This is a genomic window from Mesorhizobium sp. NZP2077, assembly GCF_013170805.1.
Lineage (GTDB): Bacteria > Pseudomonadota > Alphaproteobacteria > Rhizobiales > Rhizobiaceae > Mesorhizobium.
The window spans coordinates 5,840,488-5,898,158 of the sequence record NZ_CP051293.1 but is presented as its reverse complement, the minus strand read 5'-3'; the positions used below and the strand labels follow the sequence as shown (position 1 = coordinate 5,898,158).

The following is a 57,671-nucleotide window of genomic DNA, read 5'->3' as shown; positions in this document are numbered from 1 at the left end:
GCCGCGGGTGATGCCAAGGTCACGTTCGACCTCAATTCCGTCGATACCGGCGTCGACCTGCGCAACGTCCGCATGCGCTTCCTGTTCTTCGAGACATTCAAGTTTCCGACGGCCGAGCTGACGGCGAAGGTGGATCCCGCCGCATTCGCCGATCTGGCGACAAAGCGCCGGGTGAAGACAACGCTGCCATTCCGCCTCAATCTGCACGGCGTCGACAAGGACCTCGAGGCCAGCGTCGTCGTCACCATGATCAGCGACAGCATGGTGTCGGTCGCCTCCGAGGCTCCGGTCGCTGTCCATGTCGAGGATTTCGGCCTGTTGCCGAACATCGACAAGCTGCAGCAGGCCGCCAACGTCACCAACATCGTGCCTACCGCGTCGGTATCGTTCGATTTCGTCTTCACCGCCGACGGCAGCAAGCCGGCCGCCGCCCCGACCGCCGCGGCGAGTTCGACCGAGGTTGGCCCAGTTGCCACCGATGCCGCCAAGGCGAACTTCAGCGACGAGGAGTGCCTGAACAGGTTTGCCGTGCTCTCGCGCACCGGCGCCATCTACTTCCGGCCCGCCAGCGCGCGGCTCGACGCCAAGAGCCGGCCGCTGCTGGAAGAGGTCGAAGGTGTCGTCGGCAAATGCCCGAGCCTGAAGGTCGAGGTCGCCGGTTATACCGATTCCGACGGTTCGCCGGAGGCGAACAAGCAATTGTCTGAACGGCGAGCCCAGGCGGTCGCCGATGCCATTGTTGCCGCAGGGATTCCGCGCACGCAGATAACGGCGACCGGGTATGGCGAGGAGCGGCCGGTTGCCGCCAACGACACGCCCAAGAACAAGGCGCTCAATCGGCGGATCGAGTTTTCCGCGACCAAGCTCTGAGGGTGCGGTGAGGTCCGATCTGATCGCCCGTTGCGGAAGCCTCTTTCGCGCTGCCGGTCTCGCGGTGCTCGGCTTGATGCTGACTGTGACTGCCGCCAGTGCGGAGCGCCGCGTCGCCCTGGTCCTCGGCAACGCCCAGTATCAGCACGCGGCACCCCTCGCCAATCCGGTGCGCGACGCTGAGGCGATGGCTGAACGCCTGAAGAATCTCGACTTCGAGGTGGTTTCCGGCTTCGACCAGACCAAATCGCAGACTCAGGCAACGATCGCCCAGTTCGCAAAACAGGTGCGCGGTGCCGATATCGCGCTGTTCTTCTATGCCGGCCACGGCCTGCAGGTTTCGGGCAAGAACTACCTGCTTCCGGTAGACGCCGCGCTGGAGGACGAAACCTCCCTCGACTTCGAGGCCGTGTCGGTTGATTTCGTTTTGCGCCAGATGTCGCGGGAGACCAGCATCAGGCTGGTGTTTCTCGACGCTTGCCGCGACAATCCCCTCGCTGAAGTGCTGGCCAAGAACGCTGGCGTCAAGGGCGCGATGAGCGGCCTGGCCGAGATCCAGATCGAGAATGGCGGCGCCGGCACACTCGTCGCTTTCGCCGCCAGTCCCAATCAACTCGCCTATGACGGGTCGGGCGAACATTCGCCGTTCACCGCGGCACTGCTTCAGCACATCGGCGCATCCAACGTCTCCATCACCGAGGCGATGAACCGAGTGACCGGTGACGTCTTCAAGGCAACCGCCGGCAAGCAGCGCCCCTGGCTCAACGTTTCGCTGACGACGGAGGTCGTTCTGCATAAGGTCGATCTCAATGCGCCATTGATCGTCGGCGAGGCGAGCACACCTCAGGCCGAAGGCGGCTCCGAAGCGCGCAACACCGGTGCAGCCGCTGTATCAGGCCAAAGCAACGATCAGCTTGCGCTCGACGTGCTGCGCCAGAAAATCCCCAAGCTGGCGTCGGATGCTCCGATCCTTTTCAACCATCCGGTCGACTTCGGCGATGCGGCAATCGACGGCAAGAGCATCGCCGAACTGATCAAAAGCAAGCCCCTGTTCAGCCCGGTGGAGGGGTTGGACAAGTCGGTCTGGGAAGGCAAGCACTGCGACGGCTGCCATGAATGGAACGAGGCCCGGCTGTGCGATCAGGCGAAGAATTTCGCCGCAAATGACGTCTCTGTCTTGCGCCTGCAACATCCGCTGGGGACACGCTTCAAGGTGGCGCTGGCCAAATGGGCGCAAGGCGGCTGCAAGTAGGCGGCTCAAGAGCAATTCCAGGAAAAGTGTGTAGCGCTTTCCCTTGGGAATTGCGTCAACACAAAGAATTAAAGCAGTTCACCGTTTCCGTGAAATGGTGAACTGCTCTAATAGGCATCCGCCGATTGGCGCGCCTCGATCTCGGCCATCTGGATGCCCATTTCGACAAATGCCGAAAGAACGGCAAACCGGTCGGCGAGAGCGACACGGGCCAGTCCGGCCAGTATCCCGGCATTGACGGCGTGGGCGGCGGGTAATGGCTGCAATGCCGGTGTTATCGTCGCGGACATGGCCGAACCATTGTCACGCCATCCGGCAGCCAGCGCAATCCAGCCGACCGGCGTCGCAGGGGGTGTCACTGCCGCTGTGCTGACGGCTGCCTGATGGCGGGGATTGTCCGGTTCACCCACCCAGTCGCCAACACGCGCCAGCAATTCCTGATCAGTCCCATCGAACAGCTCGGTCAGATGGCTCAGGCATTCATGCGCCCACCAGACCGCGGCCCGCTCGGCAAGCAGGTAGGCACAGAATGTGATCGCTTCCTCAGGAACGCGCCCGGCGAGCAGCTCGCGGCAAAACGCGATCGAGTTTTGGTCGGTTGGAAGGGTTCTCATGTCCCGGGCAATGGCCGGACAAGCCGTGAAAAGATCTCGTGCCGTCTTGAATCGGAGCCCATTGGCCATGACCGCCACGCTTTCATCGAGAAGCCTTGGCCACTCAAGCCTCAGGCGCGGCGCGGGTCAAGTCTGAACCTTGTGCTGCTGCAACACCCCATCGGCACTATAATGCACTCAGCGCTTATCGACAGACAATTGCCATGAACTTTGGTATCATCACCATCGTCCAAATCGGATGCTCAAACAGGAGTAACCGCTATGCAGTGGGGCAAGTCAGCCTTTGTGTTGGCGGTCGTGTTTTTCTCGACCCACGCTTCCGCCGATCCCGTTCAGAAATCAGAAGACATCGTGAAGTTTTTTACCGGCGCGGCCGATCTCGGCAAGTCGCGGGGAATCTGCGTCGGCACCGAGGAGGAGTGCAAGAGCAAGACCAAGGCAAAGGACGCGCCGCAAGGAAAATCCAGCCTCGATATGCTGATCAATTTCGGCTTGGATTCGGCCACACTCGACACCACCGCGCGCGCTGAACTCGACGAGTTCGCCAAGGCGCTGAAGGACAGCCGGCTGAGCACGTTCAGCTTCGTCGTCGAAGGCTACACCGACGCCACCGGCACGGTGCACTACAACGAAGGCCTGTCGCAACGACGTGCGAAATCGGTGGCAGCCTTCCTGACGGCCAGCGGTGTGGATCCCACCCGCATCAACGCGATCGGCATGGGCGAAAAGAATCCGCGTAGCCCCAACCCCTACGATCCGCTCAACCGCCGCGTGGAAATGCGGATCAAGACGCAGTAGCGCGCCAGAGCAATTCCAGGAAAAGTGGAAGCGGTTTTTCCCGGGAAAGCGCGTGGCGCTTTTCCCTTGGGAATTGCTCTGGGTGTCAGTGTTTGAGCACGCCCCCTATCGCGACACCGGCTCCGAAGATCAGTGCCCTTGTCAGGAAGTCGTTGTTGCGCCGGCGCGGAGCATCATCCAGCCGCACCATGGTTTGGCGGTTGCGCCACTTCGAAATGGCCTGCTGCTGCTTGTGGGGTTTCTGTGCCATCGGCCTCATCGTGCGGGCCTTCTGCACAACGGGCTTGTTCGGTTGCGCCGTACGGGCTTGATCGGCGGCGTATCTGGCACGCACGGCTGCCATCATCGGATCTGACTGGATCACGAGGAACGCCAGTTGCTCGCGCGTCAGGAAGGTGGTCTGCGGCAGTCCGTTGTCGGCTTGCCAGATGCCGATCGCCTCACGGGTCTGAGAGCTCAGGGTTCCGTCGATGCGCCCAATCTCGTTGCCCAACGCTTCGAGCCGCAATTGCAGGTCGATGCGGCCCTGACGGTCGAGGCCGATCGCACTTTCGGACAATTCGGTGCCCGGCGTCTGCTTCACTTCGTCCGGAACGCTGCCAGAGGTCCGCTCGGCGGAGCCGGAACCGGCGTTCGCCTGGTTCGTATCGAGTGCCGCGACCTGCCGGTTTTGAGCTGTCGGGCCGTTCAGTTCGTCGATGTTCAGCCGCGCCACGGTGGCGAAGCGACCGTTCGGAAACTGGTCGAGATAGGCCTGGTAGAACGGACCAGAATTGTGCTTCGAAGCCTCATCCCAAAGACGTTGCTCGACTTCCCAGGAAGGAGAGTCACTGGCGACAGGAGCAGATGTCGCGGCTGCGTTCGATGCGTCGGCCACGGGATTTGCAACCGCCCCCGCCGCGACGGGTTTTCCCAGGAAAACCTCGCGTCCCAACGATGCGTTATGCCACGGCCGCTGGCGGCCTTGCGTGGTTTCGGTCACTTCGCCGCGCACGCGCGTCAGCGCGCTCTGGATTTCGACGCCGGGTTCGGTCAGATGCTTGGCCAGCGCAGTGGAGTAAGGACTGTCGGCCCCGTCGCCGTCGAAGGCGATGGCGCCAGGATCCGTCGCATAGGCAATCAGCAGGCCGCCGGTGCCGACGCCGTCCGACCTCGCTTCGACCGGCGCCAGGCCGGTGCCCAGCGAGGTGGAACGGCTTTTCGGCAGCGAGGCCGCCAGCGTTCTTGCCAGCGGATTGTCGCGGCAGGCATCGAGGATGATGACGCCAATCGCCGGGTCGGGCGGCAGCGCGGCCATGAAGTCGTCGATCTGAATGGTGCGGGTCTTGAGATAGGCCGGCGACGTCAAATCGGCGTCGACCGGTATCAGGTAGTTCTTGCCGTCGACCTGCATGCCGTGACCGGCATAGAAAATGACCGCGAGGTCGGCGTCGTAGGCTTGCTCGGTGAACCGGCTGATGAGGCCGTGCATGCCGGCATTGTCCTGATCGACCCCTTCGATCACCTCGAAGCCGGCATTGCGCAGCGTCGATGCGATGAGGCGGGCATCGTTGGCGGGGTTGGGCAAGGTAACAGCATGGACATAGTTGCTGTTGCCGATCACCAGCGCGACGCGTTTGGCGTCAGGCGCGGCGGCCTCGGCGCCGAAGGCGGCAAGGAAAGCCAGGATAATTCCGCTCAGAAAGACTGTGATCGTTTTCATGGACCAGCCCTCTACCCACCAGGGTGCTAAATTTCGTCGGCGACTGGGTCGCCTGTGCCAAAAAATGGCTCCTGGACTTGTGTGGTCCTGACCGCGGTTTTGGTTCACTAAGGTCGGAAAATAGTGACTCAAATAGTCTGAGCGACTGATGCCGTGGAATGCCGGCTCAAAGCGCAGTCTGAATCGAGCTGATGAGGGCGGTGACGGCCTGCTTGTATTTTTCAAACTCCGGCGATGTCTGGCGGATCTCAGTCGTCGCAGCCGGCGGGGTGGCGTCGGTGGCCACGCGGCTCAGCTTCTGGCCCATCTTCCTTTCGGCCCAGTCCACCACATAGCTGGCTGTCTTGCCGGTGAGAAACGGGTTGGCCTGGATGACGGCCGACCCCAGCACGGCGCTCAGTTGCGCCGAACCGGGCGCCGACAGCACCTGATGTGCGCCTTCCATGCCCAGGAAATGACAGAGATAGAGCCGGCCGGCTGTGATCTGGTGACCACGCGCCCGTAGATAGGCCTCGCCTTCGCGCGCCAGATTGCGCACCATCTCGCGCGAGATGGTGGCGTCGTAGCGCAGGGCCAAGAGGTCGGCGGTCGACAACGTGCGTGCAAGGTCCGGGCGATAGGTGTTCATCATCCGGATCCACGTCTTGGTTATGAACTGGCCGGCGCCAGTCGCCGAGGAATTCGGATTCTTGGCGCGGGCGCTGCCGCCGCTTTCGACATGAACGATACGCTCGGTCAGCGTCTCGACGGCGACATCGCCGGAATTGCCGGAATTGCCGGAATTGCCAGTATCATAGGTGGCGACCGTGGTGACCGTCCCCAGCGGATCGATCGCCTCGCCGTTCTGGTAGAGCTCGAAATGCAAATGCGGGCCGGTCGACAGCCCGGTGGTGCCGATATAGCCGATGACGTCCCCGGCCTTCACCTTGGTGCCGACGCCGCTCGCAATGGCGAATTTTTGCATATGCGCGTAGCGCGTCTCGCGCCCATTCGCATGCGAAATCTTCACCAGATTGCCATAGCTGCCGCCATCGCCCTGGAAGCTGATTTCGCCGTCGAAGGCCGCCATGATCGGTGTGCCGACAGGGGCTGCCCAATCGACACCCTTGTGGATGCGAACGACGCCGAGGATCGGGTGCTTGCGCGGGCCGAAGGTCGAGGTCATGACCCCGTTCACCGGCGTCACCATGCCGTTGGCGACAGTCAGCGAGCGCACCTCGTCATTGCCGGTGACACAGGCGAACTGGCCGTCGCTCTGCTGGAAGACGAAACAGTCGATGGTCTTCTCACCGCCCTGAACGCCGACATAAAGGACCCGCCCGGACGTCTCTTCCTTGCCGCGCGGCGTCTGCGAGTAGATCAGCACCAGGCGCTGGTCCTCGCTGGCGAAGGCGTCGAGGTCCTGCCCTCGCGACAGGTACATGATCGCCTCGCCGATGACGCCGGTTGGAACCTTGTTGCGCGCAGCCGTCGAATAGATCGCGTCGAGCAGGCGGTATTGCCGCTTGGGCCCGCCTTGATCGGCACCGGAATAGTTGAACAGGTCCTCGCGGACCCAGGGGTCCACACCCGACACGAAGGCGCCCGCGGCGTTGCGCGTCAGCGTGCCGACAAAGACATTCTTGGCGTAGATCGACACCTGCATCAGCGACATCGTCGTCGTCTCGCGGTTCGGCCGGAAGCCGCGCATGGCAACGACATAACCCGGTTCCAGACCGTCCCGGTTGAAGAGCGCCTTCAGGGCTTCGCCGGCCAGCTTGGCATCGTCGGCGGAGAAATGTGCATCGAGTGCCACGCTGTCCAGGCTGCGGTCGTTGAGGATCTTCACGAACGTGTCTTCGGTCGCCTCGAAGCGCTGGTACTCGCTGGTCACGGTTGCGACGGTCGTATTGTTCTCGATCTGGGTCTTCTTGAAGGCGGGCAGCGCTGCCTCGCCCTGATCGATGGTCTCTCCCCAGCCGGCCTCCGGGTCGTCGGCATCCGGCTTGGGCGCCGAACCGACCGGGGCTCCGCTCGCATCGGGTGCCGCCAGCTCGTTATTCAGGTCGCCCTGCTGGTCGTCAGGCGCCACCGCCGGGGCAGGCGGAGCGGCCTGCTCAGTGGGTGCGGCGGCCGGAGGTGTCGGAGCGGTCCGCCGCTGTGCCTGGAAGAATGCGAAGTCCTCCTGCGTCGACGGGATCGTCGTCATGAATTTTTCGCTGGCACTCAGCATCACATCGGAGAGGATCTCGATCTGCGGCGAGGCGCCGGAACTGTCGAGCTCGACCGGGCGCGCTACCGTATGACCCTTGCTTGCCGTGTCGGCATCGGGCGCTAGCGTAATCCACATCGGATCTCCCGCCAGGTCGATGATGGCCGGCACATAGACGGATGCATCGGCCGGCACATCGTCCGCACCTTCGACTGCGTGCAGCTCCTCGTCTTCGTCGCCGAACGACCAATAGTCCGCAGTGAAGTAGAAACCGGCGGCGATGGAAAGCAGGACAATTACGGCGAACCCGGCAATGCGCCGACGCCAGAGCGTACGCCTGCGCAGCGCAGCGCGCGCCTGTTTTTTCTCCCTGAAGCTGGTGTCGATACTGTGCGTCACGGATTGCTTCCGGTCAGGAAGAAGGTCCACCGCACCTGTTCAAGCGTATCGACTTCGAGAAATTGCGCCGCGATATGGCCGCGCTGCCAGCACTCGTCGATGCCGCGGATCGAGAAACGCCGCCGCTCGATGCACATCTCGGTCGACCCGGTCAGGATCGCATGGCCAAACACATCAGTCGCATAGATGTAGATGTAGCGGTTCGTCAGTTCTTCGCGGATGACGTTCACGCATTGATTTGCGCCGATGGTCCACCATCCGTCGGTCTGGTCCGCATTGTCGACCTTCTGGCCGACCGCCAGATTGACGACGTCGAGTGTCTGGTTGCAGACCGTGAATTCGGCGCGCGCTTCGCTGGACAACAGCACGGCCAGCAGTGCTGCCCCTGCCATGACCGCAAGCTTCATGCGGTCCGTCAGGGCAAGCAGCGCTCGAGCCGGATCACGCTGCTCTCTGGGCAGGTCAGCGGACGAGTTGGGCAAACACGCGCGGCAGCGTTCCATCGGGCGCCCATGCTATCCGCCGAGCCGGAAATACTTGGCGGTGGCTGAAAATTGCGATCCGTCGGTTTCGATCTCTTCGAGAATTTTGGGCAGCAGCACCGAGGCTGGCGTCGGCGTCGAGAAGGCTGCCGCCTGGATATCCTGCGGGCCGGTGATCACCATTATGATCTGCGGCACGGCCTTCCCGGCGGCCTTGTCGGCGGCGCCAAGGCCAATCGGGATGTTGAAGGTAGCCTTGGCGGAATGTGCGATGATGCGGTCGTCGAGATTGAATACCATGCCTTTGTGATCGATCAGCAGGACGCTGGAAATAAGCCCGCCGCGCGTCACGAGCGTGCCGCTGATCGGCGTACCATCAGGCACCGATGTCCGGTCGAGAACAAGCTGCGGCTTGTCGGCTGCGGTCTGCCCGAGAAAGCGCAGAAAGTTGGTGACTTCGCACTGGCTTGGCTCGATGAGGCGGACGCTGATGTCCGGCTCGACATGGAATTTTGCCTGGAAATCGCCGAGCATCCGTTCGAATGGCTGCACCGCGGTGCCAAAGCCTTCGATCGCGGCGGCCTTGTCGGTCGACGACGTCATGGTCGCATAGAAACAGTCGCCGCCGCCGAAGTCGCGAACCCAGGAGACACGTTGCGCGCTGTCATCGACGACCGGGGGGACCGCCGGTTTGGGCACGTTCAAAGCGACGACTGGTTGGTCCGGCTGGCTGGCCGGCGCCGCTTGGTTCTCGGTTTTCGCGACATCCGTCGGGCCTGAAGTAGGTTTGGGTGCCGGCATTGCCGGCTTGGGCGCTTCCGGCTGGCTGATCCGAGGCTCGGGCTTTGGGGTCTCCACAACCTTCGGCTCGGCCGGTGGCGGCGTTGCCACCTTCTCGGCTGTCGCGGGCGGAGCTGTCGTCTCATGCGCCGGAGTTGCCGTTTGATTGTTGCTGGCCATCGTATCCGGCTGGGGTGTCGGCGATGTCTTTGCGGACGGCTGCTGCACTTCCGTTGCCAATGGCTTTGGTGGTTCCGTGGCTTGCGGGGGAGCAATGGGCTTTGCCGGCTCCGCCGTCTTCACGGCCTTGGCATCTGTCTGGCTTCCAGCTTGCGGCGCGCTGGCCTCTGTTTGCGATTGCGCTGCCGTTGCCGGCGGCTTCGGGGGGGGCTCAGCCTGCGAGGGGATATCGGCGGGCTTGGCCGGCAGCGGCTGTTGGCTCGCCACGGCATCGGGCTGTTTTTCAGCCGGCGGCACGCCGGCTTCCGGCTGCGCGGGCGGAACTGTCGTTGCCGGCTCGGGGGCGCTCGCGACCTTGTCCGTGGGGGTCGGCTTTGACGTCTCCGCTGCTACAGGCTTCGATGGTTCGGGCGAAAGCGATGTCTTGCCGGCAGTCGGGGTCGCAGGCGTCATGAAGCCGCTCAGATACAGGCCCGCGCCTGATGCGACAGCCAGCGTCGCCAGGGCAGCAATCGCGATGGTTCGCGTCTTCGTGGATTTTCCACGTACATCCGTGGCGAGCGCGTGCGGAGGGCCGACGACCGGCGAAGGCAACGGTCTGGACAAATGCGCGGGCCGGACATGCGGAACGAAGCCCTGCTCGCCCGGACCCGTTGCCGTCGGCGCGCTGTGGCCCGCGACATTGGAGGGCTGGGGCCGCGACCCGGGATCAGGAACAAGCGTTTGCCCGGCCGCTGGCAAAGCCGGCCGGTCGCGGGGTGTCCTGGATGGCGGCGGTGTTGTCGCTTCGTCTTCGCCGCGCGTCATCCTGGCGATGTCAGCCATGCTGACCGGCCGGTCTTGCGGATCCGGCTGCAGCATGGCTTCGACAATGCCACGAAAATCGTCGTCGATGTCGGAGAGATCAGGCACGGTCCGGCGCTTTTCGATGATCTCGTACTGTGATCCGCTCATGTCGATCGGCTTGCCGCGCAGGGCGGCGGCCAGCACCAGCCCAAGGCTGTAGATGTCGGACTGCTCGCTGACGTCGCCGCTGTACAGCCCGAGCTGTTCGGGTGAAACGTAGTTGTACTTTCCCGCGAACTTTCCGCCGATCAACGTCTCGCCGCCCACGGTCGCCGATCGAGCGATGCCGAAATCGATGATCTTTGCGCGGTCGACCCGCCCCCCCGGCAGGATGATGTTATCGGGCGAGAGGTCGCGATGGATTGCTCCCGCCTGATGCACGGCGGCCAGGCCGGATGCGAGGCGATGACAGAGCTTGCGCACCTCTTCCGTCGGCATCGGGCCACGTCGCATGATGTCGAACAGCGACTCGCCGTCGACGAATTCCATGGCGAGGTAGGGACGGCCGATCCCGGGATCGATGGTGAAGACGTGGTATCGCACGACCGCGTCATGCGACAAATGGTTGAGGATCGAGGCCTCCTTGCGGAACAAGGACAGGATCGTCTGATCACGGGCAAACTCGGGCAGCACGATCTTGATGGCGACGTGGTCTCCGGTCTGGATGTTGTGGCCGCGATAGACCTCTCCCATGCCGCCGAACGCGATCCGTTCGTCAAGTTCGTAGATGCCGCTGAGCTGCGTGCCGACCGCGGTGTTGGCGACCTGCGGCGATATTCGCGTCTTGTCGTCGGCGCTCATCAGCCTCAGCCCTCCGCTCTGGACAGATCAGGGTGGAGCGATTGTCCATTGCGCCCGTTTCCGATCTTTACCAGCACAATGGTGACATTGTCCGTTCCGCCGCGCGCCAGAACCGTTTCCAGCAGGTTTTCACAGGCCGCCTGAGGCGTCGCCGACACCACTGCGGCCTCGATCTCCGCGTCGGTGACATGTGCCGTCAGCCCGTCGGTGGCCAGTACGAAAATGTCCCCCGGTATCAGTTCGCCCTGCTGGAAGTCGATGACGAAGTCGTCGCTCACGCCGACCGCATGCGTGATGACATTGCGGCGTGGCCAGGTCAGAGCCTCGGCCGCGCTGATCATGCCTCGATCCAGCAGTTCCTGCACTTCGGTGTGGTCCTTCGAAATCTGCGAGATCGTGGCGTTGCGGATCAGATAGACCCGGCTGTCACCCGCCCAAAGGCAGGCAAACCGTCCGTCCATCGCCAACAGGGCGGCGACGGTGGAGCCGATGGTGATGCCGCGCAACTCCGATATGCCACGGATCTCGGCATTGGCCCGGCTCAGCCTGTCCTCGAAACGCGCCCGCAGATCCGGAGCTGAGCTTGCGATGCCGATCGTGGCCAGGTGGTCGACAATGCTGGCCGAGGCGACCTCTCCGGCATCATGTCCGCCCATTCCGTCGGCCACCACCCAAAGCCCGGTTCGTGGCTCGAGCAGATAGTTGTCTTCGTTGACCTCGCGGACACAGCCCTTGTGGCTCACGCCGAAACTGTCAAAGGGAAGGGCGACATCGCTCACCTTGCCACCAAACGCGTCTCACGCGTCCTCTGCGTCGCACTCCCGGGCGCCCGCTCTCGCCAGTCTGCCACAGGCTCGGCCATTAAAGTATCGAAATTAAGGTCTGGGCGCCTGCGGCTCTTGCAGGGTGTCACCGCGTTGAAAAGTTCGAAGCCCATCTCAAAACGCCTTCGGACAGCTGAATCCGGAAAGTGCCGGAAGCAGGAACGGGTTGGGGCCGGAGCCAGTCTGGATCGTATAGGTGACGTCGCGTCCGCCGATCACGAAGCGCGCTTGGACATTGTTGTCGGTGCCGGTGATGGTCGCCTTGTCCATGAGCCGCTTCAGCGCCCACGGCCCTTCGAACTTGATGCTGGATTCGCGGCCTGGCATCTCTGGCGTGAGGCTCAGGCTGGCGGATCCCGAAGCTGCACCGCTCGGCCATGTCAAGGTGCTCGGCGCGCTGCCCGCCTGGTTGCTCTGGACGGTCTGGCCGTCGACATCGAGCACCGCCGCATCGGCATCACCATGCAGTGAGAACGGCGTGAAGGTGATGCTGACCGAAGGCGCCGAACCGCCCTGGGGAAAGAACGCGCTGCGGATTTCGGCCGCCAGCTGGAAGTTTTTCAGCGTCGACTTCGACAGGTCGCGGCCGAAGCGCGCATCCTGTTTCCAGCTCCAGTCCTGGCCGCTCATGTCGATCAGCGAAGCGAGATTTTGCGCGAAGAACCGGTCCAGCAGCCCACCCGGTGCGAACAGTTTGGCGAAATCCGCCATCGCCATGTCGTCGGCGCCGGTGCCGGAGAAAGGATAACGGCCGTTGATCGCCGCTTCGCAAGGTGCCGTGACCGCCTGGTCGAGCATCTGGTTCAAATTCGCCACCGAAGTCTCCGTGACGTTGCCTTCAAACTCGTCCGCCGTCGCATTGACCATTCTGGCGAGTGGCTTGGGCAGGCGCGAGGAATTGGCGCGAAGGGTAGCTATCTGCAGCTGCAGATTGGCGTTGACGCGTTCCGTTTGCGACGGCACGTCGGTCGCCAGTTTCAGGCTCTGGTAGATGTCACGGAAATTCTGGGTCAAGGCATCGATCGGGCGGCGTCCGGCAGGGCCGCTCACCAGGGCCTGGAACGACCTGAACTGCGCTTCGATATTGGCCCCGGGGCTCTGGTTTTGCGCTGCTGCCGATCCCGTGCCGGCACGGCTTTGTGATTTTCCGGTGGCGATTTGTATGCCGATACGAGCCAGACCCTTGGCCATCTTTGCTGCGTCCGGAGACTGGCCTTGAACCGTGCCGGCCTCAACCCCGGTGCCTGAGTCTTTGGCCTCCCGCGTCAGGGCGGTTTCGTCGGCGATCGCCGTAAACAGCTGTTCGATCGGCGAGGTGGGCGAGGCGACGGCGGAAAGCGCGATGTAGTGCGGCTTGTCCTTCAACATCGCCTTGAACTTCAACCCGTCGAGAACGCTGTTCCACGCCGCTGCAAATTCCTTGCCATAGCGATCGAGAAGTTCGGGGCCGAGCTTGAGCAGTTCCTGATCGATACCGCCCTGTTCGCCGCCACCGCCAAGGACCCACTGGTCGTCGACGAGCGTCTGCGCAATGCGCGAGAGCTGACCGAGATAGAAGGTGTTGAAGCCCGCATAGGTATAGAGGCCGGGAACACGAAGGCCTGACAGGTCGCCGCCGTCGACACGCTCGAACAGGAGCTGCGCCTCCGGTCCGCCTTTGACAGAAACGGAAAAATCCTCCAGCGCTGCCGAATATACCGCAGACTTGATCAAGGCGGAGGCGCGGTCGGCAAGGCTCATGCGCCCGAGCGAGCGCTGAGCGGCTTCGACGAGCGGCTGGTTGAGTTCGAAAACCGGATCATAGGCGTCGTCCAGGGCAAGCATGGCGCGCAAATGCTTTTCGAGCTGCTCGCGTCCTGCGCGGTTGTTTTCGCCTGGATAGCGGTTCTGCTCCCAATCCTGCTTCATCCAGGAAACGATCAACGCGTCGTCGACCTTCGGCGCCTTGCCGCCAAGCATCAGATAGATCTTCAACGGCTCGTAGAGCGCGGCGGGGTCGGCCATTTTGGCCTGGATCGTCCGCTCGGCCTGGATCAGCAGGCGCGATCGGAACATGCGTTCCAGTGCTTGCCGGTAAGCCGTCTTGGACGCCGAAAGCAGTCGCTCCCGCTGGCTGAGGCCGAACGTCTCCTCGATCGGTGTCGGCATGTCGCCGGTTTCGAACCCGGCCGGCAGGTCGCGCAACTGGTCAAGCGGACCGATGACGTTTTCGAGGTCGACATCGGTGACCTCGGTGCTTTTGAGCAGCGCGTCCGCCGTCGTGCGATACTGGCCCATGGCCTGCGTGGTGGAGGCAATCAGCGACCTGTTGGCCGTGAAGCTCAGGGCCAGGGTGCCGAGAGCCGCTGCTGCGATCAAGGCACTGGCGCTAAGCCCGGCAAATCTGGCGATCACTGCCCGCCTTGTCGCCGATTTGTCGTAGGAGACCCATCCGGATTCGGCAAAAATGACGCCGGTCAGCAGATCATGCAAAAAGAAGCTTTTGCCGCTTCCGGAAAGATGGGCGCGGGAATTGCTGCCGAAGCTGCGGCCTATCGCACCCAGCACCTGATCGATCGGCGTTCCCTCTTGCGTGCCTGACGAAAAATAGAGCCCACGCAGGCTGGCATTGACCTGGCTGCGGGTCGGATCGAACAGGCTGGCGACAAAACTGGCAACTCGGCCCTTCAGCGCGCCGAACTGTGCCGGAAAGCCGAAGACGGACATGCGCGCGACCGGATCGACCTCTTCCTGAAGGCGGTCGGGCATCTCCTCGACCAGGCGCCTTGCCAGTGCATCGAATTCGGCCGGCGCTTCGGCAGCCATGTTCTTGATGCGATCGCTGGTCTGGAATGTCGCGCCCCAGACCTTGCGGCGGCGTGGCTCGTCGAAAGCGCCGAAATAGTCCATGAACCCGACGACGAGATCGGCCTTGGTGAACAGCAGATACACCGGAAACTGGATTTTCAGCGTCTCGTGGATTTCCCGCAGACGACTGCGTATCTCGACGACGTGAGCGTCAAGCTGCTGATCGTCGAGGCCGATGAGATCGGCAAGGCTGATCGCCAGGATGACGCCGTTTATCGGTTGCCGTGTGCGGTATTTCTTGAGCAGCGACAGGAAGGCGAGCCAGCTCTTGCTGTCGCTCCCGGCATTGGACTCCTGCGTCGTGTAGCGTCCGGCGGTGTCGATCAGCACGGCCTGATCGGTGAACCACCAGTCGCAAGCGCGGGTTCCGCCAACGCCGGCGACTGGCTGGGCATCGCCGGAACCCGCCAGCGGAAAATTCAGGCCCGAATTGACCAGTGCCGTTGTCTTGCCCGCGCCGGGCGGGCCGATGATGATGTACCAGGGGACCTCATAGAGGAAATTGCGCTTGCCGCTCGACCGTTTGAGCGCGGCGATCGCCTCGTTCATCCGCGTCTCGAGCACCTGCGAGTCGTCATCCCTGTCGTCATTGCGGGCAACGGCCGTCTCCAGCGCTTTTTGCGCCTTGCGCATCCGCCAGAAACGCAATCCATAGAAGAGCGCCAAGGCCGCCACGATCACAGCGATGATTGCCGCGCGCAGCCAGACAGGTCCGAGAGGACGGCTATCGGCGAAGCGGATCAAAGGTCCGACAAACCACACTGCCGCCGAAAAACTGGCCAGCGCGATCATGCTGAAGATCCGCAGCAGCCAACGCGTCATCGGCGCTTCCAACCGGCCGTGCTCACAATGTTTCCTCCTTGGCGATCATCACATCGACACGGCGGTTCTTGGCGCGGCCTTCCGGCGTTGCATTGTCGGCGATCGGCTCGTCCTCGCCCTTGCCGTCGACGGTCAGCCGCGAAGGATCGCTGAACTTCGGCGCCACCATCGTTTCGACGGCCTTCGCCCGGGCGACGGAGAGATCGAAGTTGGACTTGAACGGGCTCGATTTTCGCGGCTTCACATTGTCCGTATGGCCGACGATCCTGATCGGGCCGCGCTCGGGTTCCAGGGCGGCAGCGATATCGGCGGCTATGGGTTGGAACTCCGGTTTCGCATCGGCCCTGCCGGACTGGAACAGCAGGAGATTGTTGATTTCCACGACGATGAAGTCGCCCTTCGTGCCCACGGTCAGCCCGCCGGCCTCGACTTCCTTGGCCAGCGCCGAGCGGATGCGATCAATCTGCGTGGTTGTGGCTGCAGGGGGAGCGACTTTCACCGGCTCCGCCAATGGCGCCACGCTGGCCCGCTCGATGGCGATCGGTGTCGATGGGGTGAGTGCCAGCAATTCACCGGCAGTAGCGTCGCCTTCATTGGTGATGAAGACACGAAGTGCGAAAAACGCCGCTGTCAGCAGCGCCGACGCTGCTGCCGCGACGACCCAGAGCGGAAGGCGTGTCGACGATTGCGTCATCGTCGCCGCCAGGCCTTGCCAGCGGGGCGAGATGTCCGCGTCCGCACGAGGCTTGAAATAGCGAAGCGTTTCGTAGACGTCGCGCCGGACGCGTTCAAGATTGGTGTCCTCGTGTGTCAGGCCTCTATACTGCCCCTCGAACCCCAGCGACAGGCAGGCATGCATCAGTTCGAGCAGGTCGTAATGTGCCTCCGGAATGGCCAGGATTTTGTTCAGCGCTTCGAAAAAGCCCGTGCCGTTGGGCTCGACGTGGAAGAACTGCGACAGCATGCTGTGCTGCGCCCAGACGTCTTTGCGCGGCCAAGGCAGGTTGCCGATGAGATCGTCGGCGGTTTCGCAGAGAACAAATTTCGCAATCCGCGCATCCTCTTCGGCAACGCCCGATTTCTCCAGTGCCCTGTCGAATTTATCAATCGCCTCAGCGACATGTTCGGCCAACGGCTCCGCCTGTCTCTCGACGGGGACAAGCCTGAGCTGGCCGAACAGCATCAGCAACGGTGCGGCCGCGGCAAGGATCGGGTTTGCCGCGGAATATCGGATACCGTCGGTGACATTGAGCAGGGTCTCCTGCCGCAGGGCCGGCGCCGGCACCGCAGCGGCCGCGGAAGGCGTTCCCTGATAGATTACCGTCCCGGATGCCCAGCCCGGCGGTGTATGTCGGCCGACGCCGGGATCGAACACGGTCGAGTCCTTGACCTGCGACGGTTGCCCGCCATCCCGAGCGGGCTCCTGAGAGACGGGCGCCGGCTTTCGCTCACGCCGTGGCGTGGCGCGAATGACGGTCTTGCCCGCCGGGCCGAAAGGATCGTCTTTCGAGCTCATGGCCGATCGCCCGTCCGCGCCTGACGTCCGCCCTCTTGGCGGACAGGCGCAAAGCTTCTCGCGGTCAGGTAAAGCAAAGGCAGGCCCCGCAGGTCAGGGCTCTGTCTTGAGGAAGGCAGACTAAAACTTGCTATCCCGCCGTAAGATGACATTTGCCGCAGACCCCCAGGTCGATCAGCCTTACCCGCTTGGCGAATTGTCGTATGCGATCGTAATCCCGCAAATTCTCGATTGGAACCGGATGCAGCGCACCGAAGAAGTATCTTCATCGGCTGCAACGCCACGGCTCCGCTGGAGCGCCTATTTCTGCTTGTCGGCCTTGGCATAGGCTTCGCTGAAATAGGCCAGGAATATGTCCAACATGCCGTTCTCGTGGGATTCCTCCATGGTTCGCCAGGTCGCGACAAAAGCGTCCCAGGCCTGGCTCTTTTTCGACGAGAATGATGTCGGCGGAAGCTTTCTTCCGATCGCTTCCGGAGACAGGTCGTCAAGCAGCCGCGACAGCGCCGCCTGCATGGCGGCATAGGTGGCGAATTCGTGCGTCTTGAGATCGCGGAATGCATCCTCGATGCTGCGCCTGGCATCGAGATAACCGGCTCGGCGCCGTGCGAACATGATTTCGAGGATCTCGTCGGTTCCCGGAACGAACTTCAAGGGATTGTTGTCGGCGGCGCTGATCATCGTTCGTTGCGTGCTCTTGGCCAGCATCTTTGCCGCCGCGCGCGCCTTCAGCAGCAAGGTCAGTTCCTCGACCACCGTCCGCAGCACCCCGCCGATTTCGGCGGCAACTTCATGCGGGTCGCGCGATTGCAGCAATTCCGGCGAGATGCCGGCTCCGATCGCGATTTCCCGAAGCACATCTTCCCTGGTCGAGGGCAAAGGCGACGGGAACGTCAATGCCGCAACCCGCTGCCCGGACCGTTGCTCCGCGGGATCGAAGAACGGCCCATCTCCGAATTCCAGCGACCGGCCTGCCGCGGCCGGCATTTCGCGCTGCGTCGAACCGTGGCTGGGATGACCGGTCGTGGCGCGCTCCTCATCGATCGAGACGAAAATGACATAACGGCCGATCAGCATCCGGTCGCCATTGCCCAACCGATGCGGGCCGGTCATGCGCTGACTTGACCCGTTGATGTAGGTGCCGTTGCGCGAGACATCGTGCAGCCAGAACGCGCCTGCCTCGTAGCGGACCTCGCAATGCCGGCCCGAGATGAATTTGTCGGGGTCCGACAAGGTCCAGTCGCAAGCATCGCGTCCGATTTCGAAGCCGCGATCCCGCGCCGCGTAGCCGGTCGAGATGCCCGCAGGCAAGGCATCGACATTGTTGATTTGCAGACTGATGTACATCCAGGATCGCCGTCGAACACTGACCGATACTCCACATTCTAGCAGTTTGCACATCCAACAGGACAGCAGCGTTTCGAGGCGATGCGTCGACATGGTAAGGTTTTTCCGCCGTGCCTCCTCTTTGGTCGGCGCGACAACATGTGGTAGGCTCAACATGGCCTGGTGCGGCGGGCCTGAAAAGTTCCTGATGAGATGGCGGGAACTTCAAATCCACCGCGCCGGCGGCCGCGTCCAGGAGGGGCACGACCCATGCCGAACGAACGTGCCACTGTTGTGCAGACACCGGTCGGCGCCGAGCTGACCTTCACGCATCTTGTCGGCCGCGACGAGATCAGCCGCTGCTTTGCCTATACGGTCGGGTTCGTCAGCCCGAGCCACGATATCGATCCGCTGAAGATGCTGGGGGGCATGGTTTCGGTCGAAGGTGAATCCGATCCGAAACGGTGGTTCAGCGGTCTGGTGTCCGAATTTCGCCTGACCCGCATCGAAGACCGGCTGGCCTACTACGAAGCGATCGTCAGGCCGTGGCTCTGGTTCCTCGGCAATGCCACAGATTGCCGGATCTTTCAGAACATGACCGCTGTCGAGATCGTCGAAAAGATTTTCTCGAAATACGGTACGGCAAAATTCGAGAAGCGGCTGCAAGGGTCGTACCCCTCGCGCGAATACTGCGTCCAGTACGACGAGAGCGATCTCGATTTCGTCCAGCGCCTGCTCGAGCACGAAGGCATCTTCTATTTCTTCGAGCATGACGAGGGCAAGCACACGCTGGTGCTGTGCGACGCGATGAGCAAGCTGAAGCCGGCGCCGGGCTACGAGAAGATACCCTATAATTTCGAGGGACAGGGCTCGCGGCGCGACGTCGAATACATCACGGAATGGATTCCGGGCAGTTCGGTGCGGCCCGGCGCCTATGCCCACACCGACTATGATTTCAAGAAGCCTGGTGCCGACCTGATGGCGAAGTCGGCCCAACCGTTCAGCCACAAGGAAGCCTCCGGCGAGAATTATCGCCAGCCTGGGGCGCATCTCGATGTCGGGCGCGGCGACACCCTGGCCGGCATCCGGCGCGAGGAACTCCAGGCCGTGCACCAGCGCATCACGGCCGTCGGCACCGTGCGCGGCCTCCATTCCGGCTGCACCTTCAAGCTGGAAAGCTTTCCGCGCGACGACCAGAACCAGGAATATCTGGTGGTCAGCGCCGAATATCGGCTGTTCGATCCGGGCTACAGAACCCAGAACGAGGCTCACAGCGAGAATTACAAGATCGTGCTGGGTGTCGCGCCGACTGCCTTGCCCTATCGCCCGCCGCGGATCACGGCGCGGCCGATCATGCGCGGGCCGCAAACGGCGACAGTGGTCGGCCCTTCGGGCGAGGAGATATTCACCGACAAATACGCGCGGGTGAAGGTGCAGTTCCACTGGGACCGCCTGGGCAAGAAGAATGAAAACAGTTCCTGCTTCGTGCGTGTCTCGCAGACCTGGGCCGGCAGCGGCTGGGGTTTCATCCAGATACCGCGCATCGGCCAGGAGGTGATAGTCGACTTCCTCGAAGGCGACCCTGACCTGCCGATCATCACCGGCAGAGTCTACAACGCCTCGCAGATGCCGCCCTATGGCTTGCCGGGCAACGCAACGCAGTCGGGGTGGAAATCCAACTCCTCGAAAGGTGGCGGCGGTTACAACGAGCTGATGTTCGAGGACAAGGCCGGCTCCGAACTGGTCAATTTCCAGGCGCAGAAAGACCACCACCTTCTGATCAAGCATGATCGCAAGAAGCTCGTCCAGCACGACCAGTCCGACCGCATTGACCACGACGCCAAGCATTCCGTCGGCCACAACCTCGACGAGGACGTCGGCAACAACAAGACGGTCAAGGTCGGCGTCGACCAGACGACCAATATCGGCTCGAACGACACCGAGACGGTGGGCAAGAACCGGTCGCTGACGGTGGGGGCGAATGAGACGATCGGTATCGGTTCGAACTCGACGGAGACAATCGGCTCCAACCACTCGCAGACGGTGGGGATTGTCCAGACGGTGACTGTTGGCGCGGCTCGCATTGATACGGTCGGGGCGTCCGAGACACGAAGCGTTGGCGGGCCGCAAACGAATACAATCGGTGCGACGCGGTCGGTCACTGTCGGGCTCAGTCAGAGCCATAGCATCGGCACCGCGGATAGCTGGAACGTGGGAGCGGCGCAAACGATCAATGTCGGAGCTGACCAGAGTATCACCGTTGGCAGCGCCCAAACGTTCAGCGTCGGCGCGGCACGTAGCGCCAGCATTGCCGCCGACGACAGCACCGAAATCGGCGGGGGCCACGCACTCAAGGTCGGCAAGGGCAGCGGTATTCAAGTTGCCGAAGACAGTTCGATCAAGGTCGGCAAGAAGTTGATGATCGATGCCGGCGACGAGATCACGCTGATATGCGGCGACGCCTCCATCACCATGAAAAAGGATGGCACGATTTCCATTAAAGGCAAGGATATCCGCATCCAAGGCAGCGGCGATGTCCAGGTCAAAGCTGACGGCGACGTCAAGATCAAGGGTAGCAATGTCTTCAACAACTGAAATGACTGGACGCGACGAATCGGTCGAACGCATCGACGGTGTCGTCATCGGGCTGCTGATCGGCTTCGAGGATGGCGCGCCGCTCGTGGTGTTCGTCGGCAATCCCGGCGAGACGGCACTCAGGGCCCGCAGCCTGGCGAGGCTCGACTCCTCGGCGGTCGGCGCGGAGGTGGCGCTGCTCTTCGAAGGTGGCGACCCGAGCCGCCCGCTCGTCGTCGGACGTATTGTGGATCCTGCACACCCGAGTGACCAAGTGCAGGTGGTTCGCGACGGCGAAACAGTGACGCTGAATGCCAAGGAGCGCATCGAACTGCGTTGCGGCCTGGCCTCCATTATTCTGGAGAAGAATGGTCGCATCTCGATACGCGGCAGTCAGCTGAGCAGCCAGGCAAGCGGCGTGAACCGTGTGCGGGGTGCGGCTGTTCACCTTAATTGAGAACTCCATGCAGCGGATTGCAACGATCCCGTCGATTATTGAGCAGCATGTCGAGGACGCCGCGTTCCTGTGGCACCGTCGTGCGCGGGAGATCGATGGCCACCTGATGGGGCCTTTCGATATAGGCCGCATCGACCAGCGGCTCGACGCCAATCTCGACGGGCTGTTCGCAGCCGGCCAGGCGGCGTGGGACCTCGTGACGGCACGCTTTGCCGACTACCAGGAGCCGCCCGAACTGTTTTTACTCGGGGCCTTGGCGTTCGAATGGCAATCCGCGCCCGCCATCAGGTTTGCCCTTGAGAGCGCGGGACCGCTTGGGAAGTCCGGGTTGTCGGCGCTGTCCGGCGCGGTTGCGCGCAGCTCGCCGGACAGGTTGAAGCCGTTTGTTGCGCGTTGGCTGAATTCGACGGTCGCAACGGAGCGTGCATTGGGGGTTGGCGCGCTGTACCACCATGAAGTCGATCCCGGGCCTAGGCTCGCGGAACTGCTGACTGACCGCGACGCCGAAGTGCGGCGCAGGGCGCTGAAGCTCGCGGGTGCGCGGCGGCGTCGGGATGTGATCGTCGAGGTTGCGGCATGTATGGAAGCGCGTGGTGCGGAGGAACGGCTGCAGGCGGCGGTAGCGGCATGCCTGCTGGGCGAGGCTCGGCTGGCGCAACCCGTGCTAGACAAGATGTTGGAAGGCTATCCGGAGTTTGCTGGAGCCGTCATGGACATTCGGCTGCTCACCACGCCGTCGATCGCGGCGCGGTCATGGTGGCAACAGTTCGTATCCACCCCGGCAACGCGGGAGGCGGCAGTCGCGGCGAGCGGACTGCTGGGTGACATGGCGATCATGCCCTGGCTGATCGAGAAGATGCAGTCGCCTGAACTCGCTTATGCAGCGGGGCTCGCCCTGCGCGACTTGATCGAGATTGACTTCAACGACACCGACGTGTTCGTCACGGACCCAGCCAAGCTGGGGCCGGAGTTCGAGACTATAGAGGTGACGCCGCTGCCTTCCGCTTCGCGGGCCCAAGCCTGGTGGGACAATGGGAAAGGCCCGGTGAGGTTCGATAAATTTCAGTCAATGCGGAGGCTGAAGCTGGATGCAATGAGGAAGGCGCTTGCTAACGCGGAGCTTGCGATGGTCAACTGGCGGCGTTCGCGCCCGATTCCGGCGTGGATGTGAGAACCGCCCGAGGGCGCGAGGCGGTTCAATCACGCACTGACGACCTGGCTCACCAGCGCGGCGGCACGCATGCCGGCTTCCGATGCGGCCTCGCACATGGCGACACGGCCGGGAGCATAGGCCTTGGCGAAACTGTCGGCGGCAATGAGCAGGGTCAGCGCACCGGCACCGGCGCCGATGTCGCCGATCGTCATTGCGGGATAGGCCATCGGAAAGGTCTCGCGGCGCGTTCGGTAGAAGCGTGCACGCCCGATCAATGTCTCCCACGCGCTGTACCGTTCGCCATTGTCGTTACCAACAATGAACTTGATGTCGGACTCGGTCGGCCCCTTGTCTTCGATCGCGGTACGGCAGGCAGCCACCAACGCCCTGCCTTGGCTGTTGTTCTCCGACAACACGGAGTTTTCCTCCATCGCGGCGCCGACCCCGTGAATGGCGCACTGGGCGGCCAAACCGCGACCGGGCGAGCGGCGCAGGCAGACGACGGCGGCACCTTCGCCCGGCACAAGACCCTGCGCATTGTCCTCGGCCTTCAGGCGGTTGGCGGCCATGAGCCGGGCGATATCCTTGTCGTTCACCAGGCTGTCGACGCCACCCAGCAGAACCTGCTCGACTCCTGGCGTTGCCAGGAGATCCGCCGCCCGATCCAGCAACCCGATACAGGCCGCGGCGCCCCCGTCGAAGACGCGCGAGGAGGGATGGAACCTTTCGCCCAGGTTGTCTTGCAGGCCGGCAAGAAACTTGCTGGCCGGTATCTCCGAGAAAGCCAGATGGTCCCGGAACGCCTCCGGCGTTACCAACAGCAGAGCGCTGGCTCCAGCAGAAACACCGCCTTTTTCGAGCGCCTCGCCGACCGCGCGCGCAGCCATGCTAGTGAGCCACACGTTCTCGGTGAGGCGAAGGGAATAGTGCGAGGGGATGCGGGAAACGGTCTGATCTTCGCCGAACGGGTCGGTTAGGGTACGCCGCTCGAACGCTGAAAGACTGGCCCGGATTGCGGCAAGTGTCTGGCGCGCATTGAGGCCGGCTGGTGTCACGGCGCCACCGCCCATTATGTAGATCGGAGCCCTCAGCCCAGCCATGTCGCCCTCGCGGCGATCAGTCCGTCGTCGCCGCGCGGGCTGAGATAGGCCTTGCGCTTGCGTCGCGCGAGGAGAAAGGCGGGCGTCACATGGCCGAAGACGATCTCCCTGAGCGCGGGCGTGTTGCGCCTGGTGACGATGGATAAGCGCGACTTCAGCGTGACGCGGCGCAAATCCGGCTCGATGACAACCGTGTCGATGTGGAAAGCCCAATCCTCCGCACGGTCGTCGTAAAGAAGGCGGATCGGAGCCATGACACGCGGCAACCGGAAGTTCCAGCGGCCCTCTGGCGTCATGCCGATGACGCTGACCTCCTCGCCTTCGTTCAGATACTGCAACTGCTGATCGGCGGGCGCGCAGAGATTGTGGCGCGGATCGAAATCCCTTGGCGCAAGAGGCCACTGATTGTCGATCCAGGCTTGATCGTAAGTGCCCGCTAGCGGCAGCCTTGGATGCCAGCCACGTCCGATCACGCCGAACCCGGCCGGTCTTGGCCGATCAGACGGGCTACGGAACGGCTCACTCGCATAGGTGACGTTGGGTGCATGCGTCTTCACGGCCTTGTCAGCGGAGCGCGCATGATGGAAGCCGACGCCAAGCGGGTTACGCGGATCAGTCCTGCCGGTGTCATCGGTACCGCCGTAAGCGCGCTCGTAGATGATCGGCATCCTTGCGAAGGGATGTGGCTGGCTGTAGCCGCCCGCATCATAGAGGCGATCGCCGCTCACGTTGAGTACCTTACGGATGCTGGCCACCTTCAACCCGACCTGCATCTCTTGGACGCGCCCCTCGCGCGGCGCATATGCCTGGCCGTTCAAGATAATGTCGATCCCCGGCTTGGTCCAGGCGATCTCGCCTTCATAGCGGGTTGACGAGCAGGCAGGGTCGCCGAATGGCACGTCGCCGAAGCTCACCGGCAGTTGTTGCACCGCTGGCTGAAATCGCGTGGCATCTCCTGGCATATCGAAGCTGGCCGAGAAAACCGCCAGGAAAACCTCGTTACCGTCAGCATTTGCCTGGACAAAGGTGCCGGCGACGAACGGCGTGCGATTCTCGATCCAGACCGCGAACATCATGGATCAGCACCAATTGCCTTTTTCGTTCTGGCCGATCGGCCAGTAGGGCATACAGGCGACGAGCTTGACCAACTCGGTCTTGCCTGCATCGATCAGCCATTGAAGCAGGAAGATTTCGGCCGCGACGCCAGTTTCTTCACCCGCGCTGACGTTGATCGTGACGCATTTCAGCCAGTAGCGGCGTATCACCCAGACCACCTGCGGACTGGCCGCCGCACCCGCGACGCGGTCATCGAAGGCTTTCTCGAGGGCCTTCTCGCGGCTGCCCTGGAGCTCCTCTTCGGTGGAAATGATGTCTGCCCACCACTCGGCGGCGATGTCGTAGGCGTCCGTCAACTCCGCCTCATACTCGGCGAACAAGGTCCTGTGCGTCGGGCTGGCCTCGTCGCGCTTGCGAGCGACGCGGATATCTTGCGGCGGGGCGACATCACGGGGCTGCGCGAGCAAGCGTCTGATACCGAGATCTGAACTGTAGCGTATGATCAGGGCCACTATTCAACCTCGTCTTCGGGGTTCATGGCCATCGGCACAAAGCACAGGCCATCGATGAGGGGTTGGAGTTCCGGGGCAAAATGCCGGACATTGATGATGAGGATTTCGACCGGCCACTCGAAAGCCCGACTTCGGCCACCGCTATCGATGCCCCACTTCTCTTCGGGCTCATCGCCCTCGGGGCGTTGCGCATTGTTCCAGGCCACAATCTCAAGGTAATGCTTGCGGAAGATCGCCAGCACCCGTGGGTGCCCCGCGACCCCGGTCGGCCAGCGTTTCCAGACGGCCTGTCCTTCGTCGGCGATCATGTCATCCCACCAATCCTCCAATTCGGGCTGGATGGCGATCAGTTCGCTGATGTAGCTGTCTCTGATTTCTTCTATACCGCGCATCACTCGTCACCCAATTGCCACGGGCATATCGTCGATAAAGTTCTTGGCATACTTCGCGGCCGGAGAGCCTTGCGACGTCGAGCATCGACCACAATGGGGTTTGACTGATTCCGGCGTCGAGAAATGAGCCAGGAAGGCGTCGGGCGATTTCTCCATGTTACACCCACCCATCTCCCACGCAACGCAGAGCGGCGGTTGATGATCATGAACCATCTCCTGCTTCATCTCGTCGTTGGGAGGTGTTGGAACCAGTTTTGAGTAGCGACCCCGTCGGGTCTTCTTGCATTGCCAACAGGCCTTGCCGTTGACCTTGGCCGACTGGTCATCGGTGCGTTTTGGACGGTGCGCGACCCGGTCATATTTGACCGCGCATTTCGTCGTCTTCTGATCCGTGGTCAACGTTGCCAGAAACTTGTTGAACGCGGCCGGGTTGACGCAATTGGGCGGCGGGTCACTGGCGGTGTTCTGGTCCATCGTGTCGCCATGACGATCGACGCCCTTGCCTTCCGCCTTCACCGTGAACGACCATAGTTTGAAGACGCCCTTGCCCTTGATCTGATGGGTTATGACTCCCGCGCCGAGGCCTTGCGTTGCCGGCTCGTTGCCGGTGCTGGTCGAGATTTCCGACGCATTCTCGATAGCTGTCGGCTCGCCGTCGATCTTGACGCTCTTGGTGCCCTTGGTCAGGTCGGATGACGACAGCATATTGACGTAGGGAACCGGAACCGGACCAGCGGGTGGGGATGGCGGCGACAGACAGACATCGCCGGGCGCAATGCCCTGGCCGTTGCTGCCCTTGTGGAAAAAGCCCATCTTCTCGGCATAGACGCTGAGCCCCATGATCATGGCTCCTGTGGCACGGCACGCGCCGCGCGCATTGCCGGCAGCGCGTTGTCGGCGAGGTCATGAATGTCAGCGAAGGCGAGTTCACGCACCTCCCAGTCATCCGTCCAGAAAACAATGCGCTTCAGTGCGGAGAACTGTCTTGGCGGTTCCAGCGCTCGTAGGCGCGCCGCGATGTATTGCTGGTCCCAAAGCTCCTTCACAGTCAGATTGGCGATGTCCGCCATGCCCTCGAACCAGGGATCCGCCGCCTCTGGCATCGCGCCAATGCTCACAACAGCGAAAGGATAGCGGCGGCCGACACGGTCCTGGCTCATGCGCCAGGCACCGGCGCAGGGTTGTTCGCCAAAAATCGCGCCCTGGATGACGAAGCGCCAGACGCGGTCATCGAGGTCCTCGTGCTCATCCGGCCGCGCGCGCAACTCCATCGACATCCAGCGGTCCCAGCGGTCGATGAAAGTCCGCGGCAGGTTGGCGGCGACGAAATCTCCGGTCGCCGGGATCTTGCCGAAGAATCCAATGTTTATATCTGCGGCGGACATGAGAATTTCTTGAACATCTCCAGATTGTAGGGGTTCTCGACGCTGGCGGCCTTGAGTTCGAAATCGGCCCACATTCCCTTCGTGCCCAGGCGCAGGCTGTAGACATCGGACAGCGAGGTGCCGGCGAAACGGCCGTTGCGCAGCATCCTCAGCCACGCCCAACTGCCGGTCTCGTTGAGCATGATCTCGGGCGAGCCGTCGATGGGCTGGAAGGCGAGCGAGATAACCCCGGTGCCGTCCTTGCCGGGCCAGGTCATCGGTTGCGGCCGCGTCGCGTTGTTGAAGTAGACCAGCGTCTGGCCATCGAGATTGAGCGTCACGCGCGTGACGTTGGCAGACAGGTCCTTCGGTTCGAGCGTAAAGCTCATCACCGGTCCGGTCCCACCGGGAAAGAGATCGTCGCGGATATGCCTGGCCTGCTCGAACGCCGCCAGCGCCGAAGGATCGAGGCCGAAATCGGCGCGCCATTTCCACGGCTGGCTGGTGGTGTCGACATAGTTGATCAGGTGGTCGTTGATGAAACCGTCGATCAGCCCGGCCGGTCCGAACAAACGGGCGAAATCGCGCACATTGACGTCCACCGCGCTGTCGGCGCTGAACGGATAGCGGTCGTTGAGCGCCGCCTGGCAGAAAGGCAGTATATCCGCCCGCCAGATGGCGTTGAGCTCCGATGTGACCGCCTTCTGCGTCAGATTGCTTGTGTCACCGGCAATGCCGCTAAGCCAGGCGTTGATAGGGTCGGGCAGGATCTGTGCTTGCCTCGCAACCGCGCCGGTCAGCTCAGCAAGGCCGCCTTGCTTCTTGATGGCATCCTGCGGATTGGGGTTGGCGGTGACGGTCTGCAGGACGTTCGACAGCGCGGTCAGCGCGACAACGGCGGCATCAAGCGCAGGCGGCTGGCCGTCGACCTCGGCAATGGTGCTCTTCAGCGGTTTGAAATGTTGGGCCACCAGATTGCCGGTCAGGTCGACCTCGCTGGCTGAGCCGGCGCGGGGCAGCAGCTTCGCACCGCTCGTCGCCAGCTTGCCGAGCTTGCCCAACTTGCCGAGCAGTTTCGAGGCGCCCTTGGCCGCCGCCTTGTCGTCGGCGGGCGCGTCGTCGGAACGCGTCAGTTCGGTCTCCTGAACTATCGCCGTCAGCAGCCGCTTCAGGGCTGAATCGGCGCTCGAGAGATCCTTCAGATTTTCGCTGGCGACATTGAGATCGGTCAATGGCGCGAGCCGCATGTCGCGCAGGAAGCTGTCCCATTGCGCGATGTAGTCGTCATAGTAGAGCTTCAGAATATCCTCGGACAGAGCCGAGACCGAGGTTTCGGAATTCTCCGAGCAGCCGCCGGCGAAAACCGCGCGATCGAGCGCCGCCTGGGCGGCGACATCGTCGATGCGGTCGAGAATGGCGTCGTGGAAGCCGGCATAGGTGAAGGCTCCGGCAATGCCGACGCGAAGCGTCTTGTCGGACCGCCGCGCAAACACCTTGCCACCATTGGGACCGGCGAAATTGGCCGGGATCCACTCCTTGAGCCCGGCCACCTCCGGATCGGCCAGCAACTGCTTGTAGGCCCGCGCCGGCAACGAGATCGTGCACACTGTTTTCAGCGCTTCGGCAACCAGCGCCTGGTCGGGCGCGACATAGCTTTCGTCGACCGCCATGCGGCGGATGGCGGCAAGCTGATGCTCTTCAGCGTCGGCGGTCGGAAAGGGTGCCGCGGCTGCGAATTCCGGCAGGCTGTTCACCCACCAGTTCTGGGCGAAATCGGGGTCCATCTGCGACAGGCCTGTCATCATGCGATAGGTCTTCAGCGCCCCGAGCATGATATCAGGATCGCGGATCTGCCGCCACATGGTCGCCTCGAGCAGCGCCACCATGCGCGGCTCGAGCACGTTGCGCAGGGCGTGGTCGTAGGTGTCGGTCTGTGCCCGCACCAGTTCGGCCGAGGCCGATGGCCCCAGCAGATCCTGGGGCGCGCCCGGCGGTGCAGTCCGGGCGCTTGCGACCGCGTCCATCGCCTCGAGCGCGCCGTCTATGGCGGGCTGCTGCACCGATGCCGGGTTTGCGGCAGTTGCGGTCAGCGGCGTTTGCAGCGCTTCGAATTGGCTCGCCTGCGCCGTAATCGCGTTGCGGTTGTCGAAATAGGACCAGGTGAACAGCCCGCCGGCCAGCAAGGCGGCCGCAGCACACGCTGCCGCCGCACCGCGCCAGATCCAGGCGCGGCGGCGTTGCGCCAGCGGGTCGAACGTACCGAGGCCGGCTTCCCTGAAGATGACTTCGGTGAGTAGGTTCTTCAGGAAGAAGCTGCGTTTCTCGACCCTTGGCGCGGGCAGGGTCCGCCGTGGTGGCAGGCCGAACGATGACGACAGCGCCGCGGTCAGGCGGTCGATGGGCGCGCCTTCCTGCGTCGCCGAAGTCAGATAGAGGCCACGCAGCCAGGCGGCCTCTTCATAGCGGCTTTCGCCGAACATCGCCTCGACCAGCACCTGGATCGGTTCGGACAGGCTGGACAGCTGGGCAGGAAATCTGAAGATCTCGGCGCGGGCGGCGAGCTTGTCCTCGTCCTCCAGGCGCGGCACCAGCCGCCGCTCGAGTTCCGTCGCCAGCGTCGAAATTTCGCGTTCGATGGTCTTGGCATCGACACGCGCATCCAGCGCAAAGGTCGTTCCCCAGACCTGCTCGCGCGCGGCGGTCGACAGGCCGCCGAAGAAAGCCTCGAAACCCTTGATTAGATCGGCCTTCGTCAGCATCAGATAGACCGGAAGGCGGATTTCGAGCCGGTCGTTGAGCTCGGCCAGTCGGCGACGGATCTTGCGGCCATGTGCCTTGATGGCTTCATCGCCCTCCGAAAGCACGTCGATCGAAAGCGCGACGATCACGCCGTTGAGCGCGCGGCGGCCGCGATGCTTCTTCAAAAGGTCGAGGAAGCCCAGCCATTCCGCCGCGTCGACGTCGGGCTGGCTCTCCTGCTGGACATAACGGCCGGCGGTGTCTATCAGAACCGCGCTCTCGGAAAAGAACCAGTCGCAGTTGCGGGTGCCGCCGACGCCTTGCAAATCGTCCGTGAGGTCGATCGGAAAATTCAGTCCGGATTGTCGCAAGGCGGTGGTCTTGCCGGTGGCCGGCGGCCCGACGATCACGTACCACGGCATCTCGCGCAGGAACTTGCGCCCGCCGAGCTTGCGCCGCTTCAGTTCGGCCATCACCTCGGCGAATTTGGCACCCACGGCGGCGACGTTCTCTTCGCCGGGGCTGAGCGGCTTCTCCGCCACGGGTGCCGCGATCTCGGCGACGAACATGCGGTTGGCGCGGATCGCCCGGCGCTGGGCGACGATCAGCCAGATCAGCCAGAAGATGATCAGCCCCGCGATCATGGCAATGCGCACATTGTCGGAATCGAAAGGCGAATAGGGACCGACCCTGACGATCGGACCGAACACCCAGATGACCAGGGAAAGCAGCGTGATGCCGATCAGCGTCCACAGCCAGCGCGATGTCAGGACCGCCCAGAGGAAGCGCAGGATGAACATCTCACAGCCTCTTTTCGAGGAGCACCTCGACGCGGCGGTTCAAGGCTCGCCCCTCGCGCGTGCTGTCGCTGGCCACCGGATCGGTGGCCGCGCGGCCCTCGGAATGAACGCGCTCCTGCGGCACGCCGTTCCGGACCAGCATGTCGGCGATCGTCTGGGCGCGCGCCTCCGACAGGCGCTGGTTGGTCGACAGCGGGTTGGTCTTCTGCAGGGGAACGCCGTCCGTATGACCGATCACCGTGATGTTCCCGATCAACTCCTGATTGGCGAGGATCACCTTGGCGATCGAACCGATCAGGGGTTCGAAGCCGTCGCTCAGTTGCGGCCGCGACGACTGGAACAGTTCCGGGTTGGAAGCCTGGATGATCAGCTTGGCCAGCGAAACGCTCTCGGTGCCGCTGAGGGCGGATTTGAGATCGGCCGGCGCCCCGGCCTGGAATTCCGGCAACAGCGCAAAATCCACTTTTTCCGGTGGCGGGGCATCGACCTTGGGCGACGTCCGGCTGATGTCACCGCGTTCGGGCGGCGGCAGCGCCCGCACAAGGGCTGATAGTTCGACCGCCTGGCTGCTCAGCCCCATCGACAGCCCGATATGGATGGCGGTGGCGACAACCGCCGCGCCGAGCGCCATCACCCAGATCGGCACGATGAAGCGCTGTGGCTCGTCGGAGGCGATTACGCCCTTCCAGTTTGGCGACAGCGGCGCGCCCTCGGCGTCGGCATCGCGCAGGAAGCGTGCCGCCGCCACGCGAACGGCGTTGAGCGAGCGGTCGCCTGACCGCCCGGGCACGCGATATTTGCCGCGGAAGCCGAGCGCCATGCAATCATATTGCAGCTCCAGCAATTCGCGGTCGCGGTTGGGATGGCGCTCCAGTTCGTCGAGACGCGTGAAGAACTGCGTGCCGGCATCGACATCGCCGCGCAGCATGACCACAAGCGGCTGCCGCGGCCAGGCACTGGCCCCGCCCCAGGGCGTGTTCAGAGCGAGATCGTCGAGCAACGCCGCCACGACCCAGGCTGCCTGATCGGCCCGCTCCATAGAGGAGCCCGTCGCCATTGCCGTGTCGCGTGCCCGAACCAATTCTTCGAGCAATCGGGTGCGCAACGCTTCCGGGTTCTCCGGCGCCAGCGCGCTTTCAAGCTCGGGCGCGAATTCGAGTAGGGGTGCGAATGCGTTGACGAGCGCGTTCGGGTGGGTGCGAGACCGCTTTACCGCCGCGCCCGGCAACAGCGGCGCCATCGGCCGCGGCATCGGCGCACCGGTCAACCGTATGCGGGTGCGTTCGCGATCCTCCGACAGTCCGAAAGGATCATCGCGGCTCATCATCTCACCTGTTCACCGAGTAGCAGTCCACCTGCGGCTCGCTTGGCAACACCCCCGAAACGCCGATGACGAAGCCGGGAGCATCGAGCAGCGACGCCCAGTGCTCGCTTTTCTGGTCCAACTCGAGGCACAGCCGATCGCCATCGTAGGGAATCTCGCGCGGTTGGGAATGAAGCGGTTTCAGCGGGATGCCGGGCAAACGCGATTTCCACAGCCCTTCGAACTGGTCTGCTGAGCCGACTGTCGCCTGATTGACGAATATCTTGCGCAGCGCGTCCTCCGACAGCTCCGAACCGACCCGGATGACGATCCGGCTGGCCACCAGCAGCTTCGGGTTGTCGATGCGGATTTTCCAGACATTGGTCGAGTGCCGCATGACCGGCAGCGCCCGCGATTTCGGCTCGATGTAGCGCAGGCTGAGGATGAGCGAGCGCAGCGCATCCGCCAGCGCCATATAGGCGGGCCCCGGTGCCATGTGATCGTAAGCCGGCAATTCGCCCAGCCGACGCGCGCTCGATCCGTAGGTCGCCATCGAACCGGCGAGCCCGGCAAGCTCCAGGTAAAGCTCGGCCGGATGGAAGACATCCTGCGCCAGCATGTGCGCCAATCGCGGCCGCGCCGCATTGGCGAGGTTGAGCATCAGCAGGTCTTCGACGCTGCGCCCCGGCCCGCCCATGACCATCTTGCCATGCGCCTCCGCGATCTGGTCGAGGCCGGTGACGACTTCCAGCAGCAATTGCCGATACCAGGCCACGGCGCCGGTCACCAGCGTCGGCGGCAGGAAAGTCTCGTCCAGCGAGACGCCGCCATCGGCTCGAACCCCCTTGAGATCGGCGATCGGCAAGGCCGTGTAGCCACCGACCGACTTGCCGGGTGCCAGCAGCAGCGCCTGCGGACGGGCGATTTCGATTTCTTCAGGGTCTGAACCGCCCTGGACGGCGTCGCGCACCGAAACGATCCGCCCATGATAGCGAGCACCCGAGGCGGTGGCGTGTGCGGGATCGAAGCCGACACCACCGGGCGGCTCAAGCGGCAAGGCGACCAGCACCGGTCCGGCAGCTGTATCGGAGGTGACCGGCAGCGGTCGTGGCGCATCCATCATCTCCGGAATGGCAAAAGGTGTCCCGTCCGGGAAGATGCCCCGTGCCGACAGGATGGCGACCTGGCCGGCGTCGAGCAACGCCTGGTCCAGCGTCAGCTGTTGGAAGCCGAACGTATGCAGCTGCCCGGCCTGCAACGCGCCGCGTACCGTCGCCTCGAAAAAGCGATCCTGCTGCTGGAAATGCTGGGTCCGCAGGAAAAGGCCCTCGGACCACAGCACCCTGTTTGCATCGCTCATGCCACTACTCTCTGCATCGAGCTCCCCTTGCCCTGGCCGTCAGGCGGAAATGCCGCCGCTGCCAAGCGAGACATTGATCGTGAATTTCGATCCCGACGACACGGACTTGGTCGTGCGCCAGTTCCTGCCGGTCGGATCGCGGATCAGCGCGACGAAGCCCAGCGCCGTCGCGTCCGGTTCGACGGTGATGGTCTTGGACGCGGATTTACCCGGCCCGACGGCGATCTGGTCGGATCCGATGAGATCGCCTGCCAGCGCCGAGCCGGCATCGCCCTGCAGGGCAAAGTAGTCGGCGGAATTGAATTTGCCGGTGCTACGCAGCCGCATGACGAGAACCGTCACCGGCCGGTCGCCACCGCCAGGTCCCGGGTTCATGCCTGCCCCGCCGGTCACGTTGACGGTGATTACCGAAGGTTTCGGCGGACCGCTCTGGCAAGCCGTAAGCAGTCCGGTCGCGCCCAGGGTAACGATAAATTCGCGTCGGTCGATCATGTCTCACTCCTCCTCGTATGCGTCCCGAAAATCGGCGCCGATTTCGCCGAGAAAGCTTTTCTCGGCACTCTCGGCGATTTCACGATGGCGTTTCTGGTAGAGCTCCCACAGCTTGGCGCCGCGCCCGCCCGAAAACAGGGTGCCGATCGCCGAATTCGATTTCAGCTCTTCCTCGATCACAGCCGGGTCAAAACGGTCGACCATGCGTCGCAAAGCGGCCTGCACGCCGCGCCAGGCGCGCACGTGATGCTGCGCGAGATCGCGGATCGCGTCGGCGATAGCCGCTTCGCCGGCCAGAAATCCGGGGCTGCGCTCGGCGATAAGCGTGACGATGGCGTCGTCGACCGTCGGCAGGAACTTGAGCGGATTGACTTCGGAAGCCCCGACCATGGTCTGGGCGACGCGGGCGTTGCCCTTTTCCTCGGCCCGCTTGCGCAGAAGCTGCATCAGGCCCTCCATCATCAGCCGGTATTCGCGGCCGAACTTCTCCATTTCGGCGATGCTGTCACGCCCGGGGAAATCGGCTTCCTCGACGCCCATGCCGCGCAGGAATGCAGAGCGAAGCGCCATGTCGCCCAGCTGCGCCGCTGCCGGCAGGCGGGCGGGTTTGGCGGCAGCACCAGTGCGCGCTGGAGGCGGGGCATCCGCCGCCTGCACAGGCAGATCCCAAGGATTGGCGGATTGCGGTCGTGGGGCGATGCGCTCGCGCCGCCCGTTCGAGTCGACGCCGTTTGCCGAACTGGAAACGGCCGCTGGTCCAAAACCAAAGTCATCCTTGAATTCGGACGGCTTTCCGGCGGCGGGTTCGGTTGGGTGGTTAACAGAAGGCACCGGGTCGAGGCTGAACGGATCCGCGAAGCTTGGTGTTTTGCCAGTTTCGGGACGAGGGCCAACGCCCATCGACCCAGGCGTCGAAACCGGATCGAGGCTGAACGGGTCATCGAAAGCAGGCGAGCTGCGCTGGCTTGAGGCGGCACGCTCGAACGCGGCCGCAACCGGCTGCTCGAACGGGTTGGGCAAATCGGCCGGGCGTGGCCGCCGCGGCTCTTCCTCGACCTTGGCGGAAAAGAAGTCGTCACGGCCGATGCTCAGCGGCACCCGCGATGCCGGCGGCAAGCGTTCCGCAACCGGCTGGCTGGCGGCAGGTGCCTGGGCGGTTGGCGCCTGCAGGTCGACATAGACGACATAGTCGCCAAGTCTCAGCCGCATGCCGCTCTGAAGGCGCGTCGACTGGCCGGCACCAAGCGGACTGTCGGAGTCGTTTATGTACAGCCCGCTGCTCGACGTGTCGGTGACGAAATAGCCGTCTCGCCCGCCCGTGATCTTGCAATGGGCGCGGGAAACGAACATGTCGGGATCGTTGATCTGCCATCCGGCGTCGGCGCTGCGGCCGATCACCAGCTCGCCTTCGTCCAGCCGGGTCTGCCGTACCGCCTGGGTGCGTGGCCCTTGCTCCAGCGTCAGCAGCAGGCTCATGCCGTGACCCCCGCCATTTCCGGCCGCCATCCGACAATTGTCCGCAGCCGCAAATCGTCAGCATCGCCCCTTTCGGCGGGCCGCGCAAGCCAGGCGGTCCGGCCAAGCTGGACCGTTCCGATGCGCGGTGGCGGCACCGCTTCACGCGCCAGCACGATGCGCAGGTCGACGTCGAGCGTCTCCCCGACCATGTCGCGAACGGCCTGCTTGAACAGTTTGAGGCGCGAGCCTTCCGGCAGGAACGCCTTGAACTGCTCAAGATCGAGAGGGCCGACGCGCAGCTCGATCCTGCTTTGGCGGTTGAAAACGCGCGGGCCGATCGTCGCCCCCCGGCCGAGCCCTGCGTAGGCTTTGGCGAGGCGGGTCTGCAGCCCGGTCGGTATGGTTATCCAGGCGGCGATGAACTCCTTGATCTGGACCCGCACTCTGAACGCTTCCGCCAGGAACAGCGTCAGCCGCTCCGGGCCGTCGACCTGGCTGGCTAGCGACGCGGCCTGGCGAAGCTTGACGGTATCGAGATCAGGATTTTTGGTGCCGGGAAGCCCGATCCCCGCCATTGCTTCAAGCATGGCGCGGACGCGGCCGCCGACCGCGCGCTCGACCTGGACCGCCGGATGCGCGTCCGCCCAGGCCCGGTAGTAGAGGGCGATCATGCGGTGCTGAAGGATGTTGACGAAGTCCACGAATGTCGTGTCGCTGGTCTGCTGTGCGTCGGCGCCTCCGAACCAACGCTGCGACAGGCGGTCGAGCACCCAGCGCGTCAGATGCAGCGGCATCGGGCCTTCAGGCCCCAGCAGCCCGAGATTTGCAACCGTGACCCGGGCCGGCGCCTTGTCGCTGGCCTCGCGGAACTGCACCAGGTCGCGAGCGGAAAAGGCGAGCCGCACATGCTGGCCGAGCCGTGCCGGCTCGCGGTCGGGGCGTCCGGAATGGCCGAACAGGCCGCTTCGCTGTTCGAGACGGCGCAGCAACTCGAAAAAGTCGAACGCTTCGGACAGACCTTCGGCCCGGTTCGGGCCCGTCTTGCCTAGATCAGGTGTCTTGTCCAGATCAGGTGTTTTGTCTAGATCAGGTAGCGATTGCCGGGCGTCATCGGCCATGGCACATCCTCCTGCTTCTGCAGCAGCCGCGTGCGGGTTCGCACGAAGCCGTTTATTCCGGCATGACGGGCAAACAGCCGCGCCAGCAAGGCCGAAAGCAGCAAGCTGCTTTGCCCGGCCAGCACCGACTGATCGACATGCAACGTCACTTCCGTGCCGCGCCCGAAGCACATCGGCCCATCAATCTGCAGCCGTTCGATCACCGACCGTGAGTCGATGCGCACGATCGAATGCACATTGCGGGCAAGGCCAGGGTCTCCGCGGTCGGCATAAAGATCGAGCAGCGCATGCAGCGGATCGACGCCGCGGCCCTCCTTGGCAAGGCTCAAGAAATTGAGCGCCAGCTGCGCCACCAGTCGCCAGGCGAGATCGTCGGCCCGGGATTCGCCATCGGCCCCCGTGGGCAGCGCCGCGGGGATGGCCGGCTGCGGCGGACGCAACGCACCGAGCAGCCGCACGGATTCGACGGGGTCGCCGGCCTCCAGCGTCAAGGTCGGATTGTCATCGAGGATCGGCAGGTCACGGTTGGTGCAAAGCGCCATGATGTCGAGCCGCTTCAACGTCCGGTTTGCGGGACTTGCGAGCGGCCGGGATACGGCCAGGAACACATCGTCTCCGGTGTATGAGGTGCGGGTCAGGCCCTCGCGCCGTTCATCCTCTGTTGCCCGGCGTGGCCGCCGTTCCGTCGAATAGACCCAGCCACTGCCGCGGTTCTGGCCGAGGCTGAACAGCTCCGGTATCTCGGCGTCGCTGCCTTCACTGTCGGCATCCTCGACGCGGAGCACACGATAGATCTCGAAGTCGCGCGCCCGCGTGCGGTCGGCATGCAGCACCTGCCGTGTCTTGCGCGGATCGAGTTCGACGACGTTGCACTCACGCTCGAACAGATTGATGATCGGCGTCGCGAAAAGTTCGAAATCCGCCGGCGTCAGGTCGGCGAGTTCGGGCGCCGGACGGCGGAACAGGAAGATGATCTCCAGTCCGGCCTCGCATTTGCGCACCACCGGCTGCAGTCCCAGAACCCGCACATAGTGAAAGCGCTCGGGCATGACGAAATATTCGCGCAGCAGCCGGTAGCCTTCGAATGTCGGGCGGGTGCGCGGCATCAGGGCCTCGTCGTCACTGATGCCGACCATTTCAGGTGCTGGCAAGGGCGACAGCCGGTTGGTCTTGCCTTCCGGTCGAGCGCCAATGGCCACGCAGGCGCCGAAGATCGCGTCGAACAGCAGCGGCGCCTTGGTGCGTCCGGCAAAATAGAGGTCAAGCCGGTCGAGCGCCAATTCGTCGAGTTTGCCTTTTCCGGTCGGCGTCAGCGCCAGACGCAGCGCCGCCTCGCCGCCGATACCGCCTATCGGTCCGATGCCGGCCGCCGCCAGCGCACTGCGATCCTGAAAATAGCTGACCGACGTGATCGCTATCGGCCAGAGCGTCATGTCCTGCGCAGTGGAGAAAGTGCAGCGCGTCGACAGGCCGGGTTGCAGGCTGGAGACCAGCCGCGTGTTGCGCTTGACGACGTGGCCGGTGGGCATCGTCTGCACCTGCTGGCCGGGTTTCAGCACGGCCATCGCCGTCGCGGGCGCCGGCGTGACCAGATCGGGATAAAGGACGTCAAGCACGCTGCGCGAAAATCGCGAGCGCTCCGCGTCGACTTTCAGCCGGGTGCGCGCGGCGAGAAAGGCGACGCCGTCCAGCAGCCGCTCCACATAGGGATCCGGGCAGGGCACCGTATCGAGCGAGAGGTTGCGCGCCACCGCCGGATGCATGTCGGCGAACTCCGCCGCAAGGCCGCGGATATGGGTCAGTTCCTCCTCGTAATATTCGACGAAAACCCGATCCATCTCAGGCGTCCCTAATTTCGGTCCGCGCCAAGCCGTTGTCGAGATTGATCGTGGTGCGCAGGCGCATGCGTTCCGGTGTGGGCGTCATGATCAGCACGGCATCGATCTCGATCTTCAGGCCCACGGTCTTGTCACCCAGCGTGACGGTAACCTTCGTCGCGCTTTCCTTGAGGCGGGGCTCGAAGGTGGCGAGCACCGAGCGGATTTCGCGCGCCAGCACGTCGCGGTCGAAGTCGCGGGACGACCGGCCCGAGAAGGACGGCACGCCGTAGTTGACCACGCTTCGACGCACCTCCGGAAAATCGGCGAGCGACGGTGGATTGTCCGCCATCTGCTCATTTTCCAGATCGGAAAGCAGCGGCGTGGCCTCGAAGCGCTCGGTGTTGAACAGCGCCTCGATGTCGCGCCGCACCGCTTCCCTGAGCACGCGGGCCGATACCACCACACCACGGCTTTCGATCTCGACGCGGTGCTGGGTCTGAAAGGCCAAGCGATGCAGACGCCGTTTCTGATCGGGCGTCAGCTCCGCATCGGCGTCGATGGTCCGCGCACTGCCGGCAACGAGGGTGTCGAGACGGTCCGCGCCAAGCTCGTCCAGCAGGACGTGGCGCAGCCCGTCTATCTCCGAGGTCAGGCCCGGCAAGTCGTTGACCAGGCGATCCCATAGCGACGGCTGGACGGCCTCGCTTTTTGCCCGCAGGCTGCCGGCGATCTGCTGCTTGCCCGCGCCGGGCCGCCGAACCTCACTTGCCGACATAGACATCCATTTCGGCTTCATCATTGCCGTCATAGACGAACTTGATCTTCTTGTAGGCAAAGCTGACCGCTTCCTCGATCAGGTCTGCCTCATCTTCAGCTTGCGACATGTCGTATTCCATGATCGAGGCGTCGGTCAGCGTAACGACCAGGTAATCCTTGCTTTCGCCATCGATGGTCCGACGTGCCGAAAACACCACCTCATTGAGGGCCTTGTTCTCGAACAACGCCTTTGCCAGGTAGGGCGAGGATTTGTCGTAGTGTTTGGTGAACTTGATCATACCCATGGACACGCGGCCACGGCGTGAGAGCGAATTCGGATCATAGGGGGCAACCATCTTGTAGTCGACGCCATGGACTTCGATCTCGTCCGAGTGGCCGTCACGGGTGCTGGGGCCCTTGATATCGGGAACCTTCAGAAAGCCATCAATCTTCATGGTCGTGGGCATTTTCTCTCTCCACCGCTTTTAAAAAACCAAGATGTTGTTGCTGCAAATCAAGTCTTCACGGACGGCAGCTCCGACACCAGTCGGAGCGAGGCATTGATGCCCTCCAGCTGGTAGTGCGGGCGCAGGTAGAAGCGGGCGTTGTAGTATCCCGGCCGCCCTTCCACGCTGTCCACCTGGACTTCGGCTGCCGCAAGCGGGCGCTTGGCGCGCGCCTTGTCGTCGGCAAAGGCCGGGTTGGCCAGCACGTAGCGGTTGATCCACTCGGTCAGCCAGATCTGCATGTCGGAGCGCTCCTTGAACGAGCCGACCTTGTCGCGCGCAATGGCCTTGAGGTAGTGCGCAAAGCGCGAGACCGGGAAAAGATAGGGCAGGTTGGCGCTCAGCCGCTCGTTCGACTGGGCGTCGGGGTCGACCAGCCGGCCGGCGCGCGTCTCGTCATCCTGCAGTGAGTGGGCGCCGATGAAGGCCGCCAGGTCGGTGTTTTTCCGGTGCAGGATCGGCATCAGGCCGAGCTTGGCCAGTTCGGCCTCGCGCCGGTCGTCGATGGCGACTTCGGTCGGGCATTTCATTGCGATCGAGCCATCGTCGGTCGGGAAGCTGTGCACCGGCAGATTGAGCACGGTGCCGCCATTCTCGACGCCTCGGATTTGCGTGCCCCATCCGAACAGCTTGTGGCTGCGGTTGATGTTGACGCCCATCGGGAAGGCGGCGTTCATCCAGACATATTTGTTGTGATCGCCCAGCACCTCTTCCTCGAAGGTAAAGCCCTTCACCGGAACCGTGTCGGTACCATAGGGCAACCGCGCCAGGACACGAGGCATGGTCAGACCGATATAGCGAGCATCCTCGCTCTCGCGCAGCGACTGCCACGAGGCATAGGCCGGGTTGGAGACGATCTGCTGCAGGTCTTGCGGGTTCGGCAATTCCTGCCAGCTGTCCATGCGGAACAGGCGCGGCGAGGCGGCTGCGATAAACGGCGTGTGCGCCGAGGCGCAGATGCCGGAGATATTGCGCAGCAGGCCGACGTCGCGCGGGTGATTGGAGAATTCATAGGCGCCGATCACGCAGCCGATCGGCTCGCCACCCAGCATCGAATACTCGTCCGTATAGACTTTCTTGAAGATCGGGCTCTGGTCCCACATCTGGCCTTCATAGTCTTCGAGCGTGTCGCCCAGCTGCTCCTTGGAGATGTTCATCACACGGATCTTCAGCTTCTGATCCGTCTCGGTGTTGTTGACGAGATACCAGAGGCCGCGCCACGTGCCTTCCATCTCGCGCACTTCCGGTGCGTGCAGGATCTCGTTGACCTGCGTCGTCAGCATCTTGTCGATACCCGCGATCAGCGACTTGATCGACTTGATCGCATTGGACGAAATGGTCGTGGTGTCGGAACGCGATTGCGCCGCGAGCGCGAGATTGCGCACGAGTTGCTGCAACTTCTCGCTGTCGTCCTTCTTGACCTTGAAATCCTTCTCGAGGAGCCCGCTGAATTCGTCGAGGTTTATGGCTTCGGCCTCGGCTGCGACGGCGGCGGTCTTTTGCTGTTCGGCCATGGTTTACTCCCCTGCCTTGTCGTCGTCGGCGAGCGCCTGGCTGGCGATCTTGCCAAGCAGCGGCTCGTTGTTCAGCAGCTGCGCGATGCGTTTTTCGGCGTCGACGCGGCCGTCCATGAAGCCAAGCAGTTCCTCGAGCTGGCGGCGCATCTTGAGGATCTCGGCCAGCTGCGGCACCTGCGCGGCAATCTTGTCGGGAGCGAAATCACCCATCTTGGTGAAGGTGAGATCGAGCGCCAGTTCCTCGTCACGCTCCTGGCCTTCGGCCTGCGGCAGCGTGTTCTTCACCCGGGCTTTGACGCGCGGCCCGAGCGCCTCCATGAATTTGGGGAAGCGGTTGGCGTCGGTCTCGACGAAGGATCGGTCCAGCACCGATTTTGAGGCTTCCTTGGTCTGCGAAGCGCCGGAAAGGTCGGCCATCACGGCCATCACAAACGGCAATTCGATCGTCGTCGGGCTACCGTAGGTTTCCACGTCGTAGGCGATTTGCACCCGCGGCGCGCGATTTCGTTCGATGACCTTCGCTTTGCTTTCGGCTGGCATGTGCTGTTACCTTTCATCCTTCTGAGCCGTCTTCTTGACATCGGGAACGCCGGCAAGGAGCCGGAATTCCTTCAGCCCAGACGGGGCGAGATCTTCCATCAGTTCAACGAAATCCATGTGCACCATGCGGCGCACGCGCCGCGCCAGATGCGGTATCGGGCTCGACGGTTCGGTGCGATCATAAAAGGCGACGACCAGGTCGAGGCATTTGACCACGTCGTCGCGCGAGGAGATCCGGTCGGGAAGCCCCGTGCTGATCTCCGTGTAGCTTGCCGCACTTGCCATAGTCTCGGCTCCATGACCGTTTCGAGCAGGCGTTGCCGGTTCTGCCGGATTGGGCGGTTTGGCCGCGCCATTCGCAACCGCACCGGCTGCCGCGTTCCGTTCGAGGGTCGTCAGCAAACGCTGCAGAAACCGCTTTAAGTCCGGAGCGGGAGCACCGCCGCCTTCGAGGCGGGCGTTCAGCGCCGTTTCGACCGCGTCAAGGGCTGCGATCGCTGCCCGGGCGTCGGCGACCAGCGAGACCATCTCCGCACCGGCCTGATCGATCTGTGCCGCACATCCGGCTCTCACCCGGTTCAAGAGTTGCCCATGCGCGCTGACCAGTGCGGCCTTTTCCGCCGTGTTCAATCCCGAGGCGGCTTCCTGGAGCATGACACGGTCGTCGAGCGCGCCTTGTTCCAGGTCGCGTCCGCTGATCGGTCCGATCGAGCGTGGCGTAAAGAAAATCATCTGCCGCAGGTTCGCCAACAACCCGTCCTGGCCATTCTGCAGGTCGAGTAGCGCGTTGATACGGCGCAAGGCGGCATCGCGTGGCGCAGCGTTGGGCCGCAATGCCGGATGCATGGTTTCCCAATGCTGATCGAAGGTCTGTGCAATGAGCGTCAAACCCTGCGCCAGCCCGGCCAGTCCGTCTTCATTGGCCAATGCGCGCGTGACGATAACGAGCAGGCGCAGGTCCCGGCCATGCGCGCGCAAGTCCGCCGCCTTTGCCAGCACCGCGGACCAGTCGACCGGAATGGTGCTTTGCGAAGTGGGCTTGTTGTTGCCGTCGTGGACGACCTTGACCTCGGGCTCGGTCAGGCGCTCCAGCTCGTGAAAAGCTGGGTCGTTGCGCAAATCCTCCCCTGACGGGTTTCCACCGTCGAGCGGGCTAAGCCAGAGCGCGGCATCAATCACTCAAACCCCCAGCGACCGACCTCAAACCGTAAGTGACGCGACGTTAACACACGGTTGTACTTTACCACAATTCAAGGACGCCTCAAAAATTAACAGAGGCTAAACGCAATCGCTGCAGAGTGCTGGAATCCTTGGTGTGGTTGCCGAAGCTGCAGGCGAACCGCATTGCGGTGTGGCGCCCGAGTCAGTGGCTGTTTACAGTCAGCGGTGCGGGACTTTCCACAAATGGAAACGAGCCGACTAAACCGAGCGTCGCGACAGCGCTTTGTCAAGTGACGGCTTATGTGGCAGTTTATCGGCTGGCAGACTGCAGGAGCACGTTCGATGGAACAGCGCCGATCATCGCAGACTTTCAAGCGCAAGGAACTGGTCGGCAAGCTCAATCCTGTCGGTGTCCGCGCCTTCAAGGCAGCTGCCGACACCGCCAAACTGCGCGGCAATCCCTACGTCGAACTCGTCCATTTCATCGAGCAACTGGTGCTGTCCGACCGCTCGGATGTGCAAATGATCATCGCCGATGCGGGCGTCGATGCGAGCCGGATCACGGCCGATATGACCCGCGCCGTCGACAAGCTGCCTTATGGCGCCACCTCGATCGAGGAATTCTCCGACCATATCTTCCATGCCATTCAGGAGGCCTGGAACCTTGCGACGCTTGAGTTCGGCGTCGAGGAAGTCCGCAGCGGGCATATTCTGCTTGCCTGCCTGAAGACGCCGGTGCTTGAGGGCCTGCTGTCGAAGATCAGCGGCGAGTTCGACAAGATCGACGCCGACGCGGTCATCGCGCGGTTCGCCGATGTCGTGGAGGGCTCACTCGAAGTCGGCGCTTCGACCACGGTCTCCGCCCCGGAGGCGCCGAAGCGGGCTCCGGGCGGGGATTCGGCGCTGGCGAAATACGCCACCGACCTGACCCAGCGCGCCCGCGACGGCAAGATCGATCCGGTCGTCGGCCGCGATCCGGAGATCCGGCAGATCGTTGATATCCTGATGCGGCGCCGGCAGAACAACCCGATCCTGACCGGCGAGGCCGGGGTCGGCAAGACCGCGGTCGTCGAGGGCTTTGCCTTGCGTATCGCCCAGGGCGACGTGCCGCCCACCCTGCAGAATGTCAGCGTGCGCATGCTCGACGTCGGCTTGATGCAGGCCGGCGCCAGTGTGAAGGGCGAATTCGAAAAACGGCTGAAGGCCGTCATCGACGAGGTTCAATCGTCCGAAACGCCGGTTATCCTGTTCATCGACGAAGCCCACACCTTGATCGGCGCCGGCGGCGCTGCCGGGACGGGCGATGCCGCCAATCTCCTGAAACCGGCGCTGGCGCGCGGCGAACTTCGCACCATCGCGGCAACGACCTGGGCCGAATACAAGCAGCACATCGAGAAGGACCCGGCGCTGACCCGCCGTTTCCAGGTGGTCAAGATCGACGAGCCGTCTGAGGCGGTGGCCGTTCTCATGTTGCGCGGTGTGGCCGGCGTTCTGGAGCAGCACCACAAGGTGCAGATACTCGATGAGGCGATCGAGGCGGCGGTCGGCCTGTCGCATCGCTATATCCCGGCACGGCAACTGCCCGACAAGGCGGTGAGCCTTCTCGACACCGCCTGCGCCCGTGTCGCCATATCGCAGCACGCCACGCCGGCCGAGGTCGAGGACATCATGCGCCGCCGCCAGGCGCTGGAGGTCGAGCGCGGCATCATCGGTCGCGAGGCTGCTATCGGCATCGAGGTGACCGACCGGCAGGCGCGGGTTGACGCCGGGCTCGCCGAAACAGAGACCACGCTGGCCGCCGCTGAGGGGCGCTGGGAGCGCGAAAAGGCGCTGGTTGCCGAAATACTCGAATTGCGCGCCAGGCTGCGCGGCGAGGGCGTGCCGCTCGATGCGGTGGAGACGGCTGAGGCCGATACCGAAACGGCAGCCGCGGACGCAGAAAAGACCAAGGTGCCCCAAACTGAGCCGCCCAAGGCTGAAACGACGAAGACCAAGGCGGCCAAAGCCAAGGCCGCCAAGACCGAATTGGAGACACCGGCCGCTGCCGATCCACCCGATCCCGCCGCCGATCTCGCCCGGCTGCGCGAGCTGATGGCCGAACTGGCCGAGGCGCAGGGCGAGACACCGCTGATCCTGCCGTCAGTCGACCGCAATGCGGTGGCGGCCGTGGTCCAGGACTGGACCGGCATCCCGACCGGACGGATGCTGTCCAGCCAGACCGAAAAGGCGCTCAAGCTCGCCACCACGCTTTCGGAGCGGGTCGTCGGCCAGGACCACGCCATGGAGATGATCGCCAAACGCGTGCAGACCAGCCGCGCCGGGCTCGGCGCACCGGAAAAACCGGTCGGTGTGTTCCTGCTCTGCGGGCCCTCGGGCGTCGGCAAGACCGAAACCGCATTGGCCTTGGCAGAAACGCTTTACGGTGGCGAGCAGAACCTGATCTCGATCAACATGTCCGAGTTCCAGGAGGCGCACACCGTCTCGACGCTCAAAGGCGCGCCGCCCGGTTATGTCGGCTACGGCAAGGGCGGCATCCTGACCGAAGCGGTGCGCAGAAAACCCTATTCGGTGATCCTGCTCGACGAGGTCGAGAAGGCGCATCCCGACGTGCACGAAATCTTCTTCCAGGTCTTCGACAAGGGCATGATGGACGACAGCGAAGGCCGCCGCATCGATTTCAAGAACACGCTGATCCTGCTCACCTCGAATGTCGGCTCGGAGGTCATCATGGACCGAACCAAGAATGGAACGCTGCGGGCCGGGCTCGACGATCTCGATACCGCCTTGCGCGGCCCGCTGCTGAAAGTCTTCCCTGCCGCCTTTCTTGGTCGGGTGGTAACCATTCCCTACTATCCGCTGTCGGATTCGATGATCGAAGCCATCACCCGTCACCAGTTTGCCAAGATCGCGCGCCGGCTGCGGGCAACCAATGATGCGGAACTGGTGATCGGCGATGGTGTCATGGATCTGGTCAAGGCCCGCTGCACCGAGATCGAATCCGGCGGCCGGATGATCGATGCCATCCTGACCAACACGCTGCTGCCGGAACTGAGCCGCGGCGTGCTCAACCGCTCGCTCGGGGGCGAGAAGATGACAAAGGTCACCGTCGGCGCCTCCAAGGAAGGTTTCACCTATTCCTTCGAGTAGCTTCAGGTGAATGGTGACGTCGGTTTGCTTCGGTTTCCCGGTGCATGACGCAATCGCCGCTGCGTGCCCTTCGCTCGTTATCCGCCGGCCGCTCTCAGGCCCCGTCCCACGGGTCCCTATTCGTGGTGTACTCGCGGCAGAGGCGCTGGCGCGGCCAGCGCCGGCCTGGTTAGGCCCAGCCTAAGCAGAATTATCGAAAATCATTATTTGTGCATCGCACACAGCGTGCTTTGCTCCGTCCGCCGGTTGAAAGAGAACAAAAAAACGTCAGGCGGCAGCCTTCGGCGATGCGTCCGAAGCGGGTTGTTTTGGCGCGGACAGCGCCTGACCTCAGAAAAAGACAGGGGAACGTGATGACGACAATACTCTCGAAGTTTCGCCGCGCCGCGCTTGGGGCCGGCATCGCCCTTAGCACGCTTTCGGTGAGCCTCCACGCCGAAGCCGGCAGCTTGAAGCTGGGCATGACGACCTGGGTCGGATACGGCCCGCTCTTCCTTGCGCGTGACATGGGCTACTTCAAGGAAGGTGGCCTCGATGTTTCGCTCGAAATTATCGAGGAAGCATCGATGTACATGGCGGCCGTCGCCGCCGGCGAGCTCGACGGCAGCGCCTCGACCATAGACGAAATCATGAAGTACCGTTCCAAGGACGTCTGCTTCAAATCGGTCTATGCCCTGGACGACAGCCATGGCGGCGACGGCGTCCTGGCGCCCACCGAGGTCAAGAGCGTTGCCGATCTCAAAGGCATGGAAGTCGGGCTGAACGAAGGCTCGGTGTCCCAGTTCTGGTTCAACATCCTGCTCAAGCAGGCCGGTCTCACCCAGGCCGACGTGAAGATCACCAACATGACGGCGGATGATGCCGCTGCCGCCTTCATGGCCGACCGCATTCCTGTTGCCGTCACTTGGGAGCCGCACCTGACGCTGGCCAAGAAGGAAAACAAGGGACAGGTCCTGATCGATTCCTCGAAGACGCCCGGCCTGATCGTCGATGTGGTGGCGCTGAATTGCGACTACATCACCAAGAACCCCAAAGATGTCGAGGCGCTGGTGAAGGGGCTCTACAAGGCCAACGAGTTGATCAAGCAAGATCCTGCGAAGGCCTATGAAGTGATGGCCAAGGGTGTCGGCGGCTGGCTGAAGGATCCGAAGGACTTCGCCTCCTCCGCCGCGGGTGTGAACTTCTACGGCAAGGACCGCAATGCCCAGTTTTTCGCCGGTGGCGAGGGCGGTGAAGCCGGCAAGCTGATCAAGCTTGGTGGCGATATCTGGGGCGGCTTCGGCAAGCTCAAGATGGACATCAAATACGACGACCTCGTCGATACGTCCTTTCTTGCGAAGTAACCTATCCTTGTAAAGTGAGCTCGCTGGACCGCGGGCCGAGCCTGGCGTCTGCGGTCCATCCAGCCCAAAGGGTTTCCCTGTGACATTGGCACCGAATGCAACGTCTTCCATCAGCCATATTGTGACCACGAGCGTGGATAAAAATCAGCCCGGTCGATCCGCCTGGAAAGCTGTCACCACGCCTTTTCGGGCGGTGTCGCGCCCTCTCTCCATCGCGCTCAGCGTCCTGGTCTGGGGCGCGGTCATCGGCGGCTGGTTTGCTCTGACCTATTCCGGAGCGGTCAAGGAAATGTTCCTGCCGCGCCCGGAATCCGTCTTGTTCACCACCATCAATATGGCGCTTGACGGGTCCTTGTGGGAGCACGTGCTGGCCAGCGTCCAGGTGGTGCTGATCGGCTTCGTCATTTCGAGCATCGTGGCGGTGCCGCTCGGATTGACGATGGGCACCTACCGCATCGTCCAGGCCGCGCTCGACCCGCTCGTCAATTTCATCCGCTATCTGCCGGTAACCTCCTTCGTGCCGCTGTTCATCCTGTGGATCGGCATCGGCATCGAGCAGCGCGTGGCCGTCATCATCTTCGGTATCTTCTTCCAGCAGTTGGTGATGATCGCCGACAGCGCCCGCAGCGTTCAGCGCGACCTCGTCAACGCAGCCTATACGCTCGGCACGAAACGCGGCGACACGGTCTTCCACATCGTCTTTCCGGCCACGCTTCCCAACGTGCTCGACGTGCTGCGCGTCACCATGGGCTGGGCCTGGACCTATCTCGTCGTTGCCGAACTCGTCGCCGCGCGCAGCGGGCTTGGCTACATCTCGCTGAAGGCAATGCGCGGTTTCCAGGTCGACGTCATCTTCATGGCCATCGCCATGATCGGCATCCTTGGTCTTTGCACCGACCAATTGTTCCGGGGCATCCGCCGCCTCGTCGCTCCCTGGGCCAACTGAGGAATTCGCCGACATGGACGCCCTGACACTCGCGACTAAACCGAAGAGTTCCGACATCGCCATCGACAATGTGGTCCTGCGCTACGGCAAGGGCGACAATGCGGTGCTGGCGCTGGACGGCATCTCGTTCCATGTCGTGCCCAATGAGTTCTGCGTGATCGTCGGTCCGTCCGGTTGCGGCAAATCGAGCCTGCTCTATCTCATCGCTGGCCTCGAGGAGCGCACCGCCGGCATGATCTCGGTCGGCGGCAAGCCGGTCACCGAGCCGGGCCCGGATCGCGGCATGGTGTTTCAGGCCTATACGCTGTTCCCCTGGCTGACGGTGGCGCAGAACGTCGAATATGGCCCCAAGCGCAAGGGCATGTCGGCGGCCGAGCGCAGGGCCATCGTCGAGCATTTTCTCCATGAGGTCGGCCTGGCGAAATTCGCCAACCATTATCCCTCGCAGCTGTCGGGCGGCATGAAGCAGCGCGTGGCGATTGCACGCGCTCTCGCCAACGATCCGCAGGTGCTGCTGATGGATGAACCCTTCGGCGCGCTCGATAGCCAGACCCGCCACTCCATGCAGAAGCTTTTGCTGCGGATCTGGGACCATTCCAAGAAAACGGTCCTGTTCGTCACCCATGACATCGACGAGGCGATCCTGCTGGCGGACCGGGTGCTCGTCATGTCCGGCCGGCCGGGCCAGATCAAGAAGGAAATCCGCGTCGGCCTCCCGCGTCCGCGCAGCATGGAACTGGTCATGGAGCCGAGCTTCATCGCCATGAAGCGGGAAATCCTCGAACTCTTGAAGAACGACGAAGACGAAGAGCACTAATGCATGTCGCCCGAAAGTGACCTCGGTTTTGGGACGACGACATGCATGAAACAAAGACCGGCATGAGCATCGCGGCCACGGAATTCGACTATATCGTCATTGGAGCGGGTTCGGCCGGTTGTGTGCTGGCCAACAGGCTGAGCGCCAATCCCGCCAACCGTGTCTGCCTGATCGAGGCCGGCGGCAGCGACGACCGCACAAGGGTGCGTGTGCCGGCCGGCATTCTCGCGCTCTACGGCAATCCGAACTTCGATTACGGCTACAAGGGCGTGCCGCAGCCGCTGCTCAACAACCGCCGCATACCGGTCAACCGCGGCAAGCTCCTTGGCGGGTCGAGTTCGATCAATTCCATGGTCTATATCCGCGGCGCGGCACATGACTACGATGAGTGGGCGGCACTCGGCTGCGCGGGGTGGTCCTATGCCGACGTGCTGCCGGTGTTCAAGAAACTGGAGCGGAATCTCCTGTCGCAAAACCCGGCCTATCACGGCTTCGAGGGCGAACTGCTGGTCGACAATCCACGTGATCCCAACGCCGTATCGAGCCTGTGGGTAGAGGCGGGCCGGAGCGTGGGCCTGCCCGAAAACCGCGACTTCAACGGCGATGGCCAACTCGGCCTCGGCATCTACAATGTCACCCAGAACAAGGGGGAACGCTTCTCGGCCTACACCGCCTTCGTCCGGCCGGTTCTCGGCCGCCCGAACCTCCATGTTCTGTCAGGCGTCGAGGTGCTCGACCTGGCGGTTGAAAGCGGGCGCGTCACCGGCGTCAATGTGATCAAGGACGGATCAGCCCAAAAGCTGACATGCCGCGCCGAAATCGTGCTGAGTGCCGGCGCGATCGGATCGCCGCGTATCCTGCTTGCTTCCGGCATCGGCCCGGCCGACGAACTGAAGACGGCGGGGGTGGAACCAGTGATGCACGTGCCGGGCGTCGGCAAGAATTTGCGCGACCATGTCGACGGCATGATCACGATGCGATCGAACAGCACCAGGACGCTCGGCCTGTCGCTCGCCAATCTGCCGGCGATGCTGGCGGCCCCCTTTCAGTATTTCGTCCGGCGCAAGGGCATGTTGACGACCAACTACGTCGAGGCCGGCGGCTTCGCCAAGACGAAATATGCGGGCGATATTCCCGATGTCCAATTCCACTTTGTCCCGGGCTACCGCAGCCATCGCGGCCGGCTTGTCGAATATGGCCATGGCTATGCCGTGCACACCTGCGTGCTGAGACCCGGAAGCGTCGGCGAAATCACGCTCGAGCGCGATGGCACCCGCCGCAACGTGCTCATCGATCACCGCTTCTTCAGTAACGAGCAGGATGCACTGACCCTTGTCGAAGGCATCAAGCTGGCGCGCTCGATCCTGGCTTCGCCGGTCTTTGCCGATATTCGCGGACCGGAAATCCTGCCTGGACCCGATGTTGTCACCGACGACGAGATCCTCGCCTATTTGCGAGCCGAGGCGCTCACCGTCTATCACCCGGTCGGCACGGCCAAGATGGGCACCGACGCCATGGCGGTGGTCGATACTGCCGGTCTCAAGGTGCGCGGCTTCGACAATTTGCGTGTGGCGGACGCCTCGACCATGCCGACGCTGATTGGCGGCAACACCAATGCGCCGTCCATGATGATCGGCGAAAAAGCAGCCAGGGCGATGCTGTCGTAGCTTCGCGCTGGCCCGTCTTCCGGCATTTAGGGACAAGCTAACCACTGCCACGTGAAATCGTAATTTTCGCTAGTCAGTCCCTCCATTACACCATCGGTCTGACCTCCTCGCATCCGCAGAAACTCTTGGGGGGAAAGGACGCAGAAATGTCGGTGGAAAAAATAGACACGCTTGTCGTCGGCGGTGGCCAGGCGGGAGTGGCTATGTCTGAGCATCTGAGCAAATGCGGCGTGCCGCATCTCGTTCTCGAGCGTGGCCGGGTCGCCGAGCGCTGGCGTTCGCAGCGATGGGACTCGCTCGTTGCCAATGGCCCGGCCTGGCATGACCGTTTCCCGGGCATGGAATTTCCCGTGACGGGTCCCGATGGCTTTCCCTCCAAGGAGGAGGTTGCGGACTATTTCGCCGCCTATGCAAGGCAGATCAATGCGCCGATCCGCTGCGGCGTCGAGGTCAAGCTCGCGCAGAGAAATGTCGGGCGGCCCGGGTTCCGTGTCGAGACGTCGGATGGGGTGATCGAGGCCAACAGCATCGTCGCGGCGACCGGACCTTTCCAGGTCCCCGTCATCCCCGCTCTTGTCCCCGGCGATGCCGGCATTCCGCAGATTCATTCCAGCGCGTACCGCAACCCCGGACAGTTGCCAAAGGGCGCGGTGCTGGTGGTGGGGGCGGGATCGTCAGGTGTGCAGATCGCCGATGAGCTTCAGCGCTCGGGGCGGCGCGTCTACCTCTCGGTCGGCGCGCACGACCGCCCGCCGCGCGCCTATCGCGGGCGCGATTTCTGCTGGTGGCTTGGCGTTCTCGGCAAATGGGACCTTGAGACTCCAGGACCCGGCACGGAACATGTCACGATTGCGGTGAGCGGTGCGCGCGGCGGCGAAACGATTGATTTCCGTCGGCTGGCCGCGCAGGGGCTTACCCTGGTCGGCATGACCAAGACATATCAGGATGGCGTGCTGACCTTCGCGCCCGATCTGGCGAAGAACATTGCCCGCGGTGACGCCAACCTGATGTCGCTGCTGGACGAGGCCGATGCTTATGTCGCGCGCAACGGTCTCGACCTTCCGGAGGAGCCCGCGGCCCGTCGGATCGACCCGGATCCCGACTGCCTGACCAACCCGCTTCGCGAGCTCGATCTGGCCGAAGCCGGGATAGCGGCGATCATCTGGGCGACAGGCTTTGCCGTCGATTACAGCTGGTTGAAGGTCGGTGCCTTTGACGAGAAGGGTCGGCCAAGGCATCAGCGCGGCGTCTCGGACGAGCCTGGGATCTATTTTCTCGGCCTGCCTTGGCAGTCGCGAAGAGGGTCGAGTTTCATCTGGGGTGTCTGGCATGATGCCAAGCATATCGCGGACCGTATTTCGACGCAGCGCAAATATCTGGCCTATCACGCTGCAGCACGGCGCGAGACAGTGGACGCCTGACCGACGCTGACAACAGCTGCGAGACCGACCTTATGGAGACCAGGATGGCGCATACGAGAATCCGCAAGTTCAACACCAAGGACACCTATCCCGAGCAGAAGCTCGACAATGACCTGTGCCAGGCGGTCGTCACGCGGGGCGGCCGGACGATCTATCTACGTGGCCAATGTCCGCAGGATCTCGACACCGCCAAGAATATCGACAGCCACGATCCGGCCGAGCAGACGCACAAGGTGATGCAGAACATCAGGCAGCTCATCGAGGAGTGCGGCGGCACTATGGAGCATCTCGTCAAGGTGGTGGTCTACATCACCGACGTGCGTCATCGCGAGGCGGTCTACCGCACCATGGGCGAGTACATCAAAGGCGTGTATCCCGTTTCGACCGGCCTTGTCGTGCAGGCCCTGGCGCGGCCGGACTGGCTGGTCGAGATCGACGGCACCGCCGTAATCCCGGATTGATGCAATGACCTTCTCCATCGTCGCGCGGTGCGGCCGCACCGGCATGTTCGGCGTCGCGGTGTCGTCCTCCTCTCCGGCGGTGGCGGCGCGCTGCGCCTATGCGCAGGCGGGCGTCGGCGCGGTCGCCAGCCAGAACGTCACCGATCCGACGCTCGGCACGAGGGGGCTCGAACTGCTGGCGCGCGGCGCCTCGGCCGCCGAGGCCGTCGCCATCCTGAAGCGCACCGGCGCCTACAGCGACTACCGGCAGGTACTGGCGGTCGATGCCGCCGGGACCACAGCGACCCATTCCGGGCCCAGGGCGCTCGGCATCTGGGCGGAAGCGCGCGCGGACAATGTCGCCTGCGGCGGCAACATGCTGGCCCATGATGGCGTGCCGCAAGCCATGGTCGAGGCGTTTCTGGCCTCGGAAGGCCATCTCGGCGACCGCCTGATCGCGACCATGCGCGCCGCGCTGAAAGCGGGTGGCGAGGCGGGTCCGGTCCACTCCACTGGAATGAAGCTGGTGCGCGAGGTCGGATGGCCCGTCGCCGACCTGCGCTGCGACTGGACCGAGGCCTGCCCGATCGAGGAACTGGCGGCCCTGTGGGACCGCTACAAGCCGCAACTCGATGCCTATGTGACCCGCGCGATCAATCCGTCCGACGCGCCGAGCTACGGCGTCCCGGGCGACGAGTAGCCAGTACACGAGTAGCCGGCACACACGGGGGGCATCCGCATGAGCGAACTCAGTCACAAGGACTGGATCGGCAAGGCATCCGCGATCCGCTTTCGCGACAAGGCGTTCATCGACGGCAAGTGGGTTGCCGCGCGTTCGGGCCGTACCTTCGCCAGCATCAATCCGGCCACCGGCGAAACGCTGGCCGAGGTGGCGTCCTGCGGCGAGGAGGATATCGATCTGGCCGTTGCCGCGGCGCGCCGCAGTTTCGAGGCCGGTGTCTGGTCCCGGACGAGCCCGGCGCATCGCAAGGAGGTACTGCTGCGGCTGGCGCGGCTGCTGCGCGAAAACCTGCAGGAGCTTGCGCTGCTGGAGTCGCTCGACATGGGCAAACTCGTCACGGATGCGGCGACTGTCGATGTCCCGGGTTCGGCGGCGATCTTCCAGTGGTATGGCGAGGCCATCGACAAGATCTACGGCGAGATCGCGCCGACCGGCGGCAGCGATCTGGTGCTTGTGCGGCGCGAGCCGCTCGGCGTGGTCGGTGCCGTGGTGCCGTGGAATTTCCCGCTCGACATGGCGACCTGGAAGTGCGCGCCGGCGCTGGCGGCGGGCAATTCGGTGGTGCTGAAGCCCGCCGAGCAGTCGCCTTTCTCGGCGCTCAGGCTGGCCGAACTCGCCGTGGAGGCGGGCCTCCCCGCAGGTGTGCTCAATGTCGTGCCCGGCCTTGGCGAGACGGCCGGGCAGGCGCTTGGCCGCCACATGGATGTGGATTGCCTTGCCTTCACCGGATCGACCTCGGTCGGCAAGATGTTCCTGCAGTATTCGGGCCAGTCGAACATGAAGCAGGTCTGGCTCGAAACAGGCGGCAAGAGCCCGAACCTCGTCTTCGCCGATTGCGGCGATCTCGATGCGGCGGCCGACATGGCGGCATCAGGCATCTTCTTCAACCAGGGCGAGGTCTGTTCAGCCAATTCGCGCCTGCTCGTTGAACGCTCCATCAAGGATGCCTTCGTGGACAAACTGGCTGAGCGCGCGGCGGCCACCCAGCCTGGCGATCCGCTCGACCCGGCCTCGAAAATGGGCGCCATGGTCGATGCCCGCCACGCCGCCAACGTCATGCGCTTCGTCGAGGCCGCCAAGAAGACCGCGCGCCTGGTCACCGGCGGCGACCGGGTCACGGTCAACGGTCGCGGCAGTTTCATACAGCCCACCATATTCGACAATGTTGCCCATGACGACCCGATTGCCCGCGACGAGATATTTGGGCCGGTGCTTTCGGTCATTGCCTTCGACGACGAAGAGAAGGCTGTCCGCATCGCCAATGACAGCCCGTACGGGCTGGCCGCATCACTGTGGACCGACAGTCTTTCGCGCGCGCACCGCGTCGCCGGCCGGCTCCGCGCCGGCACGGTTTCCGTCAACACGGTCGATGCGTTGAGCCCGATGACGCCGTTCGGCGGTATCAAGCAATCCGGCTTCGGCCGCGACCTGTCGCTGCATGCGCTGGACAAGTACACCGCGCTGAAAACGACATGGATCAAATACTGAGGCAAAGCGATCACTTGATCGCAGCGCTCAAACCGGCAACATAGCTGTCCATGCCGCTACGCTTCACCCTGAGACAACTGGAATATTTCGTCGCCGTCGGAGAAGCCGGCTCCATTACCAAGGCGGCCGAGCAGGTCAATGTCTCGCCGCCTTCGATTTCGGCGTCCATCGCGCAGCTCGAAGCCGAATTCGGCGTCCAGCTTTTTGTGCGCAAGCATTCGCATGGCCTGTCGCTCACCGCCGGCGGGCGCGTTTTCCTGAAAGAGGCCGCCAGGCTGCTGGCCGACGCCGACGCTTTGCACGATATCGCCGGCGACATCGCCGAGAAGGTGCGCGGCCCGCTGGCGGTGGGATGCCTGCTGACCTTCGCGCAGATCGTCATGCCGACGCTGCGCGCGAAGTTCGAGCGCGCCTATCCCGAGGTGCGGTTCCGGCAGTTCGAGCGCAACCAGGGTCAGTTGCTCGAAATGTTGCAGCGAGGCGAAATCGACGCAGCACTGACCTACGATCTTGAGCTGTCGCAGGACACGACGTTCGAACCGCTGATGCTGGTGCCGGCCTATATCATGCTGCCGCAGGGGCACCGCTTTGCCGGCAAGGCTTCGATCACGACGGAAGAACTGGCCGACGAGCCGATGGTGCTGCTCGACCTGCCATACAGCCGCGAATATTTCCTCTCGGCCTTCCAGATGCGGGGTATCAGGCCGAACATTGCCGAGCGCACCGGCGATATTGCGGTGATGCGGTCGATGGTTGCCAACGGCTTCGGCTACGGCATCGCCAACATGCGGCCGCTGAACACGCTGGCGCCAGACGGCAAGCCGCTGGTCTTCGTGCCTCTGGCGGGGGATTTGCGGCCTTTGACCATGGGGGTTGCCTTGCCCAACGCCGAGCACCGCACCCAGACGGTGCAGGCATTCATCGATCATTGCCGCCGTTTCGTCGTCGAACAGGGCGTGTTCGGCAGCGGCAGGGTCGTGGAATAGCAACGTTGCTTCACACCGCCTGAAGCCTGTGATCGGCAAGCCGCCGCAGCAGATTGTCCAGCATGTCGTCGCAGCGGCGCATCTGTTCGACGCTGACGAATTCGTCCGGCCTGTGCCCTTGCGCCATCGAGCCCGGTCCGCACACGATGGTCGGCGTGCCGAGATCGCGGCTGAACAATCCGCCTTCGGTGCCGAAGGCAACCTTGATGGTATCGTTGGCGCCGGTCAGCGACTTCACGAAGGCCACAGCCTGCGAATTCGCCGGCGTGTCCAGCCCCGGATAGGTGTTGGTGATCTCGATGTCGATGGCCGCCTCCGGCGCGATCGCTGAAGCGGCAGCGGCAATGCGCGCCGCCGCCGCGCGCAAGCCATCGAGGATTTGGTCGGCATTGTCGGCCGCGACATTGCGGATCTCGAAGTCGAGCTGGCAGAGGTTCGGCACGATGTTGAGCGCCACGCCGGCATTCATCTTGCCGACGTGGACGGTGGTGTAGGGAATGTCGTAGTCGCCGTCGCGCGCGCCATCGCTGGCCAGCCGGTCCTGTTCCTGGCGCAGTGCGGCGACGAAGTCGCAGCCCAGATGAATGGCGTTGAGCGCCAACGGCGCCAGCGCCGAATGGCCTTCGCGTCCCCTGCAGATGGCGCGCGCCGCAAGCTTGCCCTTGTGGCCGGTCGCCACCTGCATATTGGTCGGCTCGCCGACGATGCACAGCAATGGCCGATGCGGCGCAGCCTGCAGCATGTCGATCAGGCTGCGCACGCCGATGCAGCCGATCTCCTCGTCGTAGGAAAGCGCCAGATGCAAGGGCGTTTGTAGGCTCATTTTCGAGGCCTTGAGACACGCGGCAAGCGCACAGGCGACGAAGCCCTTCATGTCGGCAGCACCACGGCCGTAAAGCCTGCCGTCGCGCGCGGTCATTTCGAAAGGCGGCAGCGTCCAGTCCTGGCCGTCGATGGGGACGACATCGGTGTGGCCGGACAGCATGACGCCGGGAGCGTCGGCCGGCCCGATGGTGGCGAAAAGGTTGGCCTTGTGGCCATCGGCGCTGCGGATGATCTGGCAGGCAATACCCTGTGCCGAAAGCAGCTCCGTCACATAGCCGATGAGGTCGAGGTTCGAAACGCGGCTCACCGTCGGAAAGGCGATCAGCTTTTCAAGGATTTGGATGCTGTCCATGCGTCTGATGTCTCGTTGACCGTGCGCGCTATCTAGCATCGCGCGATCACGCGCTTGAAGTCGCATTTGGCTCAGCCCGGATTCACCGGATGCTAATCCAGGCGGTGGGGGCTGATTAGGCGCGTCCTAATCGGCACAGAAGAAATCTGTAGTTTTCCGGCACGCGGCGCAACTTATGAGTAGGTTGACGGCATCTACCCACCGGGCAGACCGGCTTGCGCCAAAACCATCACCGCGCATGCCGCGATGCGGCGCTGGCAGGAAGGAAGCACCATGCGTGATCCACGCTACGACATTCTGTTCGAGCCGGTGAAGATCGGTCCGGTGACCGCCAAGAACCGCTTCTACCAGGTGCCGCATTGCAATGGCGGCGGCTATCGCGATCCATCCGCAGCGGCCGAGATGCGGCGCATCAAGTCGGAAGGCGGCTGGGGTGTCATCTTCACCGAGCAGACTGAGATGCACCACACCTCCGAGATCACGCCCTTCATCGAGCTCAGGCTGTGGGACGACGCCGACATCCCAGCGCTGGCGAAGATGGCCAAGGCCATGCACCAGCACGGCGCGCTGGCCGGCATCCAGCTCGCCTATTCCGGCATCAACGGCCCGAACCTCTACACCAAGGAGGTACCGCGCGGACCGTCGGCTTTGCCGATCCGTACCTTCACCAACGATCCGGTCCAGGCGCGTGCCATGGACAGAGAGGATATACGCGACCTCAGGCGCTGGCACCGCAATGCCTTCAAACGCGCCAAGCTGGCGGGCTTCGACCTGGTCTGTCTCTATGGCGCGCATGGCTTCGGCATCATCCAGCACTTCCTGTCCACCGCCACCAACCAGCGCAGCGACGAATATGGCGGTTCGCTGGAAAACCGCTCGCGGCTGATGCGCGAGCTGATCGAGGAAGGCCGCGACGCCATCGGCGATACCTGCGGCCTGACGCTGCGGCTGTCGCTGGACGAGATGATCGGCGAGCTTGGCTTCGCCAATTCCGAAGTGCGCGACATGATCGAGATGCATGCCGAACTGCCCGATCTCTGGGATCTGGCGCATGGCGCCTGGGAGGATT

General features: G+C 63.4%; 45 protein-coding genes (2 of these 45 only partly in view). 17 read left to right on the top strand and 28 right to left on the bottom strand.

Annotation, left to right across the window (positions count from 1 at the left end):
* A protein-coding gene (locus tag HGP13_RS29390) for an OmpA family protein (RefSeq protein WP_172232328.1) crosses the window boundary here: on the top strand, positions 1–870 show its 3' portion. The gene continues 231 nt to the left of window position 1, outside the view; 870 of the gene's 1,101 nt are visible here — the last part of the coding sequence; its start codon lies beyond the left edge, outside the window; the stop codon is at positions 868–870.
* A gap of 76 nt (positions 871–946) precedes the next feature.
* Positions 947–2,122: a caspase domain-containing protein gene (locus tag HGP13_RS29385; protein ID WP_246707153.1), complete on the top strand. Its 1,176-nt coding sequence runs from the start codon at positions 947–949 to the stop codon at positions 2,120–2,122.
* A 107-nt stretch (positions 2,123–2,229) separates the two neighbouring features.
* On the opposite strand, the gene HGP13_RS29380 is transcribed toward HGP13_RS29385, so the two are convergent.
* A complete protein-coding gene (locus HGP13_RS29380; protein WP_246707152.1) occupies positions 2,230–2,736 on the bottom strand; it encodes a hypothetical protein in 507 nt (168 codons plus the stop codon).
* A gap of 261 nt (positions 2,737–2,997) precedes the next feature.
* Here HGP13_RS29380 and HGP13_RS29375 point away from each other — a divergent pair, with 261 nt between their 5' ends.
* On the top strand, positions 2,998–3,534 hold the full coding sequence (locus HGP13_RS29375) for an OmpA family protein (RefSeq protein ID WP_172232322.1): 537 nt from the start codon (positions 2,998–3,000) through the stop codon (positions 3,532–3,534).
* 85 nt (positions 3,535–3,619) lie between these two features.
* On the opposite strand, the gene HGP13_RS29370 is transcribed toward HGP13_RS29375, so the two are convergent.
* The 8 genes from HGP13_RS29370 to tagH (HGP13_RS29335) form a co-directional block, all read right to left on the bottom strand.
* On the bottom strand, positions 3,620–5,236 hold the full coding sequence (locus tag HGP13_RS29370; RefSeq protein WP_172232319.1) for a caspase family protein: 1,617 nt from the start codon (positions 5,234–5,236) through the stop codon (positions 3,620–3,622).
* Positions 5,237–5,402: 166 nt separating this feature from the next.
* The gene (locus tag HGP13_RS29365) at positions 5,403–7,826 is read right to left on the bottom strand and encodes a M23 family metallopeptidase (protein ID WP_172232316.1); all 2,424 of its coding nucleotides are present in this window, start codon (positions 7,824–7,826) and stop codon (positions 5,403–5,405) included.
* The gene (locus HGP13_RS29360; RefSeq protein WP_172232313.1) at positions 7,823–8,233 is read right to left on the bottom strand and encodes a DUF1036 domain-containing protein; all 411 of its coding nucleotides are present in this window, start codon (positions 8,231–8,233) and stop codon (positions 7,823–7,825) included. Before HGP13_RS29360 ends, HGP13_RS29365 begins: the two co-directional genes overlap by 4 nt.
* Before the next feature lie 108 nt (positions 8,234–8,341).
* Positions 8,342–10,915 (bottom strand): serine/threonine-protein kinase, encoded by a 2,574-nt coding sequence (locus HGP13_RS29355; RefSeq protein ID WP_172232310.1) that lies wholly within the window; start codon positions 10,913–10,915, stop codon positions 8,342–8,344.
* A 5-nt stretch (positions 10,916–10,920) separates the two neighbouring features.
* Positions 10,921–11,694, bottom strand: a complete 774-nt coding sequence (locus HGP13_RS29350; RefSeq protein WP_172232307.1) for a protein phosphatase 2C domain-containing protein — start codon at positions 11,692–11,694, stop codon at positions 10,921–10,923.
* 159 nt (positions 11,695–11,853) lie between these two features.
* Complete coding sequence (gene tssM / locus HGP13_RS29345; RefSeq protein ID WP_172232304.1) at positions 11,854–15,408, bottom strand: type VI secretion system membrane subunit TssM; 3,555 nt, start codon at positions 15,406–15,408, stop codon at positions 11,854–11,856.
* 22 nt (positions 15,409–15,430) lie between these two features.
* Positions 15,431–16,924 (bottom strand): type VI secretion system protein TssL, long form, encoded by a 1,494-nt coding sequence (tssL, locus tag HGP13_RS29340; protein WP_172232301.1) that lies wholly within the window; start codon positions 16,922–16,924, stop codon positions 15,431–15,433.
* A 300-nt stretch (positions 16,925–17,224) separates the two neighbouring features.
* Entirely contained in the window at positions 17,225–18,271 is a 1,047-nt protein-coding gene (tagH, locus tag HGP13_RS29335) for a type VI secretion system-associated FHA domain protein TagH (protein WP_172232298.1), read from the bottom strand.
* A 249-nt stretch (positions 18,272–18,520) separates the two neighbouring features.
* Here tagH (HGP13_RS29335) and tssI point away from each other — a divergent pair, with 249 nt between their 5' ends.
* The 3 genes from tssI to HGP13_RS29320 are packed head-to-tail and all read left to right on the top strand — an operon-like array spanning position 18,521 to position 22,452.
* Complete coding sequence (tssI, locus tag HGP13_RS29330; RefSeq protein WP_172232295.1) at positions 18,521–20,845, top strand: type VI secretion system tip protein TssI/VgrG; 2,325 nt, start codon at positions 18,521–18,523, stop codon at positions 20,843–20,845.
* Positions 20,829–21,281 (top strand): DUF6484 domain-containing protein, encoded by a 453-nt coding sequence (locus HGP13_RS29325; protein WP_246707151.1) that lies wholly within the window; start codon positions 20,829–20,831, stop codon positions 21,279–21,281. Before tssI ends, HGP13_RS29325 begins: the two co-directional genes overlap by 17 nt.
* A gap of 7 nt (positions 21,282–21,288) precedes the next feature.
* On the top strand, positions 21,289–22,452 hold the full coding sequence (locus HGP13_RS29320; RefSeq protein ID WP_172232292.1) for a hypothetical protein: 1,164 nt from the start codon (positions 21,289–21,291) through the stop codon (positions 22,450–22,452).
* 29 nt (positions 22,453–22,481) lie between these two features.
* Here the strand turns inward: HGP13_RS29320 and HGP13_RS29315 are convergent, their stop codons facing one another.
* From HGP13_RS29315 to tssA, 18 genes are read right to left on the bottom strand one after another with little or no spacing between them, the layout of a single operon-like run.
* On the bottom strand, positions 22,482–23,534 hold the full coding sequence (locus HGP13_RS29315) for a hypothetical protein (RefSeq protein WP_172232289.1): 1,053 nt from the start codon (positions 23,532–23,534) through the stop codon (positions 22,482–22,484).
* Positions 23,522–24,610, bottom strand: coding sequence for a DUF2169 domain-containing protein (locus HGP13_RS29310; protein WP_172232286.1), 1,089 nt, complete (start codon positions 24,608–24,610; stop codon positions 23,522–23,524). The genes HGP13_RS29315 and HGP13_RS29310 overlap by 13 nt, the downstream gene beginning before the upstream one ends.
* A gap of 3 nt (positions 24,611–24,613) precedes the next feature.
* Positions 24,614–25,057 carry a hypothetical protein gene (locus HGP13_RS29305; protein ID WP_172232284.1) on the bottom strand — a complete coding sequence of 148 codons (444 nt, stop codon included), beginning with the start codon at positions 25,055–25,057 and terminating at the stop codon, positions 24,614–24,616.
* A gap of 44 nt (positions 25,058–25,101) precedes the next feature.
* Complete coding sequence (locus tag HGP13_RS29300) at positions 25,102–25,494, bottom strand: hypothetical protein (RefSeq protein ID WP_172232281.1); 393 nt, start codon at positions 25,492–25,494, stop codon at positions 25,102–25,104.
* A 6-nt stretch (positions 25,495–25,500) separates the two neighbouring features.
* Positions 25,501–26,334 (bottom strand): PAAR-like domain-containing protein, encoded by an 834-nt coding sequence (locus HGP13_RS29295; RefSeq protein ID WP_172232278.1) that lies wholly within the window; start codon positions 26,332–26,334, stop codon positions 25,501–25,503.
* A 2-nt stretch (positions 26,335–26,336) separates the two neighbouring features.
* Entirely contained in the window at positions 26,337–26,879 is a 543-nt protein-coding gene (gene tagF / locus HGP13_RS29290) for a type VI secretion system-associated protein TagF (protein WP_172232275.1), read from the bottom strand.
* Complete coding sequence (gene tssM / locus HGP13_RS29285) at positions 26,861–30,397, bottom strand: type VI secretion system membrane subunit TssM (protein WP_172232272.1); 3,537 nt, start codon at positions 30,395–30,397, stop codon at positions 26,861–26,863. The genes tagF and tssM (HGP13_RS29285) overlap by 19 nt, the downstream gene beginning before the upstream one ends.
* Before the next feature lies 1 nt (position 30,398).
* Positions 30,399–31,721, bottom strand: a complete 1,323-nt coding sequence (icmH, locus tag HGP13_RS29280; RefSeq protein ID WP_172232269.1) for a type IVB secretion system protein IcmH/DotU — start codon at positions 31,719–31,721, stop codon at positions 30,399–30,401.
* 4 nt (positions 31,722–31,725) lie between these two features.
* Positions 31,726–33,060: a type VI secretion system baseplate subunit TssK gene (gene tssK / locus HGP13_RS29275; protein ID WP_172232266.1), complete on the bottom strand. Its 1,335-nt coding sequence runs from the start codon at positions 33,058–33,060 to the stop codon at positions 31,726–31,728.
* A gap of 39 nt (positions 33,061–33,099) precedes the next feature.
* A complete protein-coding gene (gene tssJ, locus HGP13_RS29270; RefSeq protein ID WP_172232263.1) occupies positions 33,100–33,552 on the bottom strand; it encodes a type VI secretion system lipoprotein TssJ in 453 nt (150 codons plus the stop codon).
* Positions 33,553–33,555: 3 nt separating this feature from the next.
* Positions 33,556–35,028, bottom strand: a complete 1,473-nt coding sequence (gene tagH / locus HGP13_RS29265; RefSeq protein ID WP_172232260.1) for a type VI secretion system-associated FHA domain protein TagH — start codon at positions 35,026–35,028, stop codon at positions 33,556–33,558.
* Positions 35,025–36,128, bottom strand: a complete 1,104-nt coding sequence (gene tssG, locus HGP13_RS29260; RefSeq protein ID WP_172232257.1) for a type VI secretion system baseplate subunit TssG — start codon at positions 36,126–36,128, stop codon at positions 35,025–35,027. The genes tagH (HGP13_RS29265) and tssG overlap by 4 nt, the downstream gene beginning before the upstream one ends.
* The gene (gene tssF / locus HGP13_RS29255) at positions 36,092–37,966 is read right to left on the bottom strand and encodes a type VI secretion system baseplate subunit TssF (protein WP_172232254.1); all 1,875 of its coding nucleotides are present in this window, start codon (positions 37,964–37,966) and stop codon (positions 36,092–36,094) included. Before tssF ends, tssG begins: the two co-directional genes overlap by 37 nt.
* A gap of 1 nt (position 37,967) precedes the next feature.
* A complete protein-coding gene (tssE, locus tag HGP13_RS29250; protein ID WP_172234890.1) occupies positions 37,968–38,723 on the bottom strand; it encodes a type VI secretion system baseplate subunit TssE in 756 nt (251 codons plus the stop codon).
* Entirely contained in the window at positions 38,710–39,171 is a 462-nt protein-coding gene (locus HGP13_RS29245) for an Hcp family type VI secretion system effector (protein WP_246707150.1), read from the bottom strand. Before HGP13_RS29245 ends, tssE begins: the two co-directional genes overlap by 14 nt.
* Positions 39,172–39,218: 47 nt before the next feature.
* Positions 39,219–40,724: a type VI secretion system contractile sheath large subunit gene (gene tssC, locus HGP13_RS29240; protein ID WP_172232251.1), complete on the bottom strand. Its 1,506-nt coding sequence runs from the start codon at positions 40,722–40,724 to the stop codon at positions 39,219–39,221.
* Between the two features lie 3 nt (positions 40,725–40,727).
* Entirely contained in the window at positions 40,728–41,267 is a 540-nt protein-coding gene (gene tssB, locus HGP13_RS29235) for a type VI secretion system contractile sheath small subunit (RefSeq protein ID WP_172232248.1), read from the bottom strand.
* Positions 41,268–41,273: 6 nt separating this feature from the next.
* Positions 41,274–42,446, bottom strand: coding sequence for a type VI secretion system protein TssA (gene tssA, locus HGP13_RS29230; RefSeq protein WP_172232244.1), 1,173 nt, complete (start codon positions 42,444–42,446; stop codon positions 41,274–41,276).
* Positions 42,447–42,770: 324 nt separating this feature from the next.
* Between tssA and tssH the strand changes: the two genes are divergently transcribed.
* The 10 genes from tssH (at position 42,771) to HGP13_RS29180 (ending at position 55,425) form a co-directional block, all read left to right on the top strand.
* On the top strand, positions 42,771–45,575 hold the full coding sequence (gene tssH, locus HGP13_RS29225) for a type VI secretion system ATPase TssH (RefSeq protein ID WP_172232241.1): 2,805 nt from the start codon (positions 42,771–42,773) through the stop codon (positions 45,573–45,575).
* A gap of 353 nt (positions 45,576–45,928) precedes the next feature.
* Positions 45,929–46,918, top strand: coding sequence for an ABC transporter substrate-binding protein (locus HGP13_RS29220; protein WP_172232238.1), 990 nt, complete (start codon positions 45,929–45,931; stop codon positions 46,916–46,918).
* A gap of 133 nt (positions 46,919–47,051) precedes the next feature.
* On the top strand, positions 47,052–47,864 hold the full coding sequence (locus HGP13_RS29215) for an ABC transporter permease (protein WP_246707149.1): 813 nt from the start codon (positions 47,052–47,054) through the stop codon (positions 47,862–47,864).
* A gap of 13 nt (positions 47,865–47,877) precedes the next feature.
* On the top strand, positions 47,878–48,681 hold the full coding sequence (locus tag HGP13_RS29210) for an ABC transporter ATP-binding protein (protein ID WP_172232232.1): 804 nt from the start codon (positions 47,878–47,880) through the stop codon (positions 48,679–48,681).
* Positions 48,682–48,722: 41 nt separating this feature from the next.
* Positions 48,723–50,348 (top strand): GMC family oxidoreductase N-terminal domain-containing protein, encoded by a 1,626-nt coding sequence (locus HGP13_RS29205; protein ID WP_246707148.1) that lies wholly within the window; start codon positions 48,723–48,725, stop codon positions 50,346–50,348.
* Positions 50,349–50,494: 146 nt separating this feature from the next.
* Positions 50,495–51,769, top strand: coding sequence for an NAD(P)/FAD-dependent oxidoreductase (locus HGP13_RS29200; RefSeq protein WP_172232229.1), 1,275 nt, complete (start codon positions 50,495–50,497; stop codon positions 51,767–51,769).
* Between the two features lie 44 nt (positions 51,770–51,813).
* A complete protein-coding gene (locus HGP13_RS29195; protein WP_172232226.1) occupies positions 51,814–52,230 on the top strand; it encodes a RidA family protein in 417 nt (138 codons plus the stop codon).
* A 4-nt stretch (positions 52,231–52,234) separates the two neighbouring features.
* A complete protein-coding gene (locus tag HGP13_RS29190) occupies positions 52,235–52,909 on the top strand; it encodes a DUF1028 domain-containing protein (protein WP_172232223.1) in 675 nt (224 codons plus the stop codon).
* A 39-nt stretch (positions 52,910–52,948) separates the two neighbouring features.
* Entirely contained in the window at positions 52,949–54,439 is a 1,491-nt protein-coding gene (locus HGP13_RS29185; RefSeq protein WP_172232220.1) for an aldehyde dehydrogenase, read from the top strand.
* A gap of 50 nt (positions 54,440–54,489) precedes the next feature.
* Positions 54,490–55,425, top strand: a complete 936-nt coding sequence (locus HGP13_RS29180) for a LysR family transcriptional regulator (protein WP_172232217.1) — start codon at positions 54,490–54,492, stop codon at positions 55,423–55,425.
* Between the two features lie 10 nt (positions 55,426–55,435).
* On the opposite strand, the gene argE is transcribed toward HGP13_RS29180, so the two are convergent.
* The gene (argE, locus tag HGP13_RS29175) at positions 55,436–56,602 is read right to left on the bottom strand and encodes an acetylornithine deacetylase (protein WP_172232214.1); all 1,167 of its coding nucleotides are present in this window, start codon (positions 56,600–56,602) and stop codon (positions 55,436–55,438) included.
* Positions 56,603–56,875: 273 nt separating this feature from the next.
* On the opposite strand from argE, the gene HGP13_RS29170 reads away from it, so the two are divergent.
* On the top strand, positions 56,876–57,671 hold the start of the coding sequence (locus tag HGP13_RS29170) for an NAD(P)-binding protein (RefSeq protein WP_172232211.1). 1,274 nt of this gene lie beyond the right edge of the window; 796 of the gene's 2,070 nt are visible here — the first part of the coding sequence; the start codon lies at positions 56,876–56,878; its stop codon lies beyond the right edge, outside the window.

Bases quoted from the DNA above. Each gene is read 5' to 3' on its own strand.
- HGP13_RS29385 (WP_246707153.1), top strand. From the start codon at position 947: ATGCTGACTGTGACTGCCGCCAGTGCGGAGCGCCGCGTCGCCCTGGTC.
- HGP13_RS29380 (WP_246707152.1), bottom strand. From the start codon at position 2,736: ATGAGAACCCTTCCAACCGACCAAAACTCGATCGCGTTTTGCCGCGAG.
- HGP13_RS29375 (WP_172232322.1), top strand. From the start codon at position 2,998: ATGCAGTGGGGCAAGTCAGCCTTTGTGTTGGCGGTCGTGTTTTTCTCG.
- HGP13_RS29370 (WP_172232319.1), bottom strand. From the start codon at position 5,236: ATGAAAACGATCACAGTCTTTCTGAGCGGAATTATCCTGGCTTTCCTT.
- HGP13_RS29360 (WP_172232313.1), bottom strand. From the start codon at position 8,233: ATGAAGCTTGCGGTCATGGCAGGGGCAGCACTGCTGGCCGTGCTGTTG.
- HGP13_RS29355 (WP_172232310.1), bottom strand. From the start codon at position 10,915: ATGAGCGCCGACGACAAGACGCGAATATCGCCGCAGGTCGCCAACACC.
- tssM (WP_172232304.1), bottom strand. From the start codon at position 15,408: ATGACGCGTTGGCTGCTGCGGATCTTCAGCATGATCGCGCTGGCCAGT.
- tssL (WP_172232301.1), bottom strand. From the start codon at position 16,924: ATGAGCTCGAAAGACGATCCTTTCGGCCCGGCGGGCAAGACCGTCATT.
- tagH (WP_172232298.1), bottom strand. From the start codon at position 18,271: ATGTACATCAGTCTGCAAATCAACAATGTCGATGCCTTGCCTGCGGGC.
- tssI (WP_172232295.1), top strand. From the start codon at position 18,521: ATGCCGAACGAACGTGCCACTGTTGTGCAGACACCGGTCGGCGCCGAG.
- HGP13_RS29325 (WP_246707151.1), top strand. From the start codon at position 20,829: ATGTCTTCAACAACTGAAATGACTGGACGCGACGAATCGGTCGAACGC.
- HGP13_RS29320 (WP_172232292.1), top strand. From the start codon at position 21,289: ATGCAGCGGATTGCAACGATCCCGTCGATTATTGAGCAGCATGTCGAG.
- HGP13_RS29315 (WP_172232289.1), bottom strand. From the start codon at position 23,534: ATGGCTGGGCTGAGGGCTCCGATCTACATAATGGGCGGTGGCGCCGTG.
- HGP13_RS29310 (WP_172232286.1), bottom strand. From the start codon at position 24,610: ATGATGTTCGCGGTCTGGATCGAGAATCGCACGCCGTTCGTCGCCGGC.
- HGP13_RS29300 (WP_172232281.1), bottom strand. From the start codon at position 25,494: ATGCGCGGTATAGAAGAAATCAGAGACAGCTACATCAGCGAACTGATC.
- HGP13_RS29295 (WP_172232278.1), bottom strand. From the start codon at position 26,334: ATGGGGCTCAGCGTCTATGCCGAGAAGATGGGCTTTTTCCACAAGGGC.
- tagF (WP_172232275.1), bottom strand. From the start codon at position 26,879: ATGTCCGCCGCAGATATAAACATTGGATTCTTCGGCAAGATCCCGGCG.
- tssM (WP_172232272.1), bottom strand. From the start codon at position 30,397: ATGTTCATCCTGCGCTTCCTCTGGGCGGTCCTGACATCGCGCTGGCTG.
- icmH (WP_172232269.1), bottom strand. From the start codon at position 31,721: ATGAGCCGCGATGATCCTTTCGGACTGTCGGAGGATCGCGAACGCACC.
- tssK (WP_172232266.1), bottom strand. From the start codon at position 33,060: ATGAGCGATGCAAACAGGGTGCTGTGGTCCGAGGGCCTTTTCCTGCGG.
- tssJ (WP_172232263.1), bottom strand. From the start codon at position 33,552: ATGATCGACCGACGCGAATTTATCGTTACCCTGGGCGCGACCGGACTG.
- tagH (WP_172232260.1), bottom strand. From the start codon at position 35,028: ATGAGCCTGCTGCTGACGCTGGAGCAAGGGCCACGCACCCAGGCGGTA.
- tssG (WP_172232257.1), bottom strand. From the start codon at position 36,128: ATGGCCGATGACGCCCGGCAATCGCTACCTGATCTAGACAAAACACCT.
- tssF (WP_172232254.1), bottom strand. From the start codon at position 37,966: ATGGATCGGGTTTTCGTCGAATATTACGAGGAGGAACTGACCCATATC.
- tssE (WP_172234890.1), bottom strand. From the start codon at position 38,723: ATGTCGGCAAGTGAGGTTCGGCGGCCCGGCGCGGGCAAGCAGCAGATC.
- HGP13_RS29245 (WP_246707150.1), bottom strand. From the start codon at position 39,171: ATGCCCACGACCATGAAGATTGATGGCTTTCTGAAGGTTCCCGATATC.
- tssC (WP_172232251.1), bottom strand. From the start codon at position 40,724: ATGGCCGAACAGCAAAAGACCGCCGCCGTCGCAGCCGAGGCCGAAGCC.
- tssB (WP_172232248.1), bottom strand. From the start codon at position 41,267: ATGCCAGCCGAAAGCAAAGCGAAGGTCATCGAACGAAATCGCGCGCCG.
- tssH (WP_172232241.1), top strand. From the start codon at position 42,771: ATGGAACAGCGCCGATCATCGCAGACTTTCAAGCGCAAGGAACTGGTC.
- HGP13_RS29220 (WP_172232238.1), top strand. From the start codon at position 45,929: ATGACGACAATACTCTCGAAGTTTCGCCGCGCCGCGCTTGGGGCCGGC.
- HGP13_RS29210 (WP_172232232.1), top strand. From the start codon at position 47,878: ATGGACGCCCTGACACTCGCGACTAAACCGAAGAGTTCCGACATCGCC.
- HGP13_RS29205 (WP_246707148.1), top strand. From the start codon at position 48,723: ATGCATGAAACAAAGACCGGCATGAGCATCGCGGCCACGGAATTCGAC.
- HGP13_RS29200 (WP_172232229.1), top strand. From the start codon at position 50,495: ATGTCGGTGGAAAAAATAGACACGCTTGTCGTCGGCGGTGGCCAGGCG.
- HGP13_RS29195 (WP_172232226.1), top strand. From the start codon at position 51,814: ATGGCGCATACGAGAATCCGCAAGTTCAACACCAAGGACACCTATCCC.
- HGP13_RS29190 (WP_172232223.1), top strand. From the start codon at position 52,235: ATGACCTTCTCCATCGTCGCGCGGTGCGGCCGCACCGGCATGTTCGGC.
- HGP13_RS29185 (WP_172232220.1), top strand. From the start codon at position 52,949: ATGAGCGAACTCAGTCACAAGGACTGGATCGGCAAGGCATCCGCGATC.
- HGP13_RS29180 (WP_172232217.1), top strand. From the start codon at position 54,490: ATGCCGCTACGCTTCACCCTGAGACAACTGGAATATTTCGTCGCCGTC.
- argE (WP_172232214.1), bottom strand. From the start codon at position 56,602: ATGGACAGCATCCAAATCCTTGAAAAGCTGATCGCCTTTCCGACGGTG.